Source organism: Alkalithermobacter thermoalcaliphilus JW-YL-7 = DSM 7308 (assembly GCA_001584565.1).
Taxonomy (GTDB): domain Bacteria; phylum Bacillota; class Clostridia; order Peptostreptococcales; family Peptostreptococcaceae; genus Alkalithermobacter; species Alkalithermobacter thermoalcaliphilus.
The window spans coordinates 1,794,457-1,851,627 of sequence record LSFY01000001.1 but is presented as its reverse complement, the minus strand read 5'-3'; the positions used below and the strand labels follow the sequence as shown (position 1 = coordinate 1,851,627).

General features: G+C 34.6%; 46 protein-coding genes, 45 tRNA genes, 6 rRNA genes, 1 other RNA gene and 1 other annotated feature (2 of these 99 cut by a window edge). Of the genes, 18 read left to right on the top strand and 80 right to left on the bottom strand.

The genetic code is table 11. The features are described 5' to 3' along the window. The 6 genes from JWYL7_RS09695 to JWYL7_RS09675 form a co-directional block, all read left to right on the top strand. Positions 1–615 carry the 3' portion of a type IV pilus twitching motility protein PilT gene (locus tag JWYL7_RS09695; protein ID WP_066067192.1) on the top strand. Its footprint begins 435 nt before the window's first position, so 615 of the gene's 1,050 nt are visible here — the last part of the coding sequence; its start codon lies off the left edge, out of view; its stop codon occupies positions 613–615. Positions 616–639: 24 nt separating this feature from the next. Beyond that, a complete protein-coding gene (locus JWYL7_RS09690) occupies positions 640–1,851 on the top strand; it encodes a type II secretion system F family protein (RefSeq protein WP_066072240.1) in 1,212 nt (403 codons plus the stop codon). Positions 1,852–1,868: 17 nt separating this feature from the next. Then, complete coding sequence (locus JWYL7_RS09685; protein ID WP_066072238.1) at positions 1,869–2,267, top strand: competence type IV pilus major pilin ComGC; 399 nt, start codon at positions 1,869–1,871, stop codon at positions 2,265–2,267. A gap of 66 nt (positions 2,268–2,333) precedes the next feature. Then, positions 2,334–3,092, top strand: a complete 759-nt coding sequence (locus JWYL7_RS09680) for a prepilin peptidase (protein WP_066072235.1) — start codon at positions 2,334–2,336, stop codon at positions 3,090–3,092. 263 nt (positions 3,093–3,355) lie between these two features. Beyond that, complete coding sequence (locus JWYL7_RS10825) at positions 3,356–3,742, top strand: transposase family protein (RefSeq protein ID WP_331722123.1); 387 nt, start codon at positions 3,356–3,358, stop codon at positions 3,740–3,742. Continuing rightward, on the top strand, positions 3,739–4,569 hold the full coding sequence (locus JWYL7_RS09675) for an ISL3 family transposase (protein ID WP_331722124.1): 831 nt from the start codon (positions 3,739–3,741) through the stop codon (positions 4,567–4,569). The genes JWYL7_RS10825 and JWYL7_RS09675 overlap by 4 nt, the downstream gene beginning before the upstream one ends. A 155-nt stretch (positions 4,570–4,724) precedes the next feature. On the opposite strand, the gene JWYL7_RS09670 is transcribed toward JWYL7_RS09675, so the two are convergent. The 46 genes from JWYL7_RS09670 to JWYL7_RS09445 form a co-directional block, all read right to left on the bottom strand. Further along, positions 4,725–4,801: transfer RNA gene (locus JWYL7_RS09670), tRNA-Arg, on the bottom strand. Positions 4,802–4,818: 17 nt separating this feature from the next. Beyond that, a tRNA-Cys gene (locus JWYL7_RS09665) sits at positions 4,819–4,892 on the bottom strand. Between the two features lie 51 nt (positions 4,893–4,943). Then, positions 4,944–5,020 (bottom strand) — tRNA-His (locus tag JWYL7_RS09660). A gap of 11 nt (positions 5,021–5,031) precedes the next feature. Next, positions 5,032–5,108 (bottom strand) — tRNA-Pro (locus JWYL7_RS09655). 9 nt (positions 5,109–5,117) lie between these two features. Continuing rightward, positions 5,118–5,194: transfer RNA gene (locus JWYL7_RS09650), tRNA-Ile, on the bottom strand. Positions 5,195–5,199: 5 nt separating this feature from the next. Further along, positions 5,200–5,276: transfer RNA gene (locus JWYL7_RS09645), tRNA-Met, on the bottom strand. 5 nt (positions 5,277–5,281) lie between these two features. Continuing rightward, positions 5,282–5,357: transfer RNA gene (locus JWYL7_RS09640), tRNA-Phe, on the bottom strand. Between the two features lie 8 nt (positions 5,358–5,365). Continuing rightward, positions 5,366–5,454, bottom strand: a tRNA-Ser gene (locus JWYL7_RS09635). Between the two features lie 5 nt (positions 5,455–5,459). Continuing rightward, positions 5,460–5,535: transfer RNA gene (locus JWYL7_RS09630), tRNA-Lys, on the bottom strand. A gap of 9 nt (positions 5,536–5,544) precedes the next feature. After that, positions 5,545–5,620, bottom strand: a tRNA-Gln gene (locus JWYL7_RS09625). A gap of 6 nt (positions 5,621–5,626) precedes the next feature. Continuing rightward, positions 5,627–5,703, bottom strand: a tRNA-Arg gene (locus tag JWYL7_RS09620). 4 nt (positions 5,704–5,707) lie between these two features. Then, positions 5,708–5,781: transfer RNA gene (locus JWYL7_RS09615), tRNA-Gly, on the bottom strand. 15 nt (positions 5,782–5,796) lie between these two features. After that, positions 5,797–5,871 (bottom strand) — tRNA-Gly (locus tag JWYL7_RS09610). Positions 5,872–5,876: 5 nt separating this feature from the next. Further along, a tRNA-Leu gene (locus JWYL7_RS09605) sits at positions 5,877–5,959 on the bottom strand. Between the two features lie 13 nt (positions 5,960–5,972). Beyond that, positions 5,973–6,057, bottom strand: a tRNA-Tyr gene (locus tag JWYL7_RS09600). A 5-nt stretch (positions 6,058–6,062) separates the two neighbouring features. After that, positions 6,063–6,138: transfer RNA gene (locus tag JWYL7_RS09595), tRNA-Thr, on the bottom strand. A gap of 11 nt (positions 6,139–6,149) precedes the next feature. Next, positions 6,150–6,226 (bottom strand) — tRNA-Asp (locus JWYL7_RS09590). A gap of 7 nt (positions 6,227–6,233) precedes the next feature. After that, positions 6,234–6,309, bottom strand: a tRNA-Val gene (locus JWYL7_RS09585). A gap of 8 nt (positions 6,310–6,317) precedes the next feature. Beyond that, positions 6,318–6,392: transfer RNA gene (locus JWYL7_RS09580), tRNA-Glu, on the bottom strand. A 4-nt stretch (positions 6,393–6,396) separates the two neighbouring features. Next, a tRNA-Asn gene (locus JWYL7_RS09575) sits at positions 6,397–6,471 on the bottom strand. 66 nt (positions 6,472–6,537) lie between these two features. Further along, a tRNA-Val gene (locus JWYL7_RS09570) sits at positions 6,538–6,613 on the bottom strand. 4 nt (positions 6,614–6,617) lie between these two features. Further along, a tRNA-Cys gene (locus tag JWYL7_RS09565) sits at positions 6,618–6,691 on the bottom strand. Between the two features lie 9 nt (positions 6,692–6,700). Further along, positions 6,701–6,776, bottom strand: a tRNA-Lys gene (locus JWYL7_RS09560). Between the two features lie 4 nt (positions 6,777–6,780). Further along, positions 6,781–6,857, bottom strand: a tRNA-His gene (locus JWYL7_RS09555). Positions 6,858–6,868: 11 nt separating this feature from the next. Further along, positions 6,869–6,945: transfer RNA gene (locus JWYL7_RS09550), tRNA-Pro, on the bottom strand. 9 nt (positions 6,946–6,954) lie between these two features. Beyond that, positions 6,955–7,031: transfer RNA gene (locus JWYL7_RS09545), tRNA-Ile, on the bottom strand. A gap of 5 nt (positions 7,032–7,036) precedes the next feature. Then, positions 7,037–7,113: transfer RNA gene (locus JWYL7_RS09540), tRNA-Met, on the bottom strand. 5 nt (positions 7,114–7,118) lie between these two features. Beyond that, a tRNA-Phe gene (locus JWYL7_RS09535) sits at positions 7,119–7,194 on the bottom strand. 8 nt (positions 7,195–7,202) lie between these two features. Then, a tRNA-Ser gene (locus tag JWYL7_RS09530) sits at positions 7,203–7,291 on the bottom strand. 5 nt (positions 7,292–7,296) lie between these two features. Further along, positions 7,297–7,372: transfer RNA gene (locus JWYL7_RS09525), tRNA-Lys, on the bottom strand. A gap of 9 nt (positions 7,373–7,381) precedes the next feature. Beyond that, positions 7,382–7,457 (bottom strand) — tRNA-Gln (locus JWYL7_RS09520). A gap of 6 nt (positions 7,458–7,463) precedes the next feature. Then, a tRNA-Arg gene (locus JWYL7_RS09515) sits at positions 7,464–7,540 on the bottom strand. 4 nt (positions 7,541–7,544) lie between these two features. After that, positions 7,545–7,618, bottom strand: a tRNA-Gly gene (locus JWYL7_RS09510). Positions 7,619–7,633: 15 nt separating this feature from the next. Beyond that, positions 7,634–7,708 (bottom strand) — tRNA-Gly (locus JWYL7_RS09505). Between the two features lie 5 nt (positions 7,709–7,713). Next, positions 7,714–7,796, bottom strand: a tRNA-Leu gene (locus JWYL7_RS09500). Positions 7,797–7,810: 14 nt separating this feature from the next. Then, positions 7,811–7,895, bottom strand: a tRNA-Tyr gene (locus tag JWYL7_RS09495). Positions 7,896–7,900: 5 nt separating this feature from the next. Beyond that, positions 7,901–7,976, bottom strand: a tRNA-Thr gene (locus JWYL7_RS09490). Positions 7,977–7,987: 11 nt separating this feature from the next. Beyond that, a tRNA-Asp gene (locus JWYL7_RS09485) sits at positions 7,988–8,064 on the bottom strand. 7 nt (positions 8,065–8,071) lie between these two features. Further along, positions 8,072–8,147: transfer RNA gene (locus tag JWYL7_RS09480), tRNA-Val, on the bottom strand. An 8-nt stretch (positions 8,148–8,155) separates the two neighbouring features. Beyond that, positions 8,156–8,230, bottom strand: a tRNA-Glu gene (locus tag JWYL7_RS09475). 2 nt (positions 8,231–8,232) lie between these two features. Continuing rightward, positions 8,233–8,308: transfer RNA gene (locus JWYL7_RS09470), tRNA-Met, on the bottom strand. Positions 8,309–8,314: 6 nt separating this feature from the next. Beyond that, positions 8,315–8,403 (bottom strand) — tRNA-Leu (locus tag JWYL7_RS09465). Positions 8,404–8,410: 7 nt separating this feature from the next. Further along, positions 8,411–8,485: transfer RNA gene (locus JWYL7_RS09460), tRNA-Asn, on the bottom strand. Positions 8,486–8,490: 5 nt separating this feature from the next. Then, positions 8,491–8,607 (bottom strand): 5S ribosomal RNA (gene rrf, locus JWYL7_RS09455). A gap of 91 nt (positions 8,608–8,698) precedes the next feature. Next, positions 8,699–11,616, bottom strand: a 23S ribosomal RNA gene (locus JWYL7_RS09450). Between the two features lie 136 nt (positions 11,617–11,752). After that, positions 11,753–13,367, bottom strand: a 16S ribosomal RNA gene (locus JWYL7_RS09445). The 16S, 23S and 5S rRNA genes sit together here with 43 tRNA genes alongside, the layout of an rRNA operon. 331 nt (positions 13,368–13,698) lie before the next feature. Between JWYL7_RS09445 and nhaC the strand changes: the two genes are divergently transcribed. Then, a complete protein-coding gene (gene nhaC / locus JWYL7_RS09440) occupies positions 13,699–15,105 on the top strand; it encodes a Na+/H+ antiporter NhaC (RefSeq protein WP_066072232.1) in 1,407 nt (468 codons plus the stop codon). A 14-nt stretch (positions 15,106–15,119) separates the two neighbouring features. On the opposite strand, the gene JWYL7_RS09435 is transcribed toward nhaC, so the two are convergent. The 3 genes from JWYL7_RS09435 to JWYL7_RS09425 form a co-directional block, all read right to left on the bottom strand. Further along, positions 15,120–16,403, bottom strand: coding sequence for an MFS transporter (locus JWYL7_RS09435; protein WP_066072229.1), 1,284 nt, complete (start codon positions 16,401–16,403; stop codon positions 15,120–15,122). Positions 16,404–16,509: 106 nt separating this feature from the next. After that, positions 16,510–16,740: a glutaredoxin family protein gene (locus tag JWYL7_RS09430; RefSeq protein ID WP_066072226.1), complete on the bottom strand. Its 231-nt coding sequence runs from the start codon at positions 16,738–16,740 to the stop codon at positions 16,510–16,512. Between the two features lie 68 nt (positions 16,741–16,808). Continuing rightward, complete coding sequence (locus tag JWYL7_RS09425) at positions 16,809–17,912, bottom strand: AI-2E family transporter (protein WP_066072223.1); 1,104 nt, start codon at positions 17,910–17,912, stop codon at positions 16,809–16,811. Between the two features lie 118 nt (positions 17,913–18,030). On the opposite strand from JWYL7_RS09425, the gene JWYL7_RS09420 reads away from it, so the two are divergent. Further along, positions 18,031–19,146 carry an MGDG synthase family glycosyltransferase gene (locus JWYL7_RS09420; RefSeq protein WP_066072220.1) on the top strand — a complete coding sequence of 372 codons (1,116 nt, stop codon included), beginning with the start codon at positions 18,031–18,033 and terminating at the stop codon, positions 19,144–19,146. Between the two features lie 21 nt (positions 19,147–19,167). Here JWYL7_RS09420 and JWYL7_RS09415 read toward each other — a convergent pair whose 3' ends face one another. The 16 genes from JWYL7_RS09415 to JWYL7_RS09340 all read right to left on the bottom strand — a co-directional run bounded on the left by JWYL7_RS09415 (position 19,168) and on the right by JWYL7_RS09340 (position 33,898). Beyond that, entirely contained in the window at positions 19,168–19,395 is a 228-nt protein-coding gene (locus tag JWYL7_RS09415) for a hypothetical protein (protein ID WP_066072218.1), read from the bottom strand. Between the two features lie 166 nt (positions 19,396–19,561). Continuing rightward, positions 19,562–20,161 (bottom strand): recombination mediator RecR, encoded by a 600-nt coding sequence (gene recR, locus JWYL7_RS09410; RefSeq protein WP_066072496.1) that lies wholly within the window; start codon positions 20,159–20,161, stop codon positions 19,562–19,564. Positions 20,162–20,172: 11 nt separating this feature from the next. Further along, positions 20,173–20,511 (bottom strand): YbaB/EbfC family nucleoid-associated protein, encoded by a 339-nt coding sequence (locus tag JWYL7_RS09405; RefSeq protein WP_066072215.1) that lies wholly within the window; start codon positions 20,509–20,511, stop codon positions 20,173–20,175. A 50-nt stretch (positions 20,512–20,561) separates the two neighbouring features. After that, the gene (gene dnaX / locus JWYL7_RS09400) at positions 20,562–22,133 is read right to left on the bottom strand and encodes a DNA polymerase III subunit gamma/tau (protein WP_066072213.1); all 1,572 of its coding nucleotides are present in this window, start codon (positions 22,131–22,133) and stop codon (positions 20,562–20,564) included. Positions 22,134–22,232: 99 nt separating this feature from the next. Continuing rightward, positions 22,233–22,497, bottom strand: an RNA gene (ffs, locus tag JWYL7_RS09395) — signal recognition particle sRNA large type. 23 nt (positions 22,498–22,520) lie between these two features. Next, positions 22,521–22,614: transfer RNA gene (locus JWYL7_RS09390), tRNA-Ser, on the bottom strand. A gap of 4 nt (positions 22,615–22,618) precedes the next feature. After that, a complete protein-coding gene (gene tadA / locus JWYL7_RS09385) occupies positions 22,619–23,071 on the bottom strand; it encodes a tRNA adenosine(34) deaminase TadA (protein ID WP_066072210.1) in 453 nt (150 codons plus the stop codon). Positions 23,072–23,205: 134 nt separating this feature from the next. After that, a complete protein-coding gene (serS, locus tag JWYL7_RS09380; RefSeq protein WP_066072207.1) occupies positions 23,206–24,483 on the bottom strand; it encodes a serine--tRNA ligase in 1,278 nt (425 codons plus the stop codon). Positions 24,484–24,527: 44 nt separating this feature from the next. Beyond that, positions 24,528–24,739, bottom strand: a binding site (T-box leader). Between the two features lie 62 nt (positions 24,740–24,801). Then, complete coding sequence (gene rbr / locus JWYL7_RS09375; RefSeq protein WP_066072205.1) at positions 24,802–25,401, bottom strand: rubrerythrin; 600 nt, start codon at positions 25,399–25,401, stop codon at positions 24,802–24,804. Positions 25,402–25,472: 71 nt separating this feature from the next. Beyond that, positions 25,473–26,291: a mechanosensitive ion channel family protein gene (locus JWYL7_RS09370; protein WP_066072202.1), complete on the bottom strand. Its 819-nt coding sequence runs from the start codon at positions 26,289–26,291 to the stop codon at positions 25,473–25,475. Positions 26,292–26,305: 14 nt separating this feature from the next. Further along, a complete protein-coding gene (locus JWYL7_RS09365; protein ID WP_072280222.1) occupies positions 26,306–29,008 on the bottom strand; it encodes a UPF0182 family membrane protein in 2,703 nt (900 codons plus the stop codon). An 81-nt stretch (positions 29,009–29,089) separates the two neighbouring features. Then, positions 29,090–30,055 carry a PTS sugar transporter subunit IIC gene (locus JWYL7_RS09360; RefSeq protein WP_416386126.1) on the bottom strand — a complete coding sequence of 322 codons (966 nt, stop codon included), beginning with the start codon at positions 30,053–30,055 and terminating at the stop codon, positions 29,090–29,092. A 48-nt stretch (positions 30,056–30,103) separates the two neighbouring features. Next, positions 30,104–30,937: a carboxylating nicotinate-nucleotide diphosphorylase gene (nadC, locus tag JWYL7_RS09355; RefSeq protein WP_066072192.1), complete on the bottom strand. Its 834-nt coding sequence runs from the start codon at positions 30,935–30,937 to the stop codon at positions 30,104–30,106. After that, positions 30,927–32,390, bottom strand: coding sequence for an L-aspartate oxidase (nadB, locus tag JWYL7_RS09350; RefSeq protein ID WP_066072189.1), 1,464 nt, complete (start codon positions 32,388–32,390; stop codon positions 30,927–30,929). Before nadB ends, nadC begins: the two co-directional genes overlap by 11 nt. A gap of 4 nt (positions 32,391–32,394) precedes the next feature. After that, positions 32,395–33,312: a quinolinate synthase NadA gene (nadA, locus tag JWYL7_RS09345; RefSeq protein WP_066072186.1), complete on the bottom strand. Its 918-nt coding sequence runs from the start codon at positions 33,310–33,312 to the stop codon at positions 32,395–32,397. A gap of 70 nt (positions 33,313–33,382) precedes the next feature. Then, the gene (locus JWYL7_RS09340; RefSeq protein ID WP_066072183.1) at positions 33,383–33,898 is read right to left on the bottom strand and encodes a transcription repressor NadR; all 516 of its coding nucleotides are present in this window, start codon (positions 33,896–33,898) and stop codon (positions 33,383–33,385) included. A 200-nt stretch (positions 33,899–34,098) separates the two neighbouring features. On the opposite strand from JWYL7_RS09340, the gene JWYL7_RS10820 reads away from it, so the two are divergent. Both JWYL7_RS10820 and JWYL7_RS09335 read left to right on the top strand, forming a co-directional pair. After that, positions 34,099–34,485 carry a transposase family protein gene (locus JWYL7_RS10820; RefSeq protein WP_331722123.1) on the top strand — a complete coding sequence of 129 codons (387 nt, stop codon included), beginning with the start codon at positions 34,099–34,101 and terminating at the stop codon, positions 34,483–34,485. Continuing rightward, the gene (locus tag JWYL7_RS09335) at positions 34,482–35,312 is read left to right on the top strand and encodes an ISL3 family transposase (protein ID WP_331722124.1); all 831 of its coding nucleotides are present in this window, start codon (positions 34,482–34,484) and stop codon (positions 35,310–35,312) included. Before JWYL7_RS10820 ends, JWYL7_RS09335 begins: the two co-directional genes overlap by 4 nt. Positions 35,313–35,463: 151 nt before the next feature. On the opposite strand, the gene rrf (JWYL7_RS09330) is transcribed toward JWYL7_RS09335, so the two are convergent. The 15 genes from rrf (JWYL7_RS09330) to dnaA all read right to left on the bottom strand — a co-directional run bounded on the left by rrf (JWYL7_RS09330) (position 35,464) and on the right by dnaA (position 50,980). Further along, positions 35,464–35,580: ribosomal RNA gene (gene rrf / locus JWYL7_RS09330) — 5S ribosomal RNA — on the bottom strand. A gap of 55 nt (positions 35,581–35,635) precedes the next feature. Then, a 23S ribosomal RNA gene (locus JWYL7_RS09325) occupies positions 35,636–38,553 on the bottom strand. Between the two features lie 55 nt (positions 38,554–38,608). Further along, a tRNA-Ala gene (locus JWYL7_RS09320) sits at positions 38,609–38,684 on the bottom strand. Between the two features lie 51 nt (positions 38,685–38,735). Then, positions 38,736–40,251: ribosomal RNA gene (locus tag JWYL7_RS09315) — 16S ribosomal RNA — on the bottom strand. 117 nt (positions 40,252–40,368) lie between these two features. After that, on the bottom strand, positions 40,369–41,151 hold the full coding sequence (locus JWYL7_RS09310; RefSeq protein WP_066072180.1) for a SigB/SigF/SigG family RNA polymerase sigma factor: 783 nt from the start codon (positions 41,149–41,151) through the stop codon (positions 40,369–40,371). Beyond that, entirely contained in the window at positions 41,151–41,588 is a 438-nt protein-coding gene (locus tag JWYL7_RS09305) for an ATP-binding protein (protein WP_066072177.1), read from the bottom strand. The genes JWYL7_RS09310 and JWYL7_RS09305 overlap by 1 nt, the downstream gene beginning before the upstream one ends. 5 nt (positions 41,589–41,593) lie before the next feature. Next, the gene (locus JWYL7_RS09300) at positions 41,594–41,908 is read right to left on the bottom strand and encodes an STAS domain-containing protein (RefSeq protein WP_066072174.1); all 315 of its coding nucleotides are present in this window, start codon (positions 41,906–41,908) and stop codon (positions 41,594–41,596) included. Beyond that, a complete protein-coding gene (locus tag JWYL7_RS09295) occupies positions 41,889–42,200 on the bottom strand; it encodes a hypothetical protein (protein WP_066072171.1) in 312 nt (103 codons plus the stop codon). Before JWYL7_RS09295 ends, JWYL7_RS09300 begins: the two co-directional genes overlap by 20 nt. 1 nt (position 42,201) lies before the next feature. Further along, positions 42,202–42,471 carry a YtxH domain-containing protein gene (locus JWYL7_RS09290; RefSeq protein ID WP_066072168.1) on the bottom strand — a complete coding sequence of 90 codons (270 nt, stop codon included), beginning with the start codon at positions 42,469–42,471 and terminating at the stop codon, positions 42,202–42,204. 78 nt (positions 42,472–42,549) lie between these two features. Next, positions 42,550–44,973 carry a DNA gyrase subunit A gene (gene gyrA, locus JWYL7_RS09285; RefSeq protein ID WP_066072493.1) on the bottom strand — a complete coding sequence of 808 codons (2,424 nt, stop codon included), beginning with the start codon at positions 44,971–44,973 and terminating at the stop codon, positions 42,550–42,552. 31 nt (positions 44,974–45,004) lie between these two features. Then, a complete protein-coding gene (gene gyrB / locus JWYL7_RS09280; RefSeq protein WP_066072165.1) occupies positions 45,005–46,903 on the bottom strand; it encodes a DNA topoisomerase (ATP-hydrolyzing) subunit B in 1,899 nt (632 codons plus the stop codon). 32 nt (positions 46,904–46,935) lie between these two features. Continuing rightward, positions 46,936–48,027 (bottom strand): DNA replication/repair protein RecF, encoded by a 1,092-nt coding sequence (gene recF / locus JWYL7_RS09275; protein WP_066072162.1) that lies wholly within the window; start codon positions 48,025–48,027, stop codon positions 46,936–46,938. Between the two features lie 15 nt (positions 48,028–48,042). After that, positions 48,043–48,249, bottom strand: a complete 207-nt coding sequence (gene yaaA / locus JWYL7_RS09270; RefSeq protein ID WP_066072159.1) for a S4 domain-containing protein YaaA — start codon at positions 48,247–48,249, stop codon at positions 48,043–48,045. A gap of 65 nt (positions 48,250–48,314) precedes the next feature. Continuing rightward, positions 48,315–49,427 (bottom strand): DNA polymerase III subunit beta, encoded by a 1,113-nt coding sequence (gene dnaN, locus JWYL7_RS09265; RefSeq protein ID WP_066072156.1) that lies wholly within the window; start codon positions 49,425–49,427, stop codon positions 48,315–48,317. A gap of 236 nt (positions 49,428–49,663) precedes the next feature. Further along, positions 49,664–50,980, bottom strand: coding sequence for a chromosomal replication initiator protein DnaA (gene dnaA, locus JWYL7_RS09260; RefSeq protein WP_066072153.1), 1,317 nt, complete (start codon positions 50,978–50,980; stop codon positions 49,664–49,666). A 579-nt stretch (positions 50,981–51,559) separates the two neighbouring features. Here dnaA and rpmH point away from each other — a divergent pair. The 8 genes from rpmH to rsmG all read left to right on the top strand — a co-directional run. Next, positions 51,560–51,694, top strand: coding sequence for a 50S ribosomal protein L34 (gene rpmH, locus JWYL7_RS09255; protein WP_066072151.1), 135 nt, complete (start codon positions 51,560–51,562; stop codon positions 51,692–51,694). A 75-nt stretch (positions 51,695–51,769) separates the two neighbouring features. Beyond that, positions 51,770–52,120 (top strand): ribonuclease P protein component, encoded by a 351-nt coding sequence (rnpA, locus tag JWYL7_RS09250; protein WP_066072148.1) that lies wholly within the window; start codon positions 51,770–51,772, stop codon positions 52,118–52,120. A 4-nt stretch (positions 52,121–52,124) separates the two neighbouring features. Beyond that, complete coding sequence (yidD, locus tag JWYL7_RS09245) at positions 52,125–52,334, top strand: membrane protein insertion efficiency factor YidD (RefSeq protein WP_066072145.1); 210 nt, start codon at positions 52,125–52,127, stop codon at positions 52,332–52,334. A gap of 37 nt (positions 52,335–52,371) precedes the next feature. Next, on the top strand, positions 52,372–53,055 hold the full coding sequence (locus JWYL7_RS09240; protein WP_066072142.1) for a YidC/Oxa1 family membrane protein insertase: 684 nt from the start codon (positions 52,372–52,374) through the stop codon (positions 53,053–53,055). Between the two features lie 4 nt (positions 53,056–53,059). Continuing rightward, on the top strand, positions 53,060–53,683 hold the full coding sequence (gene jag / locus JWYL7_RS09235) for an RNA-binding cell elongation regulator Jag/EloR (protein WP_066072139.1): 624 nt from the start codon (positions 53,060–53,062) through the stop codon (positions 53,681–53,683). Between the two features lie 106 nt (positions 53,684–53,789). Continuing rightward, the gene (gene mnmE / locus JWYL7_RS09230; protein WP_066072135.1) at positions 53,790–55,172 is read left to right on the top strand and encodes a tRNA uridine-5-carboxymethylaminomethyl(34) synthesis GTPase MnmE; all 1,383 of its coding nucleotides are present in this window, start codon (positions 53,790–53,792) and stop codon (positions 55,170–55,172) included. Positions 55,173–55,212: 40 nt separating this feature from the next. Next, positions 55,213–57,102, top strand: a complete 1,890-nt coding sequence (mnmG, locus tag JWYL7_RS09225) for a tRNA uridine-5-carboxymethylaminomethyl(34) synthesis enzyme MnmG (protein WP_066072133.1) — start codon at positions 55,213–55,215, stop codon at positions 57,100–57,102. Continuing rightward, positions 57,095–57,171 carry the 5' portion of a 16S rRNA (guanine(527)-N(7))-methyltransferase RsmG gene (gene rsmG, locus JWYL7_RS09220; protein ID WP_066072130.1) on the top strand. Its footprint extends 643 nt past the window's final position, so only the first 77 of its 720 coding nucleotides appear in the window; the start codon lies at positions 57,095–57,097; its stop codon lies beyond the right edge, outside the window. The genes mnmG and rsmG overlap by 8 nt, the downstream gene beginning before the upstream one ends.

Genomic DNA, 57,171 nt, shown 5'->3' with positions numbered 1-57,171 from the left:
TGTATAAACAAAGAAAGAAGTTGCCATATACTAACTTTAGAAGACCCTATAGAATATCTTCATAAACACAAAAAAAGTATAATAAACCAAAGAGAAATAGGAACAGATTCTAAATCATTTTCTCAAGCTTTAAGATCTGCTCTAAGACAAGATCCAGATGTAATATTAGTAGGTGAAATGAGAGATCTTGAAACTATGTCAATAGCACTTACTGCAGCCGAAACAGGTCATTTAGTACTATCTACCCTTCACACAATAGGAGCAGCTAAAACTATAGATAGAATTATAGACTCTTTTCCTTCACATCATAAACAACAAATAATAATTCAACTATCTACAATACTAGAAGGAGTTATATCCCAACAACTTCTACCGACATTAGATGGAAAAAAAAGAGTTGCAGCACTAGAAATAATGATTGCAACACCGGCAATAAGAAATCTTATAAGAGAAAATAAAACACACCAGATCCAAACCGCTATACAAACAGGAGCAAAATTTGGTATGAAAAGCATGGATGCAAGTTTAAGTGAGCTTTATATGAAAGGATATATAAGTAAAGAAACAATGATTAATCACGCTGTAGATAAAGATATGATAGAGCGATATATTTAACTTTAAATAAGAAAGGTGTTAGATATGCCTGTATATAAATATATGGTAGTAAATGAAGCAGGAGAAAAAATTAAAAGTGTTATTCACGCAAATAATGAAAATGAAGTGTTAAGTATATTAAGAAAATACAACTACTATCCTATAGAAATAAAAGAAATTAAAAAAAAATCCAAAATAAAAGATCTATTATATATAAATAAAGTAAAGACAAAAGATATAGCAATATTTTGTAGACAATTTTATACGCTTTTAAATTCAGGAATAACAATATTGACTTGTTTAGATATATTAAAGTCTCAAACAGAAAATAAAAATCTTAAATCATCACTCAATCAGTGTTATGAAGATGTTCAAAGAGGAATGTCATTTTCAGAATCTCTAAAGAAAAATAATGATGTATTTCCAAGTCTACTTATAAGCATGATAGAAGTTGGAGAAGTAAGTGGTAATCTAGACATAATAATGAACAGGATGGCTACATATTATGAAAAAGAAAACAAGATATATACAAAGGTAAAGGGGGCTATGACTTATCCTATTATACTAAGTATAGTTTCAGCTGTAGTAGTTACATTTTTACTTGCATTTATCTTACCTACATTTGTTGTAATGTTTGAAAATTCAGGAGTTTCTTTACCTATGCCTACTAGGCTTCTTCTAAATATAAGCCATATAATCATAGAGTTTGGATATTTAATTTTAATAATTTTAATATCAATACTGTACATTTTGAAAAAAGTAATGCAAAATAGAAAAATAAGTTACACATTAGATAAACTTAAATTAAAAATACCTATAGTAAAGGATATTGTAATAAAAGTAATAACATCTAGATTTAGTAGAAGCTTAGCTATCTTAGTATCTAGTGGAGTTCCTTTAATAAGATCATTAGAGATTGTATCAAGTGTTGTAGGAAACAAGTTTGTATCAGATAAAATACAAAAATCAAAAGATGATGTTCTTAAAGGAGTAAGTTTAGCTGTACCTATAGAAAAAGTAGGTATTTTTCCTCCTATGCTTGTACATATGATAAAAGTAGGAGAAGAATCAGGTATGTTAGATGATATGCTTGATAAAACTTCAGATTTTTACGACGATGAAGTTGACAGTGCATTCCAAAAGATGACAACTTTAATAGAGCCTTTAATGATTGTTGTTATGTCAATCATTGTTGGATTTATTGTTCTTGCAATAATCCTTCCTATGTTTGACATGATAAATACAGTTAGCTATTAGTATGAGGAGGTAAGACTATGATAAAAACTGTGAGCAAAATAGTAAAAAATAAAAAAGGATTTACATTAGTTGAACTTGTGATAGTATTAGCAATTTTAGGAGTTATAGCTTTAATTGCAATACCAAGATTTGGAACTATACAAGAAGAATCAAAACGAAAAGCTGATATAGCTTCAGCTGCTATAATAGGTAGAGCTGCTGAACTCGCACTAGCAAATGGCGAGCAAGAAAGCGATATTAATTTGGAGAACTTAGTAACTAAAGGTTATTTAGATTCAGTCTCTAATCCACAGTATAAAGAAGGAACTTTTGAAGTTGAAGTAGAAAATGGAAAAGTTGTAGTTAAAGTAGATACCTCTGAAGTATATCCAAATCAAACAGGAAGATATAGTCAACAATCAGAACAACAAAATTAATAATACTAACTTTAAGGACAATATACATATGTATATTGTCCTTAAAGTTATAAAAAGGAGATAGTTATGCTATATTTAATATTTATATTTGGAATTTTAATAGGATCCTTTCTTAATGTATGTATCTATAGAATTCCTAAAGGTAAATCTATAATTTATCCTTCATCAAGCTGCACTATTTGCAATAACAAACTAAAATTTTTTGACTTGATACCTATAATAAGCTATATATTTCTTAAAGGAAAATGTAGATATTGTGAAAATAAAATATCTATAAAATATCCATTGATTGAACTTACAAATGGTATAATATACTTAATATTATTCCTAAAATTTGGACTTAGCATATTAACTATAAAATATTTTATAATATCTAGTATTTTAATAGTTATAACATTCATAGACTATGAGTACACAATAATTCCTGATGAGCTTATAATATTTGGATTTATTAGCGTATTTATAATTTATCTATTAGATAATTTTTCTATAGGATTTATTAACTCTTTCATAGGCCTTTTAGTAGGAGGAGGATTATTTCTTACTATAGCACTAATTACAAAAGGAGCTATGGGCGGAGGAGATGTCAAGTTAATGGGTCTTTTAGGATTTGCTATTGGTCCTTTAAATATATTGCTTAATGCGTTTTTATCATTTATGATAGGTGCTATAATATGCATTGTATTACTAAGTTTAGGTATAAAAAATAAAAAAGATTATATTCCATTCGGACCATTTATAGCTGTAGCATGGTTTATAACTATTTATTTTGGAAATGGAATTATAAGCTGGTATGTAAAGTATATACAACAAAGTCTTCTTTGAAAAATTAATAAAGAAAACTTTGTTGAAACACATTACGTAAATTATGACTTATCCATAATTTATTAAAGTGCATAATTTCCTATGTGTTATAAAAAAGTGGGCTACATACCCACTCTAATTATTTATAGATAGCTAAAAAAGTAGACCATATTGGTCTACTTTTTAATTTAGGTTCTATAATAAATGTTGGGGGGCATGAAATATTGTGCTTCAACATTTATTTTTTGGCATAATAAAAGCACTTGTGAAATAAATCTGCTAAAATGTTAATTGACCTTAAAAAAAAACATAGAAAGGAGATTTATTCACAAGTGCACTCTAATTTTATCAATAAATTACTAAATTTACAAGGCGTAAAAATAAATAAAATTTCTCATGAGGATTCTTTTATAAAAATATATATAAAAACCAATCCACGTGAACATACTTGCCCTGCCTGCGGCTGCTTAACTTCTAGGGTTCATGATTATAGAAATCAATTAATTAAGGATTTGCCGTTGCAGTTTAAACATGTATTCCTTGTGCTACGAAAAAGGCGATATGTATGTTCATGTGGTAAAAGATTTTATGAGCATTACGACTTTCTTCCCCGTTATAACCGCATGACTAAGCGCTTATTTGCAATGAACTTACTAAAGTTACTAGTATGACTTCAATAGCTAAATCTGCTAATGTATCTGTTTCTACGGTTACTCGTATCTTTAACTATGTTAATTACAGTATACCTACTCTTCCAAAAGTTCTTTGCATTGATGAGTTTAAGGGTAATGCTGAAACCGGAAGGTATCAATGTATACTTGTTGATGGCGAGAAAAATAAGGTATTAGATATCCTTGCGGATAGGTCTCAAAATCATCTTATAAGTTACTTTAACAAATTTTCCCGTAAAGAAAGATGTAATGTTCAATTTTTTGTTTGTGATATGTGGCAACCATATACTGATCTAGCAAAAATTTATTTTCCTAATGCTAAAATTATTATTGATAAATATCATTTTATTAGACAAGTCACTTGGGCTATTGAAAATGTTAGAAAGCGTATACAAAAAAATATGCCACTTAATCTTAGAAAATATTACAAACGAAGTAGAAAACTTATACTTACCCGTTATCATAAACTTCAAGATGAAAACAAAAAAGCAGTTGACTTAATGCTATTGTATAACGATGACCTGCGCGTTGCGCATAAGTTAAAAGAATGGTTTTATGAGATATGTCAAAGTAATAATTATTCTTATCAAAGTGATGCTTTAATCAATTGGATTAAAAATGCAGAAAGCTCTAAAATAGAAGAGTTTGAAAAATGTGCAGCTACATATAGAAGATGGGTTAATGAAATAAGAAATGCCTTTAAATATGGTTATACAAATGGCCCCACTGAAGGATTTAATAACAAGATTAAGGTATTAAAACGTGTTTCCTTTGGAATTAAGAATTTCCATAGATTCCGAAATAGAATTATTCACTGTACTAATTAAATACCATAAAATTCCTACATTTTAGTTAGGTTTATTTAGTGTACCCAAAAACATGCAAAACTCTATGGCTATATTAAAATAGGTTCAAATATAGTAATGGAGTAGGATTGATGTCAACCCTACCCCAACTATTGACAAAGAGCCTTTATTATTAATGGTGCGCCCAGAGGGACTCGAACCCCCAACCTTCTGATTCGTAGTCAGACACTCTATCCAGTTGAGCTATAGGCGCATATTAACATAAAAAAATGGAGGCGGCACCCAGATTCGAACTGGGGATGAAGGAGTTGCAGTCCTCTGCCTTACCACTTGGCTATGCCGCCTCGTTATATATATATTATATTAAGTTATACAAACAAATATTCATAAAAAATTGGGGTGAATAATGGGAGTCGAACCCACGACCTCCAGAGCCACAATCTGGCGCTCTAACCAACTGAGCTATATTCACCACATATATTTTGGTCGAGGTGGAGGGACTCGAACCCCCGGCCCCATGGTCCCAAACCACGTGCGCTACCAAACTGCGCTACACCTCGACATTAAATTGGTGGGCCTTCAGGGACTCGAACCCCGGACCTGCCGGTTATGAGCCGGACGCTCTAACCAACTGAGCTAAAGGCCCCCATATGGTAGCGGCAACTAGATTCGAACTAGTGACCTTTCGGGTATGAACCGAACGCTCTAGCCAACTGAGCTATGCCGCCATGTATGGTGCCCAGAGGCGGAATCGAACCACCGACACGGGGATTTTCAGTCCCCTGCTCTACCGACTGAGCTATCTGGGCTTTTTAATTGGCGGAGGGGGTGGGATTCGAACCCACGGCCCCTTGCGGAGTCACTGGTTTTCAAGACCAGCTCCTTAAACCACTCGGACACCCCTCCTTAGTTGGTGACCCATCCGCGACTCGAACGCGGGACACCCTGATTAAAAGTCAGGTGCTCTACCTACTGAGCTAATGGGTCTTATTAAGTTGGCTGGGGATGCTGGACTCGAACCAGCGAATGCAGGAGTCAAAGTCCTGTGCCTTACCGACTTGGCGAATCCCCAAAATTATGGCGTGCCTGAAGGGATTCGAACCCCTGACACGTGGCTTAGAAGGCCACTGCTCTATCCAGCTGAGCTACAGGCACATATTGGAGCGGGTGAAGGGGATCGAACCCTCGCAGCCGGCTTGGAAGGCCGGAACTCTACCACTGAGCTACACCCGCGTATTCATAGTGTCATGGAGCGGAAGACGAGATTCGAACTCGCGACCCTCGCCTTGGCAAGGCGATGCTCTACCACTGAGCCACTTCCGCATATGTGGTGCGGGTGGAGGGACTTGAACCCCCACGGTTGCCCGCTAGATCCTAAGTCTAGTGCGTCTGCCAATTCCGCCACACCCGCATGTTTTTTTAGTTGGTGGAGGGGACTGGATTCGAACCAGTGAAGGCGTTGCCAACAGATTTACAGTCTGCCCCCTTTGGCCACTCGGGAACCCCTCCTAATTTGGAGCTGGTGATGGGACTCGAACCCGCAACCTGCTGATTACAAGTCAGCTGCTCTGCCAATTGAGCTACACCAGCATATTGAATTTTGGCGACCTGGAAGGGACTCGAACCCTCGACCTCCAGCGTGACAGGCTGGCATTCTAACCAACTGAACTACCAGGCCATTTTATTGGTGGGATCAACAGGGATCGAACCTGTGACCCCCTGCTTGTAAGGCAGGTGCTCTCCCAGCTGAGCTATGATCCCACTTTATTTGGTGACCCATAGGGGATTCGAACCCCTGTTACCGCCGTGAAAGGGCGGTGTCTTAACCGCTTGACCAATGGGCCATGTTGGCTCCAAGGGTGGGACTCGAACCCACAGCCTATCGGTTAACAGCCGAGTGCTCCACCATTGAGCTACCTTGGAACATTAAACTTTAACCTAACAACATAAACAATATACCACTTTTCTTATGGCTTGTCAATATATTTTTGGTGGGATCAACAGGGATCGAACCTGTGACCCCCTGCTTGTAAGGCAGGTGCTCTCCCAGCTGAGCTATGATCCCACTTTGGAGGCGGCACCCAGATTTGAACTGGGGATGAAGGAGTTGCAGTCCTCTGCCTTACCACTTGGCTATGCCGCCTAGATGAAATGGTGACTCATCCGCGACTCGAACGCGGGACACCCTGATTAAAAGTCAGGTGCTCTACCGACTGAGCTAATGAGTCTTATTGGGGTGAATAATGGGAGTCGAACCCACGACCTCCAGAGCCACAATCTGGCGCTCTAACCAACTGAGCTATATTCACCACATATATTTTGGTCGAGGTGGAGGGACTCGAACCCCCGGCCCCATGGTCCCAAACCACGTGCGCTACCAAACTGCGCTACACCTCGACATTAAATTGGTGGGCCTTCAGGGACTCGAACCCCGGACCTGCCGGTTATGAGCCGGACGCTCTAACCAACTGAGCTAAAGGCCCCCATATGGTAGCGGCAACTAGATTCGAACTAGTGACCTTTCGGGTATGAACCGAACGCTCTAGCCAACTGAGCTATGCCGCCATGTATGGTGCCCAGAGGCGGAATCGAACCACCGACACGGGGATTTTCAGTCCCCTGCTCTACCGACTGAGCTATCTGGGCTTTCTAATTGGCGGAGGGGGTGGGATTCGAACCCACGGCCCCTTGCGGAGTCACTGGTTTTCAAGACCAGCTCCTTAAACCACTCGGACACCCCTCCTTAGTTGGTGACCCATCCGCGACTCGAACGCGGGACACCCTGATTAAAAGTCAGGTGCTCTACCTACTGAGCTAATGGGTCTTATTAAGTTGGCTGGGGATGCTGGACTCGAACCAGCGAATGCAGGAGTCAAAGTCCTGTGCCTTACCGACTTGGCGAATCCCCAAAATTATGGCGTGCCTGAAGGGATTCGAACCCCTGACACGTGGCTTAGAAGGCCACTGCTCTATCCAGCTGAGCTACAGGCACATATTGGAGCGGGTGAAGGGGATCGAACCCTCGCAGCCGGCTTGGAAGGCCGGAACTCTACCACTGAGCTACACCCGCATATTCATAGTGTCATGGAGCGGAAGACGAGATTCGAACTCGCGACCCTCGCCTTGGCAAGGCGATGCTCTACCACTGAGCCACTTCCGCATATGTGGTGCGGGTGGAGGGACTTGAACCCCCACGGTTGCCCGCTAGATCCTAAGTCTAGTGCGTCTGCCAATTCCGCCACACCCGCATGTTTTTTTTAGTTGGTGGAGGGGACTGGATTCGAACCAGTGAAGGCGTTGCCAACAGATTTACAGTCTGCCCCCTTTGGCCACTCGGGAACCCCTCCTAATTTGGAGCTGGTGATGGGACTCGAACCCGCAACCTGCTGATTACAAGTCAGCTGCTCTGCCAATTGAGCTACACCAGCATATTGAATTTTGGCGACCTGGAAGGGACTCGAACCCTCGACCTCCAGCGTGACAGGCTGGCATTCTAACCAACTGAACTACCAGGCCATTTTATTGGTGGGATCAACAGGGATCGAACCTGTGACCCCCTGCTTGTAAGGCAGGTGCTCTCCCAGCTGAGCTATGATCCCACTTTATTTGGTGACCCATAGGGGATTCGAACCCCTGTTACCGCCGTGAAAGGGCGGTGTCTTAACCGCTTGACCAATGGGCCATTGGTTGCGGGGGTAGGACTTGAACCTACGACCTTCGGGTTATGAGCCCGACGAGCTGCCAACTGCTCCACCCCGCGATGTTGTGGTGCCGAGGACCGGAATCGAACCGGTACGGTCTGTAAGGACCGCAGGATTTTAAGTCCTGTGCGTCTGCCAGTTCCGCCACCTCGGCATTTTATTGGCTCCAAGGGTGGGACTCGAACCCACAACCTATCGGTTAACAGCCGAGTGCTCCACCATTGAGCTACCTTGGAACACAAACTGGCTACGTCCTACTCTCCCACGAGGCTTCCCTCCAAGTACCATCGGCGCAAAGGAGCTTAACTTCTGTGTTCGGAATGGGAACAGGTGTATCCTCCTTGCTATAGTAACCAGATTTGCATCATCCATCAGGATTTTTATTTTAGCATTTTTATTTTCAAGTGTCAATATCCAAATATTAACACTTTCAAAACTGCATAGCATTTTTGGTCAAGTCCTCGACCTATTAGTACTCATAAGCTAAACACATTACTGCGCTTACACCTTGAGCCTATCAACCAAGTAGTCTTCTTGGGGTCTTACCTTAAAAAGTGGGAAATCTTATCTTGAGGGTGGCTTCGCGCTTAGATGCTTTCAGCGCTTATCCAGTCCATACATAGCTACCCAGCTGTGCCACTGGCGTGACAACTGGTGCACCAGAGGTATGTCCATCCCGGTCCTCTCGTACTAAGGACAGCTCCTCTCAAATTTCCTACGCCTGCGACGGATAGGGACCGAACTGTCTCACGACGTTCTGAACCCAGCTCGCGTACCACTTTAATGGGCGAACAGCCCAACCCTTGGGACCTACTACAGCCCCAGGATGTGATGAGCCGACATCGAGGTGCCAAACCTCCCCGTCGATGTGGACTCTTGGGGGAGATCAGCCTGTTATCCCCAGGGTAGCTTTTATCCGTTGAGCGATGGCCCTTCCACTCGGTACCACCGGATCACTAAGCCCGACTTTCGTCCTTGCTCGACCTGTATGTCTTGCAATCAAGCTCCCTTTTGCCTTTACACTCTATGCACGATTTCCGACCGTGCTGAGGGAACCTTTGGGCGCCTCCGTTACTTTTTAGGAGGCGACCGCCCCAGTCAAACTGCCCACCTGACAGTGTCCCAAGACCGGATTCACGGCCTGTGGTTAGAATCCCAATACTACAAGGGTGGTATCCCAAGGATGGCTCCACCGAAACTGGCGTCCCGGCTTCTCAGCCTCCCACCTATCCTGTACATGTAGTATCAAGATCCAATGTCAAGCTACAGTAAAGCTCCATGGGGTCTTTCCGTCCTGTCGCAGGTATCCAGCATCTTCACTGGAATTACAATTTCACCGAGTCCCTTGTTGAGACAGTGCCCAAATCGTTACGCCTTTCGTGCGGGTCGGAACTTACCCGACAAGGAATTTCGCTACCTTAGGACCGTTATAGTTACGGCCGCCGTTTACTGGGGCTTAAGTTCAGTGCTTCGCAAAAGCTAACACATCCCCTTAACCTTCCAGCACCGGGCAGGCGTCAGCCCCTATACATCATCTTTCGATTTAGCAGAGACCTGTGTTTTTGGTAAACAGTCGCTTGGGCCTATTCTCTGCGGCCTCCTCGGGCATACACCCTAACGAGGCACCCCTTCTCCCGAAGTTACGGGGTCATTTTGCCGAGTTCCTTAACAAGGGTTCTCTCGCTGGCCTTAGGATTCTCTCCTCACCTACCTGTGTCGGTTTGCGGTACGGGCACCTCTTACCTCGGTAGAGACTTTTCTTGGCAGCATGAAATCAGCTACTTCGCTACTTAAATTCGCTCCCCATCACACCTTAGGATATGTTAAGACGGATTTGCCTATCTTAACTCCCTTGATGCTTGGACCTACGCGACCAGCGGTAGGATAGCCTATCCTTCTGCGTCATCCCATCCCTCAAACGGTAATTGGTGGTACAGGAATCTCAACCTGTTGTCCATCGCCTACGCCAATCGGCCTCGGCTTAGGTCCCGACTAACCCTGAGCGGACGAACCTTCCTCAGGAAACCTTAGGTTTTCGGCCCGTGGGATTCTCACCCACGTCTCGCTACTCATGCCAACATTCTCTCTTCTCTAAAGTCCACTAATCCTTACGGTTTAGCTTCAGCCCTTAGAGAATGCTCCCCTACCCATCCTTACGGATGCCGTAGCTTCGGTGATGAGTTTTAGCCCCGGTAATTTTCGGCGCAGGATCACTCGACCAGTGAGCTATTACGCACTCTTTAAATGAATGGCTGCTTCTAAGCCAACATCCTGGTTGTCTGTGCAATCCCACATCCTTTTCCACTTAACTCATACTTAGGGACCTTAGCTGACGGTCTGGGCTGTTTCCCTCTTGACTATGAATCTTATCACCCATAGTCTGACTCCCGAGCAAAAGAATAAGGCATTCGGAGTTTGATAGTCTTCGGTAACCCAAAGGGCCCCTAGGACAGTCAGTGCTCTACCTCCTTTTCTCTAAGCTCGAGGCTAGCCCTAAAGCTATTTCGGGGAGAACCAGCTATCTCCAAGCTCGATTGGAATTTCACCGCTACCCACAGCTCATCCCCGCACTTTTCAACGTGCGTGGGTTCGGACCTCCACGAAATTTTACTTTCGCTTCATCCTGTCCATGGGTAGGTCGCCTGGTTTCGGGTCTACGGCAAGTAACTAAAACGCCCATTTAAGACTCGCTTTCGCTGCGGCTCCAGACCTTAAGTCCTTAACCTTGCTACTTACCGTAACTCGTTGGCCCGTTCTACAAAAAGTACGCGGTCACACTAAAAATGTGCTTCCACAGCTTGTAGGCACAGGGTTTCAGGTTCTATTTCACTCCCCTCCCGGGGTTCTTTTCACCTTTCCCTCACGGTACTATGCGCTATCGGTCACCAAGTAGTATTTAGCCTTGGGGGGTGGTCCCCCCTGCTTCCCACAGGGTTTCACGTGTCCCGTGGTACTCTGGAGTATGCTCAAAAGGTTTCGTGTTTAATCTACAGGACTGTTACCTTCTGTGGTGGGCCTTTCCAGACCTCTTCGACTACACTACTAACTTTTTAAAGAGCATATCCGCAACCCCTACAAAGCGAAGCTTTATAGGTTTGGGCTGATCCCCTTTCGCTCGCCGCTACTTAGGGAATCGAATTTTCTTTCTCTTCCTCAGGGTACTTAGATGTTTCAGTTCCCCTGGTTCCCCTCCTTAGACTATGTATTCATCTAAGGATACCTAGACATTACTCTAGGTGGGTTTCCCCATTCGGAAATCTCCGGATCAAAGGTTGCTTGCACCTCCCCGAAGCTTATCGCAGCTTACCACGTCCTTCATCGGCTCTTGGTGCCAAGGCATCCGCCCTGCGCCCTTAATAACTTGACCAGCTATAATGCTATGCAATTTTCAAAGTGCTAAAGCACATCGCCAACGAAATCAAAGATTTCCGTTGCTCAAAGTGCTAGTGCAGTTTAACTAAGTGTTAAACTCTCAAAATCAAACAGCAGGTAAAACTCCTTAGAAAGGAGGTGATCCAGCCGCACCTTCCGATACGGCTACCTTGTTACGACTTCACCCCAGTCATCGATTTCACCTTCGGCAGCCCCCTCCTTGCGGTTAGGTAGCTGACTTCGGGTGCCCCCGACTCCCATGGTGTGACGGGCGGTGTGTACAAGACCCGGGAACGTATTCACCGCGGCATTCTGATCCGCGATTACTAGCAACTCCAGCTTCATGCAGGCGAGTTTCAGCCTGCAATCCGAACTGAGACCAGCTTTAAGGGATTAGCTCAGTCTCACGACCTTGCAGCCCTCTGTACTGGCCATTGTAGCACGTGTGTAGCCCTAGGCATAAGGGGCATGATGATTTGACGTCATCCCCACCTTCCTCCGAGTTATCCTCGGCAGTCCCTTTAGAGTGCCCAACTTAATGCTGGCAACTAAAAGTAAGGGTTGCGCTCGTTGCGGGACTTAACCCAACATCTCACGACACGAGCTGACGACAACCATGCACCACCTGTCACCTCAGTCCCCGAAGGGAAGGCTCCGATTAAGGAGCTGCCTAAGGGATGTCAAGCCTAGGTAAGGTTCTTCGCGTTGCTTCGAATTAAACCACATGCTCCGCTGCTTGTGCGGGTCCCCGTCAATTCCTTTGAGTTTCACTCTTGCGAGCGTACTCCCCAGGCGGAGTGCTTAATGCGTTAACTACGGCACCGAGAGGGGTAACTCCCGACACCTAGCACTCATCGTTTACGGCGTGGACTACCAGGGTATCTAATCCTGTTTGCTCCCCACGCTTTCGTGCCTCAGCGTCAGTTGCAGTCCAGAGAGCCGCCTTCGCAACTGGTGTTCCTCCCAATATCTACGCATTTCACCGCTACACTGGGAATTCCACTCTCCTCTCCTGCACTCAAGCCCAACAGTTTCAAAGGCTTACTACGGTTGAGCCGTAGCCTTTCACCTCTGACTTGAAGGGCCGCCTACGCACCCTTTACGCCCAGTAATTCCGGATAACGCTAGCCCCCTACGTATTACCGCGGCTGCTGGCACGTAGTTAGCCGGGGCTTCCTCCTTGAGTACCGTCAGAATTCTTCCTCAAGGACAGAACTTTACGACCCGAAGGCCTTCATCGTTCACGCGGCGTTGCTGCATCAGGCTTTCGCCCATTGTGCAATATTCCCCACTGCTGCCTCCCGTAGGAGTCTGGACCGTGTCTCAGTTCCAGTGTGGCCGATCACCCTCTCAGGTCGGCTACCCATCGTCGCCTTGGTAGGCCGTTACCCCACCAACTAGCTAATGGGACGCGGGCCCATCCTGTACCGCAAAAACTTTGATCAAAAGAAGATGCCTTCCTTTGATATTATCTTGTATTAGCACACCTTTCGGTGTGTTATCCAAGTGTACAGGGCAGGTTACCCACGCGTTACTCACCCGTCCGCCGCTGAGATAGTGTTTAACACTCAATACTTATTGTGTGTTATTAACAATTTGCGTAAAGCTCGCTATCGCGCGCTTGACGCGGCTATTAGATTAGCACTTTAAATAAATACTCAGTGTTAAACACTATCTCCGCTCGACTTGCATGTGTTAGGCACGCCGCCAGCGTTCATCCTGAGCCAGGATCAAACTCTCAAATATAACTTTTATATTTAGTAACTGGCTTAATTACCTGCTGTTTAATTTTCAAAGTTCATCTACCTGTCTTAACGACAAGTAATAATATATCATCTTTTCTTATACTAGTCAATACTTTTTTGCTCAAAATTTTTCTATATAATTCAACTTCTTAATATAACTGCCTTACACTATTTTCATTCCACTATTTATTAAAAAAGTTTATTTATAAAGACATAATAATAATTTTTATATCATATTATTATACCATACTAGATACTATTGTTGAAACAATTTTATATAGCACATAATTAATAAATATATGTGCTAAAAATTATTTAAAGGAGTGGTATGTATGTCGAGTAAACCCAAGCGTAAAGCTACATTGACAGAAGCTATTATACCTATATTAGCCCTTATAATATTTTTATCTGTTGCTGTATTTAAGTATGATGCATCTCCACATATCCCTATTATCGGGGGAATTATAATCGCTGGCCTTATGGCTACCTTAAGACTTGGATATTCATGGAACGAACTTGAAGAAGGTATATTTAAAACTATTAATATGGCTATGCAATCTATATTAATATTGATGGTTGTAGGTACAATAATAGGAACATGGATACTAAGTGGAGTTGTTCCTACTATGATATTTTATGGACTTCAAATATTATCTCCTGGTATATTCCTTGTTGCTACTACATTAATATGTTCTATTGTTTCCCTTTCTACAGGCTCATCATGGACTACTGCTGGTACTGTTGGTATTGCTCTTTTAGGTGTAGGGCAGGGTCTTGGAATTCCTTTACCTATAGTTGCTGGTGCTATAATCTCAGGAGCTTATTTTGGTGATAAAATGTCTCCTTTATCAGATACAACCAACCTTGCTCCAGCTATGTCAGGTGCTTCATTATTTGAACACATAAGACATATGATTTATTCTACAGGTCCTTCTTTATTAATATCACTAATTTTATACGGTATAGTAGGAGCTAAATATGCAGGTAAATCTTTAGATAGTAATTCTATAAATGAAATATTAACTGCACTTTCTTCTAATTTCTATATAAGTCCTATAATGCTTATACCACCTATATTAGTAATAATTATAGTTATATTAAAAGTTCCAGCACTACCTGGACTTATAGTTGGTACTGTAGCTGGTGGATTGTTTGCATTTTTATTCCAAGGTTCATCTTTAGGGGAAATTATAGATGCCGCTCACTATGGATTTGTTGCTGATACAGGAATTCAAACTGTTGATGATCTTTTAAGTCAAGGTGGACTTGACAATATGATGTGGACAGTTTCTTTAATCTTATGTGCTTTAACTCTAGGTGGAATATTAGAAAAAACAGGAATGTTAGAAGTAATTGCCGAAAGTATACTAAAATTAGCAAGAGGAACTGGATCACTAGTTTTAGTAACTGTATTCTCTTGTATATTTGTAAACTTAGTTACTGGAGAGCAATACTTAGCTATAGTTATACCTGGAAGAATGTACAAAGATGCTTATGCTAAAAAAGGTCTTCACCCTAAGAATCTATCTAGAGCACTTGAAGACTCCGGAACTTTAACATCTCCTCTTATTCCTTGGAATACATGTGGAGCTTACATGTACGCAACACTAGGTATAAGTCCTTTTGCTTACTTGCCATTTGCTTTCTTAAACTTAATAAATCCTTTAATATCTATATTCTATGGATTTACAGGTATAACAATGGAAAAACTTCCAGAGAAAATAGAAGAAACAGTTTAGAGCCCTTAAGGGCTCTATATATTTTTGCAATTTGTCTCTTTTATAAATAAAGATGCTATCAAAGATATAATAACAGATATAAAAGCATATATAAAAGCTCTTTGGTATAATAATTGAATATCCATAACTGAAGAATATTTATCTAATATATTTCCAATAACAGGTGGCAAAATTGCTGCTCCTAAAAATCCACCTGTATTTACAACAGATGTAGATATACCAGCTATTTTTGGATCATTAATTTCTTTAACACAAGACCAAGTTAATGTGAAAGCTGATGTGCTAAGACCTATTAAGAGCATCAACGGATATAAGGCTATTTCATGAATTTTACCGTTATTAATAAAAACTAACAATCCCCAGCTTATAACATTTATAGTTACTGCCACAATCATTGGTAGCTTTCTTTTTCCTACCTTATCAGATATTTTGCCTATAAATATACTTCCTACTGCTAATCCTAATACTGCTAATGTAATATAATTTGCTGCCTTTACTGACTCCATATTATAAACATTTATCAAATATGATTGCCCCCATGCTCCTGTAAGTGATACAAATGGTCCAAACATCCCTGCAAATACAATAAATCCTGGCCAAGTATATTTGTTTTTTAGTACTTTTTTGAGCGACTGTGGTATATTTATCTTTTCGTTATCTATTTTTCTTCCTTCTATTTGAGCAATTGACGGTAAGTTCATATCCTGTGGAGTATTTCTTATAACTAGATGACAAACTATAGCTAAACCTATTGAAACTATACCTATTAGTATAAATGAATTTCTCCAACCTATTGCTGCAGAAAGTAAAACTAAAGGAGATTGAGCTATAATTCCTCCAAGATTTCCAACAAAAGATGTTATCCCTGTCATTGTTGCAAATTCTTTAGTATAAAACCATTCTGTTTGAATCTTTAACATAGGAATAAATATAACAGATACTCCTATTCCAACTAATAATCTTCCAATGAAAGCTATTTGTATATTTGGAGCAAACCCAAATAATATAGATCCTACCCCAGCTAATAATGTTCCTATAGTAACAGTTTTTCTTGCTCCTATTGAGTCTGCTAATATTCCTGATGGAACTTGCATTATCATATAAGCATAAAAATACATAGAAGCTAAATTTCCTATTGTAGTAGATGATATATTAAATGCTTGTTGCAAATCATCTTTTACAACTCCTACTGCTAATCTGTGAAAAAATACTATTATGTATGCAATTGCAAGTACTCCCCATACAAACCACCTATACGTTAGCAGCTTTTTCATGTCTTGATCATATTTTTTTTTCATCGTTTATCTCCTTCCATTTTTGATATCCGGAAATATTATTCTACAAAAAAAGTCATTTCCCTCTTTAGAAAAATTTCCAAAATAAAAACTACACCTAAGTGTAGTTTTAAAGAGGGAGCAACTCTTCTATTCGAGTTTTATCAAATCCTAATATCTCTTCTCCATCTATTACTATAATTGGTACTGACATATAACCCATTTTCATAAGTTTTTTTCTAGCCGTACTATCTTCTGAAACGTTGTGTTCAACATATTCTATTTTTCTCTCGTCGAAATAATCTTTTGCTGCATGGCAGTATCCGCAAGTGTTGCTTGTATAAATTTCTATTTTAGCCATTTTGAATCCTCCTAACAAAATTGTATCTTTTACATATATTTTTCCCAAATTCTATTTTTTAAACAGATTTATTTTATATGTATTTTTTTGTTAGAGAGTTTCTTGGCTACATATCTTTCTAGTATCATTTTAATAACCGCTATTATAGGTACTCCCAGAAACATTCCTAATACGCCGAATGTTCCTCCACCTATAACTATAGCCAATATTACCCAAAAAGGACTAAGTCCAACTTTATCTCCTAATATTTTAGGGCCTAATACCCATCCATCAAACTGCTGAAGTATAAGTATAAATATAGCAACCCATAAAGCTTTTATAGGACTATAAAACAGAGTAATTACTACTGCTGGAATCATACCTATTATAGGCCCAAAATAAGGAATCATATTAGTTATTCCAATGATTAAACTTATCAAAATAGGATAGTCTATCTTTAGTATTAAAAGACCTAAAAAACATAATATTGCTATAATGAGAGAATCTATAAATTTTCCTATTATAAACTGTGAAAATATATCATCTACTTCTGTTCCAAATTTTATAATAGAGTTTGCTACGTCTTGAGAAAATACTGCATATAAAACTTTTTTTATGCTAATTATAAATTGCTCTTTGTCTTTAAGAAGATATATAGATATTATCAAACCAAGTATTAGATTAAAAAATACAGAAGTAAATCCTATTATACTTACAACTAATGTATTTAGTGTTTTATCTAAAAATGCAGTAACTTGAATTAATATCTGATTTATATTTTGTTCTACATAACCTGTAACGCCATATCTTTCTAATATTTTTGAGTTGATTACGTTTGTTTTTACCCACTCCTGTGTTATATTTATATAACTTGGCATATCATTTAATATCTGTGCTATACTTTTGACTATTCTTGGAGAAACTATTGTGGCTGTTATTATTATTAATCCTAAAACTACAAGATATACTATTCCTATACTAAGTCCTCTTTTAATTTTAAAGTTTCTTTCTAGGTAAGACATCATAGGATTTAAAAGATAAGCTATAGAAAAAGCCCATATAAAAGGACCTAATATTGATATAAAAGTTTTTATATTAACTGTTATAGTATCTAAACTATTCACCATTCTAAACAAAATAAATGATATGAGTAAAATTATGAAAAAATGTATAGAGTTTTTTATCTTAAACATATACTTCCTCCTTAAATAATCTGTTAATTATAGTATAACATAGTTTTAGATAGATATATACTTACTTTTATAGTACAATTTATTTATCCTTAAAGTTCCTATATTAAAGGAGGTCCATATGAAAAAAGTTTTAATTCTTTCTGCTTCAACAGGAGGAGGGCATAATAGAGCAGCTAAAGCTCTTCAAGATGCACTTAGCTCTAGAAATATCCAAAGTGAAATTATAGATAGTTTAAAATTTGTAAGTCCTACAGTAGATAAGATAATATCTAAAGGATACGAAAAATCAGCTATATATACACCTAAAGCTTATGGAAAAGTGTATAAAATATCTGATTGGACAATATCTAAAAGGGAGCTAAATAAAAATATATTTCTTAGATACATGATGATAAAACTAAACAGATTAATATCCGATAAAAAACCAGACGCCATAATAGGAACTCATCCTTTTCCTTTAATGGCTGTATCTAAACTTAAGAAAAAACACAAATTTAATATTCCCATTATGTCTATATTAACAGATTACACTATTCACTCTACATGGATTCAAGATGAAATTGACTTTTATATAGTTGGTGATGAATTTGTAAAACAACTTTTGATCGAAGAAGGTATACATAAAGATAAAATTTATCCATTTGGTATACCTATTGAAAAGTCTTTTCTAGAGATTAAAGATATTGATTCGGTTAAAAAAGAATTTAATATTGATGATAAATTTACTGTATTACTTATGGGAGGCAGTTTTGGAGCTGGAAATGTAAAAGATGCATTTTTAGACCTTTTAAATATAAACTACGATATACAAATAATTGTTGTAACAGGTAGAAATGATTCTCTAAAAGAAAAAATCAAAAAAATTATAGATTTAGGAATAGATAAAAAAGTAGTACTTCTTTCTTTTACTGATAAAATAAGTCATCTTATGTCTTTATCTGATGTTTTAATTTCTAAACCTGGAGGCCTTACTACTACTGAGGCTATATTAAAAGAAATTCCTATGGTAATTCCATATTATATCCCAGGCCAAGAAGAGGAAAATATAGATTTTCTTTTAAATAATGGATTGGCTCTTAAAACTACTCCAAAATACAACTTAAAAGTTTTGATCCAAATTCTCATTGAAAATCCTGATAGGCTACAAAATATAAAAAATAATATGCGTCTTATAAAGAAATTACACTCTGCAGAAAATATAGCAGACCTTATTGCAAATGAACTAAACAAATAAAAGCCGGATGTTATTCCGGCTTTAGTATTCTGGATCATAAAAATCTTCTTCATAGTCATATTCAAAGTTTTTATAGTTATTATTAAAGTTTTTTTGCTTTTTTAATTTAGATTTATTCTTTTTGCTTCTTACAAACTCTATCTCATCATCATAGTCATAATCAAATTGTTTTTTACTCTTTGAAAGAATTTTTTTGTTTCTCTTTTCCTTCATAGCTCTATGTTCTTCACAGTCGATAATAGTTTTCATTGTTACACCCCTACCCTAATTTTTACAATAATTTAACTCAATCTTTGGTGAAGATACGAATAATATCTATAAAACCACTCTCCTTAAGTGTGAAAAATCATTTCTAAAAAATTATACAACACAAGATAAATTACTTCAAGAAAAAAAACTGAAGCTTTCGCCTCAGTTATAGTTCTCTTCTTCCTTCTAAAGCTTTTGATATAGTTACCTCATCTGCATATTCTAAATCTCCACCGACTGGAAGACCATGTGCTATTCTTGTAACTTTTATACCTAGCGGTTTTATAAGTCTTGCTAGATACATAGCTGTAGCTTCACCTTCTATAGTCGGATTTGTTGCAAGTATTACTTCTTTAACTTGAGGATTATTCAATCTTACTAATAATTCCTTAACCTTTATCATATCAGGACCTACTCCATCCATAGGAGATATAACTCCATGTAAAACATGGTATTTGCCTCTAAACTCTTTTGTTCTTTCCATTGCAGATACATCTCTTGGGTCCTCAACAACACATATAACCTCTTCACTTCTGCCTTGATTTGAGCATATATCGCATTTTTCTTTATCTGTTATATTACAACAACTTGCACAGTATTTAATCTGTTTTTTTGCCTCAATTATAGCTTTTGACAGACTATCTACATCTTCTAAATTCATGTTTATGACATGAAAAGCTAGTCTTTGAGCTGTTTTTCTTCCTATACCAGGTAGCTTTGAAAATTCTTCTATAAGCCTTGATATAGGTCCTGAATAATACTCCATAAATTCACTCATTAGAATAACCCCGGAATATTCATTCCACCTGTTAATTTGCTCATTTGAGAATTCATCATCTCATCTGCTGATCTTAAAGCTTCATTTACAGCAGATAAAACTAGATCTTGTAACATTTCTATATCATCTGGATCTACTACTTCAGGTTTTATTTCTACGCTTACTATTTCTTTTTTTCCATTTGCTCTAACAGTTACAGCTCCTCCTCCAACTGAAGCTTCTACTTCTTTTTGTGCAAGTTCATTTTGCATTTTTTCCATTTCTCTTTGCATCTTTTGAACTTGTTTTAACATGTTATTCATATTACCAGGCACTCCTGGAAAACCTCTTTTTGCCATATATATATACCTCCTTAGAAAAATTTATTAACATTATACCATATTATATATTACTCTTTTACCTGGATTAAATCTTTATCAAAAATTTTCTCTAGTATTTTTATACCTTCATCTTCTGTATTTTCATTATTTATTATTCTTTCTGATTCTAGAAAAAATGAAACTTTGAGATTTTGATTTAGTATGTTATTTATAACTTTCTGTACATATTGTCTTTTTTCTTCCTTGCTTAAGGTTTCTTTAAGGAAATTATGAGCATCTTTAAAAATTATAACAAAAGTGTTATCTTCTACAATAAATTTATCTGCTTCCTTAAGCATTGCAGCCACAGGTACTTGTCTATCTTTTTTCATATAATCTAATATTTCTGGAAGTATTTTTTCTTTTATATTCGTATCACTTTTAACTATCTTATTATTTTCTATTTTCTTTACCTTATTAGTATTAGATTCTTCTTTTGATGTGTCTATTTTAACTCCTGATAAAATTATTTTTTCTAAATTTTCTAATCTACTAACTATTGACTCTTTCGCTTCATCAAGTGATGCCTGACACGCTTTAATCAATGCTACCTCTAACAATACTCTTTGGTTTGATGAATATTTTATATTATTTTCACAATTTGAAAGTATATTAATTATTCTTATTATCTCATTTAAACTTATATCCTCACTTTGATTTTTTAGATCATTTATATACTCTTCAGTAAAAATTAGTATATCACCTACATCTTTAGAAACTTTACATATCATAAGATTTCTAAAATGATCTATTAAATCATTTAAAAATTGCTTTATATCTTTTCCCCAAACAATTAGATCATTTATTGTATTAAGAATCAGTTTTGTATCTTTATTTATTATATGATCTGTTATCTTTAGTAAAAAACTAGAATCTACTATACCTAAAAGCTCTACTATATCATCATAAGTTATATCATTTTTACTATATGATATAACTTGATCTAGCATACTTAGCGCATCTCTTAAAGCTCCCTCTGAGCTTTTTGCTATTAAATTTAGCCCTTTATCATCTACACTTATACCTAAATCACTGCAGATCATCTTCATTCTATAAACTATATCCGTAACTGTTACTCTTTTAAAATCAAATCTTTGACATCTTGATAATATTGTAGCAGGTATTTTGTGTGGTTCTGTTGTAGCTAATATAAATATTATATGTTTTGGAGGTTCCTCTAGTGTTTTTAGTAAAGCATTAAACGCCCCTTGGGATAACATATGCACTTCATCTATTATATAAACTTTATATTTACCTACAGATGGAGGATATTTAACATTTTCCCTTAGTTCCCTTATATCGTCTACACCGTTATTAGATGCTGCGTCTATCTCTATTACATCCATTATTTCTTCTGATAAAATACTTTTACACACATTACACTCATTACAAGGTTTTTCATCTTCACCTAAACAATTTACCGCTCTTGCAAACACTTTAGCTGTAGAAGTTTTACCAGTACCCCTACTCCCACAAAACAAATAAGCATGTCCTATATTGTTACTTTTTATTTGATTTTTAAGAGTTTTAATTATATGATCTTGTCCTAATATATCTTCAAATTTGATAGGCCTATATACTCTATATAAAGCTTTATGCATAATATCACCTCAAAATATATAATACCTAAATATTATATAATATAAAGTCAAAAATCCCCACCAGAAAATTCTGATGAGGATAGTTTGTTATATTAAATGCTGTGCACCATCATTCGAACTATAGCCATAAGCGCTACCTAGGCAGTTAGCTCAATTTAGGCACCCCTGCGGCACATAAAAGTTATCACTTACCGTTGCTTCCTTCCGGACCTGGCGGGGTTTGTGAGCTTTTATTGCGCAGGACCCAAATATCATCGCCACTTACCTAGGGCTGCCCTACAGCTTATAGCCCTCCAGATGGACTTAAACCCTGCTATAGCGGATTGCAGGTTACAAGGCACCGCTACCTCCCCGTCTAGCACAGCAAACTTTATAAACTTTTCCCAATGGCGGAGAGAGCGGGATTCGAACCCGCGAGACAAGTTATCCCTGTCTACACGCTTTCCAGGCGAGCGCCTTCAACCAACTCGGCCATCTCTCCACTTTTATTTGCGTCTTAAAGTTTTAAAAAAGTTTTTCATTATATCTGAACATTCATTTTCTAATATTCCAAACGTTACATCTACATTATGATTGAATAAATTATGTTTCATTAAATCTATTCTTGAACCACAAGCTCCACCTTTCTCATCTTTAGATCCAACTACAAGCCTATCTATTCTACTTTGTAAAATAGCTCCTGCACACATAGGGCATGGCTCTATAGTAACATATAATGTGCATCCTGTTAATCTCCAGTCATTTATAACGTCCGTAGCTTTTCTTATTGCTATTATCTCTGCATGAGATGTTGGATCTTTCAATGTTTCTCTTAGATTATGAGCTTTGGCTATAACTTTATCATCTTTTACGATTACGGCTCCTACTGGAACCTCACCTTTAATATAAGCTTTATATGCTTCTTTTAAAGCTTCCTGCATAAAAAGAAGGTCGTTCATTTTTCCTCCTCTAAATGTGTTACATTTAATATAATATATTAAAATAATATGTTTGTCAATCTATCCTAAACTTATATTATATCCATATATGTAATAATATTCAAACCCCCTGCATAGCAGGGGATTTAAAATATTTATTTTTGTATTTTTTCAACTCCACCCATATAAGGTCTTAAAACTTCTGGTATAATTACAGATCCGTCTTCTTGTTGGAAGTTTTCTAATATAGCCGCAACTGTTCTACCAACAGCAACTCCTGATCCATTTAGTGTATGAACATATTCGGCTTTTGCCTTTTTATCTCTCTTAAATCTTATCCCTGCTCTTCTTGCTTGGAAATCTTCAAAGTTTGAACAAGAAGATATTTCAACATATCTATTATAGCTTGGCATCCAAACTTCTATATCATACTTAAATGCAGCTGTAAATCCTAAATCTCCTGAACAAATCTTAACAACTCTGTAAGGAAGATTAAGTTTTTGCAGTACTTTTTCTGCATTATTAGTTAATTTCTCTAAAGTATCATATGAATCCTCAGGTTTAACAAAATGAACTAACTCAACTTTGTTAAACTGGTGTTGTCTTATAAGCCCTCTTGTATCTCTTCCTGCAGATCCTGCTTCAGCTCTAAAACATGGAGTATATGCACAGTATTGTATAGGAAGCTTATCTCCATCTATTATCTCATTCATATGAATATTTGTAACAGGAACTTCAGCTGTTGGAACTAAGAAATAATCAACACCTGAAAGCTTAAACATATCTTCCTCAAACTTAGGAAGCTGTCCTGTTCCTATAAAACTGTTTCTATTAGCTATAAATGGTGGTAATACTTCTGTATACCCACTCTCATAAATATGAGTATCTAAAAAGAAATTTATAACTGCTCTTTCAAGTCTTGCTCCTAATCCTTTGTACAAAGTAAATCTTGATCCTGTAATTTTGGAAGCAGTTTCAAAATCTAATATTCCAAGATCAACCCCTATATCCCAGTGAGCTTTAGGTTCGAAATTAAAGTTTGTAACGCATCCCCATCTTCTTACCTCTACATTATCTTCGTCTGAATTTCCTTGAGGAACGTCTGGATTTGGAACATTAGGTATTCTAAGTAAATGATATTCTATTTCACTTTCAACTTTTTTAACTTCTTCATCAAGTTTTTTGATAGTTTCAGAAAGATTTTTCATTCTCTCCATTATTTCAGTTGTATCTTTTCCTTCTTTTTTTAAAATAGGTATTTGTTTTGATGTTACATTTTGCTCATTTTTCATTTTTTCTACTTCTTGAAGTATTTCTCTTCTTTTGTCATCTAAGCTTATTACCTTATCTAAATCAAAATCTTTCTCTCCACGTTTTTGCATTAGTGTCTTTATGTTTTCTAAATCATTTCTTATTCTTTTTATATCTAGCATACAAAACCTCCTTTTGTAATACAAAAAATAAAAGCCTTCGTCCCAAAAGGGACGAAAGCTTATGCTTCCGCGTTGCCACCCTGATTGACCAAAAGGCCCTCTCTCAGTCTGTAACGTAGACTAAACGATCAAGGATACTATAATTTCACCTTGACAGCTCAAGAACGGATTCGAAATACATTGTTATGGATTTGCACCTACCATCCACTCTCTGAAAACAATAGATATTTCTACTACTTTCTTTCACCGCTTTTATTTATTATTGTATCCATTTATTGCATATTATACTACTTTTATATATATATTTCAATCATATTATTAATAATTTTCGCAATGCATTTCAAAGTAGTCTTGTTCTACTTTACATGTTGGACATAGTTTAGGTGCTGATTCTCCTTCATGAATATATCCACATACTCTACATTTCCATTCAACTTTTGTATCTTTCTTAAATACTTTTCCTTCATCTACATTCTTAGCTAATTTTAAGAATCTTTCTTCGTGTTTTGCTTCAACTTTAGCTATCATTCTAAATGAAACTGCTACATCTTTAAACCCTTCTTTTTCTGCTATATCAGCAAACTCAGGATATAATTTATCCCACTCCTCATTTTCTCCCATAGCTGCAGCCTTTAAGTTTTCTAGTGTAGATGATATTGCAACAGGATATGTAGCTTTTATATCTACTGGATAAGGAAATTCTTCTCCTTCTAATCCATTTTTTATGTGGTTAAAGAATATTTCTGCATGTACTTTTTCATTGTCAGCAGTTTCTATAAATAACTCTGCTATCTGATCATATCCTTCTTCTAAAGCTCTCTCTGCATAGAAAGTATATCTGTTTCTAGCTTGTGATTCTCCAGCAAATGCTTTCATTAAATTTTCTAGTGTTTGTGTTCCTTTTAAACTTTTCACCATACATTCCTCCCTTTAGTATAATTTGTGTACTTTATACTTACCCCTTAACTTATAATTTTAAACTACATTTTTTATATTTTTTCATCATTTCTTAAATGTATAACCCTTTGAGGGTAAGGTATTACTATATCATTTTTATCAAATTCATATTTTACTTTCTCCATTACATCAAAATATACTGGCCAGTAGTTTTCAGTTATAACCCATGGTCTTGCAACTATTTTTATACAACTATCAGCAAATTCTAAAACTCCTATTATAGGCATTGGATCTTTAAGAATTCTTTCATCTTTATCAAATATTTCCCTTATAACATTCTTAACTTTAACTATATCACTATCATAAGATACCCCAAACTCAAAATCTATTCTTCTTTTATCTTGAAGAGTATAATTTATTATTTTGTCTGATGTTAGCTTTGAGTTAGGTATTATTATAGTTTTGTTATCAAATGTTCTTAATATAGTGTTAAATATTTGTATTTCTTCAACTGCTCCTAAAATATCCGAAGTTTGTATTACATCTTTTACTCTAAATGGCTTAAATACTAGTATCAAAACACCAGATGCAAAATTTGAAAGTGAGCCCTGAAGAGCTAAACCTACCGCAAATCCAGCAGCACCAAGTACAGTTACAAACGATGTAGTTGGCATTCCTAACTTATTTAAAACAGTTACACCTACAAATACTATCCCTAATATATAAACAAGTTGAGAAATAAATCCAACTAATGATAAATCTATGCCTGCCTTTTCTAAAAACTTTCTTGTTATTTTTCTAAGTTTTCTAGATAGATATATACCAACTACTAATACAGCTATAGATGTTAATATATCCATTCCATAAACAACGATATACTTATTTATTTCCTGTATTATATCTATTTGCAAAATTTAACCTCCTTTTATCTATTTTCTGATTCTAATTTTCTTAACACTTCCCCTAACTCTTGTATATACTTACCATAATCTGAGAAATTACCTTCTTTCATTGCCTGTTGTGCTTTATTATAAATTTCATTAGCTTTAGTAATTAAATTATCTTGGTCGTAAACAAATTCTTTATCCTTTTGTTTTTCTCCATTTTTAAAAAGGCTATCTAATGCTTCTTGTAAAGAATTTTCTATAACTATTTTATCTTTATATAACATTATTATTTTTTTAACTTCAGGTATACTTTCTTTTGAATCTGATTTTATATATAAAGGTTCAACATATAAAAGTGAATCTTGTATAGGTACGGTTATCATATGACCTCTTATTACTTTAGATCCTCCACTATCCCATTGTGTTAGATTTCTAGATATTTCTGGGTCTTGGTTTATTCTTGATTCTATTTGGTAAGGTCCTAATACATTTTTATCTTTAGGGAACTTATACAGAATAATTTGGCCATATTTTTCTAAATCATTCCTTGCAACTAAAAGAGCTGTCATATTTTGTTTTCCTCTTGGGGTATATGGAACAGTTAGTAAAAATTCAGCTCTATCCTCATTAGGTAGCTTGAATACGATATAATTAGACTCTACCTCAATAGGATCATTTTTTCCTTGATATATCTCTGTTGCTATTTCCCATTGATCTTCTTTGTTATAAAATACACCAACATCTTTCATATGATATGTAGCATAAACTTTTGCCTGTATATCGAATATATGTTGAGGATATCTTAGGTGCCTTTTTATTCCTTGTGGCATTTTATCTATTGATTTAAACAAGTCTTTGAATATTTTCGAGTAAGTTTTTATTATAGGGTCGTTATCATCAACTATATAGAAATCTACATCTCCATTATAAGCATCTATAACTACTTTTACTGAGTTTCTTATATAGTTAATATTACTATCTTCATAAACTTGTGAATATGGATATCTTTCAGTAGTAGTATATCCATCAACTATCCAATACAGTTTTCCATCTACTAATACTATATATGGATCTTCATCATATTCTATAAAAGGAGCTATAGCTTTTATTCTATCATTTATATTTCTGTTTATAATTATTCTACTATCTGAATTTATTGCTGTAGAAACTAATAACTTTAGACTTTTAGTATCTATTGAGTAGAGTATTCTGTTTAAAAGATTTAATTTTATTCCTGCTGTTCCTTCATATCTTGTAAAAGCATTTGTTTCTCCCTTTGGATAGCTAAACTCATCTTCTTTAGTATTTATAACTATATAATCATTTGTAAGTTCTCCGAAATATATTTCAGGCCTTTTAACTGCTAGCTGCTTAAACTCACTCACTGGTGGAATATTTCTTATTATAGTTTTAGGTTGCCCACTACTTGTTATATCATTTACAGGAGACATTACAATTCCATACCCGTGAGTGTATTTTAAATGTTTATTTATCCAAGTTTGAGCTTGTGAAGGAAGTTTTGATTTATCTATTTCTCTTGCTGACAAAAATACTTGTGTCAATTTTCCATCTATTATATATCTATCTATATCTATATCATTAAATCTATAATAGCTTCTTATTCCCTGAAGTTGATTATATGTTTGAAGAGTAGGTCTATAATCATTTATAGGAATATTACTTATAGTTTCTTTGTTATTTTGTATATCTTCAAAGCTTAAGTTATCTAAGGCTAAAAATTCTTCCTGCTTTATATTACCTAATCCATAAGCCTTTTTTGTATAATCCATGTTATATTTTATATACTTAGATTCCTTAGCTATTTCATTTGGAGATACAATAAGATTTTGAACTATATTTTCTGCTATAAGTGATGCTACTCCTACAAACACTATTAATATAGGTCCTATAGCTATTAGCTTTATATTTCTTTTTTTCCTTCCTAATATTATGAGCACTGCTGTAAATAAACTTATAATAGATTTTATTTTATATGCAAAAAGTGTAACATTTACATCTGTAAAACTAGCTCCCGTTACTATTCCTCTTTTAGAATATAGTATATCAAAAGATGATAAATAATTTTGTATCGCCAAAACTACAAAAAATAAACAGATTATATATACTATACTATCAAATGCACTGTTATATATTTTCTTTATATCAAAATGTATCCATTCACTCCTACTAAATCTTAATATTTCTTTATTAGAAGTTAGAATTATGTAATATATTAATGTAAAAACCATTAAAAGTATCAAAGAAAATGAAATTATATTAACAATATCTTTTATTACAGGAAGTTTAAATACATAAAACGATATATCTTTATTGAATATAGGATCTGTTAAACCAAACAAAGTAAAATTTTTGAATTTCAATATATCCATCCACATGCTTGAAGATACTGATACACTAAACAATAAAGATATTAACGATGAGATAGTTAAAATTTTAAGCCTTGATTTTTTCTCTTCTTCCTTTGAATATAATATATTTATACTTTTGTAATATTTTTTCTTTATACTAGTAAAATAAAAGTACATGATAAAGTTAAACAATCCAAATATAAAAATTCCTATAAAAAATCTATAAAACACTCTTTTAATATAAATATCTTTATACCCAACATCTATAAACCACATATAGTTAGATAAAAATTGAACTATTGTAGAAAAAAAGATTGAAAATATAAATATTCCTATCAAAACTAAAGTTATTCTTTTATCTACTGTTTTCAATATAACCCCTCCCTTAAATTATATTTTACACTAAAAACAAAACGTGCACTAATACTTTATTGTATTAGTGCACATTTTATGTTAACTTCTAAGTTTCATATCTCCATATTTTATTAATCCCTTTTTCCTCATATATTCAGATATCACTAAAGTTATTATAGCTGGAAGTATAAAATGTATAAGGATAATTAAAGGTAAGACTTCTTTTCCCATAACAGATATTGTAGCTATTTGACCTACAAGTCCACTTGTACCCATTCCAGCTCCTATACTATTACTTTTCATTTTAAATACTACAGTTGCTACCGGGCCTAATATAGCACTTGTTACAATAGGAGGTATCCATATTAAAGGATTTTTTATTATATTTGGAACTTGAAGCATAGATGTGCCTAGACCTTGAGCTATTAAACCTCCTAATTTGTTTTCTCTATATGAACTTACTGCAAATCCTATCATTTGACTACAACATCCTACTAATGCTGCTCCTGCTGCTATACCTTCAAGACCTAGCGCTATAGATAGTGCTGCAGAACTTATAGGTAATGTTAAAATCATACCCATAACTACTGAAAGAATTATTCCCATAGGTATAGGTTGTAACTCTGTCGCTTTGTTAATAAATGAACCTAAATTATTCATAAAAGCTGCAACTATTGGAGCTATAAAAATTCCTGTAAAACCACCAACTACTATTGTAGTTGCTGGAACCAAAACTATATCCACTTTCGTTTTTCCATTTATTCTTCTTCCAATCTCAGCTCCTATTAAAGCAGCTACAAATGCTCCTGCTGGCTCTCCTATTTTTATAAGAGTTTGTCCATCAACTGATACTATAGTTCCCGCGCCTATTGCTCCTGTTACTAAAGATGCGAATACTACAAGTGGAGGAGCTGAAAGAGAATATGCAACTCCTGCTCCTATCGCAGGACCCATGAGCATTTGAGCTGTTCTCCCAAACGTAGATAAAGCCTCCATACCAGATATATCTCCTATTTGCTTAAGTATAAGCCCTATTATAAGAGATGAAAATAATCCTAGTGCCATCCCATTTAAAGTTTTGGTAAGATATTCTCTCAAATTTATTCCTCCTATTTACTCTATTTTCATAGATATATCCAAAGATTTTACTGAATGTGTTAACTCTCCAATAGATATTACATCAATACCTGTTTTAGCTACATTTAATACCGTATCTTCAGTTATATTTCCTGATACTTCTAGTACACACCTTCTTTTATTTAATTTTACACATTCTTTTATGTCTTCAATATTCATATTGTCTAGCATTATTATATCTACATCTGTGCTTATAGCTTCCTTAAATTCATCTATATTTTTAACTTCTATTTCTACCTTTATAGTATGTCCAATTTTACTTTTTATCTTATCAACAGCCATTGTTATGGATCCTACAGCTTTTATATGATTATCTTTTATCATGACTGATTCTGACAAATTATATCTATGATTATACCCTCCTCCAACCTTAACAGCATATTTTTCAAGAGCTCTAAGATTTGGTGTTGTTTTTCTTGTATCTACAATCCTTACTTTATAATCTTTAACTAAATTAACTATTTTATTAGTCTTTGTAGCTATTCCAGAAAGTCTTTGTAAAATATTAAGAGCTAACCTTTCTCCTTTTAATAAACTCCTAGTGCTTCCGTAAAGCTTTGCTATTATATCTCCCTTCTTTATATGATCTGAATCGTTGTGTAACACGTGAAACTCTACCTTTTCATCAATGATCTCAAAAACTCTTTTGGCGATTTGAATACCACACAGTACTCCTTCTTCTTTTGCCAAAATATAGGCATATGATTTACATTCTTCATCTATCAAATTATCTGTTGTAATATCTACGTAGTGTATATCTTCTATTAGGGCCTTTTTTATAATTTCATCTACTATAAAATTATTTAACATTTCTTATGCTCTCCTGTAATATTAGTTTTGATACAATACACATGTTTCTTATTTCATAAAAATGTATATCTTTTACATAATTCAATTCTTTTAAATCATTTAAAATATTATCTATTACACCTATTCCATGTATAGCACTATTGACATCTAGTTGTATAAAATATGCTCTTTGCATTATATCTTGTATTTGCTTCTTGTAATTAAAGTTTATTTTATTTATACCTATACAGTATTTATCTTCTTTGAATATATCTTCTTTAAATATATTATTAAGACATTTTCTTTTTCTTAAGCTTATATGTCTTGCTGCAAGTCTTGAAAACACTAAACACTCTAGTAATGAATTGCTTGCTAATCTATTATTTCCGTGAACCCCTGTATAGCTACACTCTCCTACAGCATACAATCTGTTTATAGTGGTTTGTCCATTTTTATTTACATATATTCCTCCCATTAAGTAATGCTGAACAGGTGTTACAGGAATTTTTTCATTAGTTATATCTATTCCTATATCAAGACATTTTTTATATATATTCGGAAATCTCTCTTTTATAAAGTCCTTGTCTTTGTGTGATATATCAAGATATACACATTTATAATTTTTCCTTTTCATTTCTTTTAGTATGCTTAATGATACAATATCTCTAGGTGCAAGTTCCTTTCTATCATCATATAATTCCATAAATCTATATCCATTTTGGTCTACCAGATGAGCCCCTTCTCCTCTTACAGCTTCAGAAATTAAAAACCTTTCCTCATTTTCTTCACATAAAGCAGTTGGGTGAAACTGTATTAGATTTAAATTAGATATTTTAGCTCCTAGTAAATAAGCTATTGCAATTCCATCTCCAGTTGCTATTGATGAATTTGTTGTATATTTATATATCTTTCCTAAACCACCTGTTGCTAATACTAAATATCTACATCTAAATTTTAAAACTTTATTATCTTCATATATAGCACTTACAATAAAGCTATCATTTATTTTGCATGCATCATAAACAAATGCATTTTCAATTATATCTATATTTTCAGCTTCAGTTGCTACTTGTATTAGTTTAGATAAAACTTCCTTTCCTGTTGCATCTTTGTGATGAATAATTCTTTTTCTAGAGTGACCACCCTCTAAAGTTTTTAATAAATTTCCTTGTTTATCTTTATCAAATTCTACTCCTATACTTATTAGTTTTTCTATATCTTTTTTAGCTTCTTTAATCATCAGTTTTAAATTATCTATGTTATTTTTATAATTACCAGCAATTAATGTATCTTTTATATGATCTTGTTCTTCATCTTCTTCTAATGCTGCTGCTATTCCACCTTGAGCTAAGTTAGAATTATTATTTTCTAGTGATGACTTTGATAAAACAAGTACACTTAAGTTGCTATCAAGATTTATACTTGTATATAGGCCTGATACACCTGATCCTACAATAATTACATCATATTGCATTTTTCTACCTTGCAAGTTCTATCATTCTTTCTAAACTATTCTTTGCTTTAACTCTTATATCTTCCTGTACTTTAACCTCATATCCACTGTTTCCTACTACTGCATTATAAACATCTTCTAGAGTAGTTTTTTTCATATTTATACATATAAGATTATTTGATAAAAGTCTAAACTTTTTACCTGGATTTAGCCTTCTAAGTACATGGAGTGTACCGGTTTCAGTTCCTATTGTAATTTCTTTTGCATCTAACTTTGAAGCATATTCTATTATTTCAGAGGTTGATCCTACAAAATCTGAAACCTCTATTACTTCTTGTCTACACTCTGGATGAACTAAAACAGGAGCATTTGGATATTTATTTTTCATATTTATTACTTCTTGTTTTGTTACTTTATCATGAATAGGACAATATCCATTCCACGAAATTATATTTTTACTTTTGACCATTTTTGAAATATAATTTCCTAAATTTATATCAGGCACAAATAATATATTATTTTCTTCTAATGATTCTATAACTTTTACAGCATTTGATGATGTAACACATATATCTGCTACAGCTTTTACATCAGCACTAGTATTTATATATGCAACAACAGCAAAATCATTGTTTTCTTTCTTAAAGTTTTCTATATCTTTGGCTTTTATCATGTTTGCCATAGGACATGTTGCTTCTTTTACTGGAAGTATAACTTTTTTATCAGGCGAAAGAATTTTTATAGTTTCTGCCATAAAATCTACTCCGCACATGATTATAGTTTGGGCATCTATTTCTCTTGCTAATTTAGTCAAATAAAAAGAGTCTCCTATATAGTCTGCTACTTGTTGGACTTCATAGTTTTGATAATTATGTGCAAATATTTTTATATTATTTTCTTTTTTTATTTTTTCTATTTCTTTTATTACTATATCATTATTCATCTTTCATCTTCTCCTTATAAATGTATTTTCACCTGTCTTGTCACCTGTATATAAAAAATATATCACTTTATTATTCTTTTATCAAGTATCCCTTTTCTTTTAATTTATTAACTATTGATATATAACTTTCATTATCTTTCACCTCTATATTGTGAAAATGTATTCCATTTGTAAGTTTTGATATAGGTTGAGATTTTGTATTTTTTACTTTTTCTATAAACTCATCTAAATCTCTTCTTGACGATATATTTAGTATACCTTTTATTTCTCCATATATAGGGTGCTCTACAATTACATCTATTACTTTTCCACCATTGTCTACAATTATCTCTAGTTCATCTTTCATTTCATCTATTGTAAAATGATTAGATGCTATTGTTTTAATGATTGAATTATTAGTCTTAGGAATTATATAACCTTGAGGAGTTGCTATTATATTTACTCCTTGAGCTCTTAATATAGCTATATCTTGTACTATAACTTGTCTACTTACATTTAGTAATTTAGATAAGTAACTTCCCTTTAGTGGGTTATTACTTTCATATATTAATTTCTCTATGTTTTTTCTTCTATTTACAGTATCCATACAATCACCTCCACTATTAGATTATATACTAAACTAAGTAATTATAGTAAAAAGTCATAAAAAAATCTCCTGTCATTCACAGGAGATTTTCTTGAAATAAAAAAATAGGTTCTATAATAAATGTTGGGGGGCATGAAATATTGTGCTTCAACATTTATTTTTTGGCATAATAAAAGCACTTGTGAAATAAATCTGCTAAAATGTTAATTGACCTTAAAAAAAAACATAGAAAGGAGATTTATTCACAAGTGCACTCTAATTTTATCAATAAATTACTAAATTTACAAGGCGTAAAAATAAATAAAATTTCTCATGAGGATTCTTTTATAAAAATATATATAAAAACCAATCCACGTGAACATACTTGCCCTGCCTGCGGCTGCTTAACTTCTAGGGTTCATGATTATAGAAATCAATTAATTAAGGATTTGCCGTTGCAGTTTAAACATGTATTCCTTGTGCTACGAAAAAGGCGATATGTATGTTCATGTGGTAAAAGATTTTATGAGCATTACGACTTTCTTCCCCGTTATAACCGCATGACTAAGCGCTTATTTGCAATGAACTTACTAAAGTTACTAGTATGACTTCAATAGCTAAATCTGCTAATGTATCTGTTTCTACGGTTACTCGTATCTTTAACTATGTTAATTACAGTATACCTACTCTTCCAAAAGTTCTTTGCATTGATGAGTTTAAGGGTAATGCTGAAACCGGAAGGTATCAATGTATACTTGTTGATGGCGAGAAAAATAAGGTATTAGATATCCTTGCGGATAGGTCTCAAAATCATCTTATAAGTTACTTTAACAAATTTTCCCGTAAAGAAAGATGTAATGTTCAATTTTTTGTTTGTGATATGTGGCAACCATATACTGATCTAGCAAAAATTTATTTTCCTAATGCTAAAATTATTATTGATAAATATCATTTTATTAGACAAGTCACTTGGGCTATTGAAAATGTTAGAAAGCGTATACAAAAAAATATGCCACTTAATCTTAGAAAATATTACAAACGAAGTAGAAAACTTATACTTACCCGTTATCATAAACTTCAAGATGAAAACAAAAAAGCAGTTGACTTAATGCTATTGTATAACGATGACCTGCGCGTTGCGCATAAGTTAAAAGAATGGTTTTATGAGATATGTCAAAGTAATAATTATTCTTATCAAAGTGATGCTTTAATCAATTGGATTAAAAATGCAGAAAGCTCTAAAATAGAAGAGTTTGAAAAATGTGCAGCTACATATAGAAGATGGGTTAATGAAATAAGAAATGCCTTTAAATATGGTTATACAAATGGCCCCACTGAAGGATTTAATAACAAGATTAAGGTATTAAAACGTGTTTCCTTTGGAATTAAGAATTTCCATAGATTCCGAAATAGAATTATTCACTGTACTAATTAAACACCATAAAATTCCTACATTTTAGTTAGGTTTATTTAGTGTACCCAAAAACATGCAAAACTCTATGGCTATATTAAAATAGGTTCAAATATAGTAATGGAGTAGGATTGATGTCAACCCTACCCCAACTATTGACAAAGAGCCAAAAAATATGTGGCTACGTCCTACTCTCCCAGGAGGCTTCCCTCCAAGTACCATCGGCGCAAAGGAGCTTAACTTCTGTGTTCGGAATGGGAACAGGTGTATCCTCCTTGCTATAGTAACCACATAATCTTTTATAATGTGAATTAAATTAACAGCACTTTCAAAACTGCATAGCATTTTTGGTCAAGTCCTCGACCTATTAGTACTCATAAGCTAAACACATTGCTGCGCTTACACCTTGAGCCTATCAACCAAGTAGTCTTCTTGGGGTCTTACCTTAAAAAGTGGGAAATCTTATCTTGAGGGTGGCTTCGCGCTTAGATGCTTTCAGCGCTTATCCAGTCCATACATAGCTACCCAGCTGTGCCACTGGCGTGACAACTGGTGCACCAGAGGTATGTCCATCCCGGTCCTCTCGTACTAAGGACAGCTCCTCTCAAATTTCCTACGCCTGCGACGGATAGGGACCGAACTGTCTCACGACGTTCTGAACCCAGCTCGCGTACCACTTTAATGGGCGAACAGCCCAACCCTTGGGACCTACTACAGCCCCAGGATGTGATGAGCCGACATCGAGGTGCCAAACCTCCCCGTCGATGTGGACTCTTGGGGGAGATCAGCCTGTTATCCCCAGGGTAGCTTTTATCCGTTGAGCGATGGCCCTTCCACTCGGTACCACCGGATCACTAAGCCCGACTTTCGTCCTTGCTCGACCTGTATGTCTTGCAATCAAGCTCCCTTTTGCCTTTACACTCTATGCACGATTTCCGACCGTGCTGAGGGAACCTTTGGGCGCCTCCGTTACTTTTTAGGAGGCGACCGCCCCAGTCAAACTGCCCACCTGACAGTGTCCCAAGACCGGATTCACGGTCTATGGTTAGAATCCCAATACTACAAGGGTGGTATCCCAAGGATGGCTCCACCGAAACTGGCGTCCCGGCTTCTTGGCCTCCCACCTATCCTGTACATGTAGTATCAAGATCCAATGTCAAGCTACAGTAAAGCTCCATGGGGTCTTTCCGTCCTGTCGCAGGTATCCAGCATCTTCACTGGAATTACAATTTCACCGAGTCCCTTGTTGAGACAGTGCCCAAATCGTTACGCCTTTCGTGCGGGTCGGAACTTACCCGACAAGGAATTTCGCTACCTTAGGACCGTTATAGTTACGGCCGCCGTTTACTGGGGCTTAAGTTCAGTGCTTCGCAAAAGCTAACACATCCCCTTAACCTTCCAGCACCGGGCAGGCGTCAGCCCCTATACATCATCTTTCGATTTAGCAGAGACCTGTGTTTTTGGTAAACAGTCGCTTGGGCCTATTCTCTGCGGCCTCCTCGGGCATACACCCTAACGAGGCACCCCTTCTCCCGAAGTTACGGGGTCATTTTGCCGAGTTCCTTAACAAGGGTTCTCTCGCTGGCCTTAGGATTCTCTCCTCACCTACCTGTGTCGGTTTGCGGTACGGGCACCTCTTACCTCGGTAGAGACTTTTCTTGGCAGCATGAAATCAGCTACTTCGCTACTTAAATTCGCTCCCCATCACACCTTAGGATATGTTAAGACGGATTTGCCTATCTTAACTCCCTTGATGCTTGGACCTACGCGACCAGCGGTAGGATAGCCTATCCTTCTGCGTCATCCCATCCCTCAAACGGTAATTGGTGGTACAGGAATCTCAACCTGTTGTCCATCGCCTACGCCAATCGGCCTCGGCTTAGGTCCCGACTAACCCTGAGCGGACGAACCTTCCTCAGGAAACCTTAGGTTTTCGGCCCGTGGGATTCTCACCCACGTCTCGCTACTCATGCCAACATTCTCTCTTCTCTAAAGTCCACTAATCCTTACGGTTTAGCTTCAGCCCTTAGAGAATGCTCCCCTACCCATCCTTACGGATGCCGTAGCTTCGGTGATGAGTTTTAGCCCCGGTAATTTTCGGCGCAGGATCACTCGACCAGTGAGCTATTACGCACTCTTTAAATGAATGGCTGCTTCTAAGCCAACATCCTGGTTGTCTGTGCAATCCCACATCCTTTTCCACTTAACTCATACTTAGGGACCTTAGCTGACGGTCTGGGCTGTTTCCCTCTTGACTATGAATCTTATCACCCATAGTCTGACTCCCGAGCAAAAGAATAAGGCATTCGGAGTTTGATAGTCTTCGGTAACCCAAAGGGCCCCTAGGACAGTCAGTGCTCTACCTCCTTTTCTCTAAGCTCGAGGCTAGCCCTAAAGCTATTTCGGGGAGAACCAGCTATCTCCAAGCTCGATTGGAATTTCACCGCTACCCACAGCTCATCCCCGCACTTTTCAACGTGCGTGGGTTCGGACCTCCACGAAATTTTACTTTCGCTTCATCCTGTCCATGGGTAGGTCGCCTGGTTTCGGGTCTACGGCAAGTAACTAAAACGCCCATTTAAGACTCGCTTTCGCTGCGGCTCCAGACCTTAAGCCCTTAACCTTGCTACTTACCGTAACTCGTTGGCCCGTTCTACAAAAAGTACGCGGTCACACTAAAAATGTGCTTCCACAGCTTGTAGGCACAGGGTTTCAGGTTCTATTTCACTCCCCTCCCGGGGTTCTTTTCACCTTTCCCTCACGGTACTATGCGCTATCGGTCACCAAGTAGTATTTAGCCTTGGGGGGTGGTCCCCCCTGCTTCCCACAGGGTTTCACGTGTCCCGTGGTACTCTGGAGTATGCTCAAAAGGTTTCGTGTTTAATCTACAGGACTGTTACCTTCTGTGGTGGGCCTTTCCAGACCTCTTCGACTACACTACTAACTTTCTAAAGAGCATATCCGCAACCCCTACAAAGCGAAGCTTTATAGGTTTGGGCTAATCCCCTTTCGCTCGCCGCTACTTAGGGAATCGAATTTTCTTTCTCTTCCTCAGGGTACTTAGATGTTTCAGTTCCCCTGGTTCCCCTCCTTAGACTATGTATTCATCTAAGGATACCTAGACATTACTCTAGGTGGGTTTCCCCATTCGGAAATCTCCGGATCAAAGGTTGCTTGCACCTCCCCGAAGCTTATCGCAGCTTACCACGTCCTTCATCGGCTCTTGGTGCCAAGGCATCCGCCCTGCGCCCTTAATAACTTGACCAGCTATAATGCTATGCAATTTTCAAAGTGCTAAAGCACTTTAACTAAGTGCTAATTGGTGGAGATGAGGAGGATCGAACTCCTGACCCCCTGCGTGCAAGGCAGGTGCTCTCCCAGCTGAGCTACATCCCCACGTTTTCAGCAATGAACGCTGAAAACTAAACAGCAGGTAAAACTCCTTAGAAAGGAGGTGATCCAGCCGCACCTTCCGATACGGCTACCTTGTTACGACTTCACCCCAGTCATCGATTTCACCTTCGGCAGCCCCCTCCTTGCGGTTAGGTAGCTGACTTCGGGTGCCCCCGACTCCCATGGTGTGACGGGCGGTGTGTACAAGACCCGGGAACGTATTCACCGCGGCATTCTGATCCGCGATTACTAGCAACTCCAGCTTCATGCAGGCGAGTTTCAGCCTGCAATCCGAACTGAGACCAGCTTTAAGGGATTAGCTCAGCCTCACGACCTTGCAGCCCTCTGTACTGGCCATTGTAGCACGTGTGTAGCCCTAGGCATAAGGGGCATGATGATTTGACGTCATCCCCACCTTCCTCCGAGTTATCCTCGGCAGTCCCTTTAGAGTGCCCAACTTAATGCTGGCAACTAAAAGTAAGGGTTGCGCTCGTTGCGGGACTTAACCCAACATCTCACGACACGAGCTGACGACAACCATGCACCACCTGTCACCTCAGTCCCCGAAGGGAAGGCTCCGATTAAGGAGCTGTCTAAGGGATGTCAAGCCTAGGTAAGGTTCTTCGCGTTGCTTCGAATTAAACCACATGCTCCGCTGCTTGTGCGGGTCCCCGTCAATTCCTTTGAGTTTCACTCTTGCGAGCGTACTCCCCAGGCGGAGTGCTTAATGCGTTAACTACGGCACCGAGAGGGGTAACTCCCGACACCTAGCACTCATCGTTTACGGCGTGGACTACCAGGGTATCTAATCCTGTTTGCTCCCCACGCTTTCGTGCCTCAGCGTCAGTTGCAGTCCAGAGAGCCGCCTTCGCAACCGGTGTTCCTCCCAATATCTACGCATTTCACCGCTACACTGGGAATTCCACTCTCCTCTCCTGCACTCAAGCCCAACAGTTTCAAAGGCTTACTACGGTTGAGCCGTAGCCTTTCACCTCTGACTTGAAGGGCCGCCTACGCACCCTTTACGCCCAGTAATTCCGGATAACGCTAGCCCCCTACGTATTACCGCGGCTGCTGGCACGTAGTTAGCCGGGGCTTCCTCCTTGAGTACCGTCAGAATTCTTCCTCAAGGACAGAACTTTACGACCCGAAGGCCTTCATCGTTCACGCGGCGTTGCTGCATCAGGCTTTCGCCCATTGTGCAATATTCCCCACTGCTGCCTCCCGTAGGAGTCTGGACCGTGTCTCAGTTCCAGTGTGGCCGATCACCCTCTCAGGTCGGCTACCCATCGTCGCCTTGGTAGGCCGTTACCCCACCAACTAGCTAATGGGACGCGGGCCCATCCTGTACCGCAAAAGCTTTGATCAAAAGAAGATGCCTTCCTTTGATATCATCTTGTATTAGCACACCTTTCGGTGTGTTATCCAAGTGTACAGGGCAGGTTACCCACGCGTTACTCACCCGTCCGCCGCTGAGAAACATTAGCAAGCTAATATTTCTCCGCTCGACTTGCATGTGTTAGGCACGCCGCCAGCGTTCATCCTGAGCCAGGATCAAACTCTCAAATATAACTTTTATATTTAGTAACTGGCTTAATTACCTGCTGTTTAATTTTCAAGGTTCATTTACTTGTCCTAACGACAAGTAATAATATATCACCTTTTGAATAATGAGTCAATACTTTTTTTATAAAAAATATTCTTTTTTCATTTTAGCTAGTATTTTTTTCTCCATTCTAGATATAGTCATCTGAGATACACCCATCTCTTTGGCTATTTCAGACTGTGTTCTTCCTTCAACAAATCTTTGCAATATTATTTTTTTCTCAAAATCGTCTAATTTATTAAGCAATTTTTGTAATAAATCCCTATTTTCAACTAATTCAAATCCGGAATCGTCATAACCTATTGTGTCTGATATTTTTACTTCTTTATCATCTTTTTCTGACTCATAACTTGAATCTAGCGATTTCATAGCATATACATAAGATGAGTCTAAAACTTCTAAAACTTCTTCTTCTGTACATCCTATATGCTCAGCTATATCAGAAACTTTTGGAGTTGATTTATTTTTTTGTTCAAGGTAAGCTTTTGCATCATTTACTTTCTTTGATAGTTCCTGAATTCTTCTTGGAATTCTTACAATCCAACCTTTATCTCTGAAGTATTTTTTTATTTCTCCTATTATAGTGGGAGTTGCAAAGCTTGAAAATTCATATCCTTTATCTAAATCAAATCTTTCTACAGCATAAATCAGCCCCAATGTTGCCACCTGATATATATCTTCATAATCAATCCCTTTGTTAGCATATTTTTTAGATATTATTTCAGCTATATAGATGTATCTTTTAATTAATTCATTCCTTATGTCTTTATTTTTTGTATCTTTATAAATCAAAAAAAGCTCTTTATCACTTAAAGTTTCAAGTGATACTTCTTCATTTGTAGCTGATTTTGCTACACACTTCATCAAAAATCAACCCCCAGATATTTTATCATTTTAACACTAGTTCCATCCCCTATTTTTGAATCTATATATACTTCATCCATAAGAGTTTGTATTATAAATATTCCTAATCCACTTTCCTTCATTTCTTCTATATTTGTGTCTTTAACTGATAAAATATTATATCCCTTACCTTTATCAGTTACATTTATTTCAAGCTTATCTTTGTATATCTTAAATTTAATCTCAAAGTCAATGCTATGACTATGTTTTATAACATTTGTACACGCTTCAGCTACAGCAACTTTTATATCTTCTATTTGCTCTATATCAAATCCCATTCTACACGCTATAGCTGAAACTGTAAGTCTTGCAACTCCAACATAACTACTTTTGCTAGGCGAAGTTAAAGTTATTACATCTAAACAATCACCCTGTAAATCTTCAGTAGAAAGCAACATTACAATTATCCCTCCAACTTAAATATTTTATCTAATCCAGTTATTAAAAATAATTTTCTAACATTATTTTTTGGATTTGATATATATATATCCCTTTGTTTTTCTTTTAATCTCTTTAGTGCTCCAATTAATATACCAAGTCCTGTTGAGTCTATGTATTCTAACTTTGAAGCATCTATTTTTATATCAAATCCTTCTTTTGCTATATCCATTAGTACTTCTTTCAATTCAGAGGCATTGTCTATATCAACTTCACCTTGTAAGCTAACAATCCATAATTTTTCACTTTCTTTATAAACTTTATCTATTAAAAGAGACATTTTTATCACCCCTAGTTTTTTTGTTTTTTGCAAATATTCCACTCAAGAATTTTGCTGTAGATAAAAAATTTACAGTTCCAGGAATTATATTTACAATTGTATTTACTAAATTTGTTAAACTTTCAACTCCATCTAGTATATTTTCTATATTTCTCTCGCTATTTTCTAAAATTTTATCTATTCTCTTTATTACTATATCTAAATTTTTAAGAGTGATGCAAAGTTTTATAGAAATAGTTAAAAATCCTATTCCTATTAAAAGAATTCCTATTTCCCAAATATTTAATATCATATTATTCAACTTCCTCGTCTATAAATTCTTTGCTTATTACTATTTCTTTATCTAATGGTCTTATTTCATTTTCTTCTGTAACAGCTTTCACTATATTTTTTATTTTTCTCATTAAGGATAACTTAAACTCTTCAGGATCATTAACTATTTCTTTAGTTTTTAAAACCAACATATCTCTTGTTTGCTTTCCTGTTTTTGGAGTTGATAATAAAGCTATTAGAGCACCTATTACTCCACCAAATAAAAAATATTTACATTTTTTATCTCTCACAATCTACACCCCTTTCTGCCTTTTATATATTTTACCACTTTAAAAAATATAATAAAAGAAAAAGAATAGAGAATTTCCCTATTCTTTTTCTGCTATTTTCGCTATAGATGCAATATATGATTCTTCCTGAGTTTTCATTAGTTTTACACCGCTTGTAGATCTTCCTAGAGTGGATATATCATTAACTTTCAATCTGATTAATGTTCCATCTGCACTTAAAAGCATAATTTCATCATCTTCATTTACTAACTTAGCTCCAATTAATACTCCTGTCTTATCTGTTATGTTATAAGTTTTTAATCCTTTTCCACCTCTATTTTGTAGCTTGTATTCTGATATAAAAGTCTTCTTTCCATAACCTTTTTCACTTACTACTAAAAGCTTTTCTCCTTCACTTACTAATTCCATTGCTACAACGCAGTCATCATCGTTTAGGCTTAATGCTTTAACTCCCATAGCGTTTCTTCCCATATCTCTTATATCTTTCTCGCTAAACCTTATAGCAAGTCCATATTTTGTAACTAATACAATTTCTTCATTTCCATTAGTAAGTTTTACACCTATAAGCTCATCTTCTTCTCTAAGATTAATAGCTATAAGTCCATTTCTTTTACTTTTTCTAAATTCATCTAGGTCTGTCTTTTTAATAACTCCATTTTTAGTACATAAAACTAAATATTTTTCTTCTATACTATCTTTAATTGAAATTAAAGCTGTAACTTTCTCATTAGGTTCAATAGGAAGTAAATTAATTATTGCTGTTCCTTTAGCTTGTCTTTTTCCTTCTGGTATTTCATATGCGTTTACTTTGTACACTTTACCTTTATTAGTAAAGAAAAGTAAACTACTATGAGTTGATGTTATTACTAAATGTTCAACAAAATCTTCTTCTCTTGTTGTAAGTGCACAAACCCCTTTTCCTCCCCTATGTTGAGGCTTGTAAGTATCAGCAGCAAGTCTTTTTATATATCCAAAATGAGTTAATGTTACAGCTATTTCTTCATCTTCAATAAGGTCTTTTATGTCAATCTCACCTTCAGATGATCTTATCTGTGTTCTTCTATTATCAGAATATTTTTCTTTTATAGCTGTTATTTCATCTTTTATAACAGATAATAACATACTTTCATCTTCAAGTATTTGTTTTAGATAAGCTATTTTCTCTAAAAGATTTTTGTATTCTTCTTCTATTTTTTCTCTTTCAAGACCTGTAAGTCTGTGAAGTCTCATATCAAGTATTGCTTGTGCTTGAACTTCACTAAATGAAAACCTATCTATAAGAGATGCCTTAGCTACTTGAGAGTTTTCTGATCTTTTTATTATGTTTATAACTTCATCTATATTATCTAACGCTATCTTAAAACCTTCTAAAATATGAGCTCTTTCCTCAGCTTTTTTTAGGTCAAATTTTGTTCTTCTAGTTATTACATCTTTTTGATGCTCTAGATAATGATAAAGCATGCTCTTTAAGTTTATAACCTTAGGCTCTCCGTTAACTAAAGCAAGCATTATTATACTAAAGCTATCCTCTAGTTGTGAGTGTTTGTAAAGTTTGTTTAAAACTACATTTGCATTAGAATCTTTTTTTATTTCTATAACTATTCTAAGTCCGTTTCTATCACTTTCATCTCTTATATCAGATATTCCTTCTACTTTTTTATCTTTTACTAATTCTGCTATTTTCTCTATTAATTTAGCTTTATTAACCTGATAAGGTATTTCTGTTATAACTATTTGAGTTTTTCCTTTACCTATATCCTCTATATATGCATTAGATCTAACCTTTACTTTTCCTCTTCCTGTTTTATATGCACTTAATATGCCTTCTTTTCCCATTATTATAGCTCCTGTAGGAAAATCAGGTCCTTTTATATGCTTCATTAAATCTTCAATTTCACATTCAGGATTATCTATAAGATGTATAACTGCATCTATAACTTCTCCTAAATTATGTGGCGGTATAGATGTTGCCATACCTACTGCTATACCACTTGATCCATTAACTAATAAATTTGGATACCTTGATGGAAGAACTGACGGCTCTTTTAATGTTTCATCAAAGTTTGGAACAAAATCAACAGTTTCTTTGTCTATATCTTTCAAAAGCTCAAGTGCAAGTTTAGACATTCTAGCTTCTGTATAACGCATTGCAGCTGCGCCATCTCCATCTATTGATCCAAAGTTTCCATGACCATCAACTAGTAAATATCTAGTTGAAAAATCCTGTGCCATCCTAACCATCGCATCATAAACAGCTGTATCTCCATGTGGATGATACTTACCTAAAACGTCTCCAACAAGACGAGCTGACTTTCTATAAGGTTTATCTGGAGTCATATTAAGTTCATTCATTGCATAAAGTATTCTTCTATGAACAGGTTTAAGTCCATCTCTTACATCTGGAAGTGCTCTCCCTACTATTACACTCATAGCATAATCTATATAAGACTTTCTCATTTCGTCTTCTATTTCTATAGGGACTATTTTTTCATTTTCTTCAATCACGAAAATACCCCTTTCCATAATTTTTTAGTTATATATCTAGATTTTTAACATATTTTGCATTTTCTTGAATAAAGTTTCTTCTAGGTTCTACTTTATCTCCCATAAGCATAGTAAATATTTCATCTGCTTTAGACGCATCTTCTATAGAAACCTGAAGTAGTGTTCTAGTTTCAGGATTCATTGTAGTCTCCCATAGCTGCTCTGGATTCATCTCTCCAAGACCTTTATATCTTTGAAGATTTACTCCATCTCTTCCTATATCAGATAATAACTTGTTAAGCTCTTTATCTGAATAAACATAATACTCATTTTTACCTTTTTTAACTTTATATAATGGTGGCTGAGCTATATAAACATGTCCATTTTCAATAAGTGGTCTCATATATCTGAAGAAAAATGTAAGAAGTAATGTCCTTATATGAGCACCATCAACATCTGCATCTGTCATTATAACTATTTTGTGGTATCTTAATTTATCATGATCAAATTCATCTGATATACCACAACCAAATGCAGTTATCATATTTCTTATTTCTTCAGAAGCAAGTATTTTATCAAGTCTAGACTTTTCAACATTAAGGATTTTACCTCTTAAAGGAAGTATTGCTTGATATCTTCTATCTCTTCCTTGTTTAGCAGAACCACCTGCTGAATCTCCCTCCACCAAGTAAATTTCACTTTTAGCTGGATCTTTTTCTGAACAATCTGCTAGTTTTCCTGGTAAAGATGTACTTTCTAGTGCACCTTTCCTTCTTGTAAGTTCTCTAGCCTTTTTAGCTGCTTCTCTAGCTCTTTGAGCTCTAAGTCCTTTGTCTATTATTACTCTAGAAGTTTGAGGGTTTTCTTCTAGGAAAGCTCCAAATTCTTCGAATGTTATTCCTTCAACTATACCTCTAACCTCTGTATTTCCTAACTTTGTTTTAGTTTGTCCTTCAAATTGTGGTTCTGGAAGTTTTACTGATACTATTGCTGTTAAACCTTCTCTTATATCTTCTCCTGTTAAATTACTGTCTTTTTCTTTTAAATAATTATTTTTCCTTGCATACTCATTTACAACTCTAGTTAAGGCAGACTTAAATCCACTCAAGTGGCTTCCACCTTCATGAGTGTTTATATTATTAGCAAAAGAATAAACATTTTCAGTATATCCATCTGTATACTGCATAGATATCTCAACTTGATAATCCTCTACTTTTTTTTCAAAATATATCACTTCGTCATGAATTGAGTCTCTATTTTTGTTTAAATGTTTTACAAACTCTATTATTCCTCCACTATACAGAAACTCTTTTTTCTTGCCTTCTTCTCTTTCATCTTCTAAAACTATTCTTATTCCTTTATTTAAGAATGCAAGCTCTCTTAATCTATGTTCTAAAGTTTCGTATTTAAATACTATATCTTCAAATATTTCAGCATCTGGTTTAAAAGTTATAGTAGTTCCTCTTTCATCAGTATCTCCTACAACTTCAAGGTTTGACTTAGGATTTCCCCTTTCATATCTTTGAGTATATATTTTTCCATCTCTTTTTACAGTTACTTCAAGCCACTCAGAAAGGGCATTAACTACCGATACACCAACTCCATGTAGTCCTCCTGATACTTTATATCCTCCTGAGCCAAATTTTCCTCCTGCATGAAGAACTGTTAAAACTGTTTCTACAGTAGATTTTCCTGTTTGTGGATGTATCTCAGTAGGGATACCCCTTCCATTATCTTGAACTGATATTGAACCATCTTTATGTATACATACTCTTATATCAGTACAATATCCCGCTAACGCTTCATCTATACTATTATCTACAACCTCATAAACTAGATGATGAAGTCCTCTAGGTCCTGTTGAACCTATATACATTCCAGGTCTTTTTCTTACAGGCTCTAATCCTTCAAGAACCTGTATTTGACTTGCTCCATATTCTTGATTCATTTTGTCCCTTCCTTTCCTAAGGAATATATGTTCTAAATAACCTTACCCTTATCTATATTGAAAATCTTTAAGTCCTTTTGTTTAAATATTTCTTTATGACTTTGTTCTGCTGTTGTAATAAATATTTGAAAATTATTTAAGTTATCTATAAGTAGTTTTTGTCTTTTTTCATCTAGTTCACTAAAAATATCATCTAACAATATTACTGGATATTCGTTTGTTTCTTCTTTTATTAGATATATTTCTGATAGTTTAAGTGATATAGCTGCTGTCCTTTGTTGCCCTTGAGATGCATAAAACTTTGAGTCAAAATTATTTATAAATATTTTTATGTCATCTCTATGAGGTCCAATTTTAGTTATTTTATTCATCAGATCATCTTTAAAGCTAGCTTTTATCCTGGAGTATAAATTTTCTTTTATGTGGTTATAATCTCCACTTATATCTATCTGTGTTACATATTTTATATCTAAAACCTCTACATTATCTGTTAATTTTCTATAAATCTCACTAGCTATTTTTCCTATTTTTTGAGTAAATTCTCGTCTATAAAAGTAAATCCATGCCCCTTCACTTGAAAGAGTATCATCAAATACATCAATTAAACTAGCATCTATCTTTCCTTCTTTTAGATGCTTATTTCTTTGAGTCAAAATTTTATTATACTTATATAAGTGATGATAATACCTAGGCAGTATTTGACTTATCTCTCTATCTATAAATTTCCTTCTTTCCGAAGGGCCCTCTTTTACAAGTTTAAGATCCTCAGGAGAAAATATAACTACATTGAATTTTCCCAACAAATGCTCTATTTTGTTTATAGATGATTTGTTTATCTTTATCCCCTTTTTAGATCCTTTCTTTACAACAATTTCTATGTTGTTATTGTTATAGTTTTTAAAATAAGACCCTGATACATATAAACTTTCCTTGTCAAACATTATTATTTCGCTATCTTTATTTGTTCTAAATGATTTTCCTATTGAAAGCATATATATAGCTTCTAATATATTAGTTTTGCCTTGTCCATTTTTTCCGACTAACAGATTTATATTTTTATTAAATTCTAGATAAATATTAGAGTAATTTCTAAAATTAATCAATTTAAGATCTTGAATATACACAGATTATACTCCTATCTAAACAACTTTTATTGTTTTACCATTAACTTTTACAATATCTCCTGATCTTATCTTTTTACCTCTTTGAGTTTCTAAATTTCCATTTACAAATACTTTCTCGTCCTTTATAAGCAACTTAGCTTCTCCTCCCGTCGAAACTACATCTGCAAGTTTTAACAGCTGATCTAACTTTATAAATTCTGAAGTTATCTTTATTTCAATCATACTTTTCCTCCTATATTTTATCATAACTTATATTATATCACAAAAACCCAACACTACTGTTGGGTTTATCTGCTTGATGATATTCTAACTGGAAGTAGTAAATATATATACTTTTCTCCATCTTCTGGCTTTATAATGCAAGGGCTTACATTTGTAGTAAATTCAAGATAAATTTCTTCACTATCTATAACCTTAAGTCCTTCCATTAAATATCTAGAGTTAAATGCTATATCTAAATCTTCACCCTCAAGGCTTATAGATATTTCTTCTTGAACATTTCCTATTTCAGAATTAGAGGTAACTAGCATTATATCATCTCTTATAGAAAATTTCACTAAATTATTTTTTCCTTCTTTTGCAAGAAGGGAAGCTCTTTCAATACAGCTTAAAAGCTTTTTAGTAGAAACTTTTACTCTAAGATTATATTCTTTGGGAAGAATTTGTTTATAGTTTATAAATTCTCCTTCAAGCAACCTTGTTATTATTTTTGTATTATCAATTAAAAACAATGCATGTTTTTCTGTAAATGAAATTTTTATTTCTCTTCCTTCATCTCCTGCAAGTATTCTATTTATTTCATTCAAGGCCTTTCCAGGAATTATCACTTTTATGTTTCCGACATTGTTATTTATTTGACCAGTTTTAGTAGCAAGTCTATAACCATCAATAGCTATTAAGCTTATATTGTCACCTTCTATTTCTAAAAGTTCTCCCATTAATATTGGTTTTGTTTCGTCTTGAGATATTGCAAATACTGTTTGTTTTATCATATTCTTAAATAAATCTTCTGGTATTTGATAAAACATTTCTTCATCAACATCTGGTAGCCTTGGATAGTCTTCAGGAGAAAGTCCCTTTATTTTAAACTCTGAAAACTCACATTTTATATATATGTTAAATTCATTATCTGTATATATTTCAACAGGAGCATTTGGAAGTTTTCTTATTATATCACCGAATAATCTAGAGTCTATAACAACAGATCCTTCATCAAATACATCAGCATCAATGCATGATTGTATTCCAAGTTCTAAATCATTTCCTATAAGGTATAGTTTATCTTGTACACATTCAAGTAGTAATCCCTTTAGTATAGGAAGAGTAGTTTTAGAAGAAACAGCTTTTTGAACAGTACTTATAGCATTAGATAAAGTTTGTTGGCTGCATATAAGTTTCATTGTGGATAACCTCCTGTGCTTTAAAAAATAAAAAAAAATATAAAAAAGATAGTAGTAATAGTAATAGGGCCTGTTAATTTGTGGATAAGTGGATAAGGCGCTTAAATTTCAAATGAATTGAGTGTTGATAATATGTGCAAAACAAAACAAAAGTTATCAACATATTAGTATATGAAAAAAAGAAAAAAATATGTCCACAAATTATTAAGATGTTATTAACTTATTTTTGTTAATAACTATCCCTTTAAATCTCTTATAATTCTATCTATTTTTTCTTTAAGCTCTGAATTTGTTTTTATATCATTAGATATTTTTTCGTGTGCGTGAATTACAGTTGTATGATCTCTTCCGCCAAATTCTTCTCCTATTTTAGGCAAAGAAAGGTCAGTAAGTTCTCGACATAGATACATAGCTATTTGCCTTGGATATGCTATTGCTCTAGTTCTCTTTTTAGAATCAAAGTCTTCCATTTTCACATTTAGATATTCAGCTACTTTTTCTTTTATAAATTTGACTGTTATTTCTCTTGGTTTAGATGAAGATACTATATCTTTTAAAGCTTCCATTGCAAGATCATAAGTAATAGATCTATTTGTTAAAGAAGAGTATGCAACAACTCTAGTTAATGCCCCTTCTAGTTCTCTAATATTAGATTTTATATTTTTAGCTATATAAGCAGTAACTTCATTAGGAATATCTAAATTTTCATCTTGAGCTTTTTTCCTTAATATAGCCATTCTAGTTTCAAAATCTGGGGGTTGAATATCTGTTATAAGTCCCATCTCAAACCTAGATCTTAATCTATCTTCTAATGTAGGAATTTCTTTAGGTGTTCTGTCGCTAGATATGATAATTTGCTTATTTGCTTCATGTAAGGCATTAAAAGTATGGAAAAACTCTTCTTGAGTTCGTTCTTTTCCTGCTATAAATTGAATATCATCAACTAATAGAACATCTACCTTTCTATATTTATTTCTAAATTCTTCATTTCTATCGTCTTTTATTGAGTTAATTAGTTCATTTGTAAAAGTTTCAGAAGAAACGTATACAACTTTTGCATTTTTATTAAGACTAAGTATATGATGACCTATAGCATGCATTAAGTGAGTTTTTCCAAGTCCAACTCCACCATATATAAATAAAGGGTTGTAAGCTTTAGCAGGAGCTTCTGCTACAGCAACACATGCAGCATGAGCAAATCTATTACTATTGCCTATAACAAATGTATCAAATACATATTTAGGGTTTAAATTTGGATGATTGACGCTTTCAGATTTTGAATTATCATTTAAGTCATTTTTTAGATCGTCTGAATAAAGAACAAGCTTTATTTTGTATTTAGTTGACGAAATTTGATTTACACTGTTTTCTATAAGGTTTATATATCTAGCTTCTATAATTCCCTTTGCAAAATCATTTGGAACAGATAAAACCAATGTGTTATCAGTTTTTTTTATGGGCTCTATGGGTTTAAAAAAGGCATTGAAACTAGCAGGAGTTAGTTCAGTTTTAATTAATTTAAGAGCATGCTCCCATAATGTGAATAAATCCATAGAATATCCTCCAATCTAGAGATGATAATTGTATATAATTAAGAAAAATTGCAAAAAATACACAGATTTATCAACAAAAACACAAATTTTTAGAAAAAAAATAAAATAATCACATCAAATTGTGGAAAAAGCAAAAAATATGTTAGTTTGTGGGGATAATAGCAAAAAAAATAATAAAAAAATAAAAAAACTTGAATTTTGTTGATAACTTTATAATAAGTATAAACAATGATAAATAAGGCAATTTATAAGAATATCCAAAGATAATCAAAAGTTATTCACAAACTTATCAACAGTCTGTGGATAATGTAGAGTAAAAAATAAAAATTATCAACAGGCAAAAAATATAATATCAAATATAGACATAAACTTCAATATATTATCAAAAATTATCCACAATACAAACTAAATCTGAATAAATATATCCACAAAACAATTCTAATAGATATATTTAAAATTTAATTGACAATAAATTTGAATACATTTATAATTTACTAGTAGTGTGCTCACTTTTAGTGAAGTAATATTAAGATTTATTAAACATAGAAACATAACAAATGGAAAGGTGGTGTCTTTGCTATGAAGAGAACTTATCAACCTAAAAAAAGACAAAGAAAAAAAGAGCATGGATTCAGAAAAAGAATGAAAAATAAAAATGGAAGAAATGTACTAAAAGCTAGAAGAGCAAAGGGCAGAAAAAGATTAACTGCTTAATTATATAAAGGTCGCTTTGTTAAAGTGACCTTTTTGTATAATATTCTCTTATTTTCATCTTCGGAGGAAATGTTGATGAACTTAGGTAATTGTGAAATTTTAAAAAAAAGTTCTGATTTTGCTAAAGTATATAATAATGGAAAATCATTTGCTAACAAAGCATTAGTTATATATATATTAGAAAACAATTTAGGAAAAAATAGAGTTGGTTTTTCAGTATCCAAAAAGATAGGAAATAGTGTTGTACGAAATAGAGTTAAAAGACTTATAAGAGAAAGCTTTAGATTAAACAATGATAAAATAAGGCAAGGATATGACATAGTATTTATATCTAGAGAGGGGGCAAAAGATTTAGATTATAAATCTATAGAAAAATTTATGATTAATCTGTTCAAAAAGTCTAAGATAATAGATAGTAGGAGATAATACTATGGGCTATGTCTATATACATATAGTAAGGTTTTATCAAAGATGTATATCTCCTTTAAAAGGAAGGACATGCAGATTTTATCCTACTTGTTCTGAATATTCTATACAGGCAGTTAAAAAATATGGATTTTTAAAAGGTTTATTCCTAACTTTAAGAAGGATTTTAAAATGTCACCCGTTTCATCCAGGGGGATATGATCCTTTAAGGTAAAGTATAGGTTTAAAAAATAATCTAGGAGGGTTTTGTTTTGAGTATAATACCACAAACATTAGGAGTATTACTAAAACTAATATTTGATATAGTAGGAAATTACGGTTTAGCTATAATAATATTTACTGTTGTTGTAAAATTAGCACTTTTACCGCTTACTTTAAGTCAGAGTAAATCAATGAAAGCAGTTCAAGAAATACAGCCTAAAATAAACGATATAAAAGAAAAATATAGAAACGATCAACAGATGATGAATCAAAAAATTATGGAAGTTTATCAAGAAAATAAAATAAATCCTATGGCAGGATGTTTACCTTTATTTATTCAGTTTCCTATATTAATAGGTCTTTTTACGGTTCTTAGAAGTCCAGAAATTTATGTATTTGGCTCAGAACAAGCTTATAGATCTATTGACACTACATTTTTATGGCTTTCGAACTTATCTGATCCAGATGTTATCCTGTTAGGTGGAATAGCTCTTCCGTGGATATTACCTATACTAGCAGGTGTTACAACTTATATATCATCAGCTATGATGACTCCAAACCAGGGAAAAAAAGATCCTACTCAAGCTATGATGACTTATTTATTTCCAGTGCTTATACTTTGGTGGGGTAAAAGTTTTCCTGCAGGTTTAACTTTATATTGGGTTGTAAGTAATGTTTTCCAAATAGCTCAACAATATTTCATAATGAAGCCTGTAAGTGCTAAGGAGGAGTAAGGGAATGAGAGATTTGCAGGTTATGGGAAAAACCGTACAAGAGGCTGTAGATAAAGCTTTACTTGAGCTAAACGCTAAAATAGAAGATGTTGATGTTTATGTTTTAGAAGAACCTAGCAAGGGATTTTTAGGAATAATAGGAGCAAAGCCTGCTAAAGTTAGAGTAGTTTTAAAAGATACGCCAAGTGATATAGTTAAAAAGTTTTTAGAAGATATACTTAAGACTATGGATATAAATTGTCAGATAAGCATAAAACAGGATCAAGATATATTAAAAGTAGACCTAAAAGGAAATCAAGCAGCAGTATTAATAGGAAGAAGAGGAGAGACATTAGACTCACTTCAGTTATTGTCAAATTTAGCATTAAACAAACACAAATATGATAATATGAAAGTTATTTTAGATATAGAAAATTACAGACAAAAAAGAGAACAATCTTTAACAAGATATGCTCAGAAAATGGCAAAACAAGCAGTTAAATTAAAAAAAGATATAAAGCTTGAACCAATGAATCCATATGAAAGAAGAGTAGTTCACTCAGCCCTTCAAAATGATAGGTTTGTAACTACAACAAGTGAAGGAGAAGAACCAAATAGAAGAGTAGTTATTTCACTTAAAAGATCTTAATATCCCCTACATATTGTAGGGGTTTATTTTTGTATTTACTGTGTATATAATAGTGATACAAATCAGAGACTAATAAATGTATAAACGCTGTAAAGAGGTGAAAGTTATGTATATAGAAGATACTATTGCAGCTATTGCTACCCCTGCAGGAGAAGGCGGAATAGGAATAGTAAGAATGAGTGGAGATAAGTCTTTAGATATATTAAAAAATATATTCAAGTCTATATCGGGCAAAGAATTAGATGATTATAAACCTAGAACTCTTATATATGGACATATACAAGAAGGTGAAAAAGTAATAGACGAAGTATTAGTAGCTTACATGAAAGGACCTTACAGTTATACCCGTGAAGATATAGTAGAAATAAATTGCCATGGAGGATTTTTATCTGTAAAAAAGATCTTAGAGCTTGTTTTAAAAAAAGGAGCAAGATTAGCAGAGCCAGGAGAATTTACTAAAAGGGCATTTTTAAACGGAAGAATAGATCTTTCACAAGCAGAAGCGGTAATAGATGTTATAAGAGCTAAAACAGATTTAAGCTATAATATAGCTCAAGGGCAGCTAGGAGGAAATTTATCAAACGAAATAAAGAGTTTAAGAAATAGACTAACACAAATGCTTGCTCATATAGAAGTTACTTTAGATTTTTCAGAAGAAGAAGAAATAGACAGTATAACATATGAAACTCTTTATGATAGTGCTATAAAATTAAGACAAGATATGAAAAAACTATATGATACTTCTGAAACAGGAAAAATAATGAGAGATGGATTAAAAACTGCAATAATAGGAAAGCCAAATGTAGGGAAATCATCTCTTTTAAACGCAATACTAAAAGAGTCAAGAGCTATAGTTACAGATATACCAGGAACAACTAGAGATGTAATAGAAGAGTTTGTAAATATAAAAGGAATTCCTTTAAAAATAATAGATACAGCAGGAATAAGAGAAACTGAGGATATTGTAGAAAAAATAGGGGTAGAAAGGTCAAAAGAATTTTTACAGATGGCAGATTTGATAATATTTATGCTTGATGCATCAAGAGAGCTTTCAAAAGAAGATATTCAAATAATGGAAGATATAAAAGAAAAGAAAGCTATAGTTATAATAAACAAAACAGATTTACCTCAAAAGATAGATGAAGATATAATTAGAAAATATGTACAAGATAAAAGAATAATAAAAATATCAATAAAGGAAAGGTTAGGACTTTCAGATCTTGAAGATCAAATAGTTGATATGGTATATAAAGGCGATTTAGTTCAAAATAATGACCTTATGATAACAAATGTTAGACATAAAAATGCACTAGAAAAGGCAATTTCGTCTTTAGAGGATGCCATAGTAGCAATAAAGGATAAAATGTTTTTAGATTTTATTAGCGTAGATATAAAAAATGCTTGGGATTATTTAGGAGAAGTTACAGGAGATACAGTTTCAGAGGAATTAATAGATGTTATATTTAGAGATTTTTGTATAGGAAAATAATATGTTTTTCGTGAAACATTTGTTTAACAGGAGGATTGCTATGAGATTTGATGCAGGTACTTATGATGTAATTGTAATAGGAGCAGGACATGCAGGTTGTGAAGCTGCGCTTGCTAGCAGTAGAATGGGATGTAAAACTCTTGTAGTAACTATGTCTTTAGATGCAATAGCCCTAATGCCATGTAATCCTTCAATAGGTGGAACGGGTAAGTCTCAGTTAGTAAGAGAAGTAGATGCATTAGGTGGAGAAATGGCTGTAAATGCAGATAAGACATTTATACAAAGTAGAATGTTAAATACAGCAAAAGGAGCAGCTGTTCACTCTTTGAGAGTTCAAACTGATAAGTATAAATATCATAAAGAAATGAAAAAAACTTTAGAAAATCAGCCAAACCTAGATATAATAATGGATGAGATAGTACACATACTATCAAAAGATAATAAAATAAAGGGAGTAGTTACAAAATTAGGAGCTGTATACTACTCAAATGTAGTAGTAATTGCAACAGGAGTGTATTTAAGGTCTAAAATATATATGGGAGAGGTAAGTTTTAATGAAGGGCCTAATGGACTTGGATATGCTAAACATTTAACTGAAAGTTTAGAAAAGTTAGGTCTTAGAATGAGAAGATTTAAAACAGGAACACCTGCAAGGGTTCATAGAGATACAATAGATATTACTAAAATGGAAATACAAGAAGGAGATGAGAAGATCACTCCATTCTCATTTATTAATGAACAGTTAGAGCAACGAAATGAACCATGCTATTTGACTAGAACTACACAAAAGACACACGAAATAATAATGCAAAACTTAAATAGATCAGCAATGTATAGAGGAGATATGGAAAGTGTAGGCCCAAGATATTGTCCATCAATAGAGGATAAAGTAGTTAGATTTAATGAAAAGCCTTCTCATCAAATATTTATAGAACCAGAAGGATTAGACACAAAGGAAATGTATATACAAGGTGTTTCAACATCTCTTCCTTATGAAGTTCAACTTCAAATGTATAGGTCAATACCTGGTCTTGAAAATTGTAAGATAATGAGACCTGCTTATGCTATTGAATACGACTGTATAGATCCAACGCAACTTAAACCATCGCTAGAGATAAAAGGTGTTGAAGGTTTATTTAGTGCAGGACAGTTTAATGGAACATCAGGATATGCTGAAGCTGCAGCACAAGGAATAATAGCAGGTATAAATGCAGCTTTAAAAGTTAAAGGAAAGGAGCCATTTATACTAGATAGATCAGAAGCTTATATAGGAGTTTTAATAGACGATCTTGTTACAAAAGGAACTGAAGAGCCATATAGAGTTATGACTTCAAGATCAGAATATAGGCTTTATCTAAGACAAGATAATGCAGATTTAAGGCTTACAGAGAAAGGATATGAAATAGGGTTAGTAAGTGAAGAAAGATATCAAAAGTTTAAAAAGAAAAAAGAAATGATAGAAAATGAAATGCAAAGATTAAAAACTGAGAAAGTATCTCCAAAAGAGCTAAATCCTTTATTACAAGAGTTAGGAGCTAGCTTAGTAAGTGTAGGAATGTCTCTTTATGATGCTTTGAAAAGACCTGAGATAACATATGAAATGCTAGAGAAAATAGGAAAAGGTGCAGATAATATACCAGATAGTGTAAAACAACAATGTGAGATAAGTATAAAATATGAAGGATATATAGACAAACAGCTAAAACAAATAGAGCAATTCAAAAAACTTGAAAATAAAAAGCTTAGCGAGGATATAGATTATTCAAAAATAGATGGATTAAGACTTGAAGCAAGACAAAAACTAAATCAAATAAAACCAATTTCAATAGGACAGGCATCCCGTATTTCAGGGGTATCACCAGCTGATATATCTGTTTTGCTTATATATCTTGAACAATTAAAAAGAAACAGGAGTGAAAAAGTTGAATAATAAGGATTTATTTATAAATGGGTTAAAACAACTAAATATAGATGCAGATGAAACTTTATTTGATAAATT

Excerpts from the sequence above, each read along its gene's own strand:
- JWYL7_RS09690 (WP_066072240.1), top strand. The coding sequence starts at position 640 with ATGCCTGTATATAAATATATGGTAGTAAATGAAGCAGGAGAAAAAATT.
- JWYL7_RS09685 (WP_066072238.1), top strand. The coding sequence starts at position 1,869 with ATGATAAAAACTGTGAGCAAAATAGTAAAAAATAAAAAAGGATTTACA.
- JWYL7_RS09680 (WP_066072235.1), top strand. The coding sequence starts at position 2,334 with ATGCTATATTTAATATTTATATTTGGAATTTTAATAGGATCCTTTCTT.
- JWYL7_RS10825 (WP_331722123.1), top strand. The coding sequence starts at position 3,356 with ATGTTAATTGACCTTAAAAAAAAACATAGAAAGGAGATTTATTCACAA.
- JWYL7_RS09675 (WP_331722124.1), top strand. The coding sequence starts at position 3,739 with ATGACTTCAATAGCTAAATCTGCTAATGTATCTGTTTCTACGGTTACT.
- nhaC (WP_066072232.1), top strand. The coding sequence starts at position 13,699 with ATGTCGAGTAAACCCAAGCGTAAAGCTACATTGACAGAAGCTATTATA.
- JWYL7_RS09435 (WP_066072229.1), bottom strand. The coding sequence starts at position 16,403 with ATGAAAAAAAAATATGATCAAGACATGAAAAAGCTGCTAACGTATAGG.
- JWYL7_RS09430 (WP_066072226.1), bottom strand. The coding sequence starts at position 16,740 with ATGGCTAAAATAGAAATTTATACAAGCAACACTTGCGGATACTGCCAT.
- JWYL7_RS09425 (WP_066072223.1), bottom strand. The coding sequence starts at position 17,912 with ATGTTTAAGATAAAAAACTCTATACATTTTTTCATAATTTTACTCATA.
- JWYL7_RS09420 (WP_066072220.1), top strand. The coding sequence starts at position 18,031 with ATGAAAAAAGTTTTAATTCTTTCTGCTTCAACAGGAGGAGGGCATAAT.
- JWYL7_RS09415 (WP_066072218.1), bottom strand. The coding sequence starts at position 19,395 with ATGAAAACTATTATCGACTGTGAAGAACATAGAGCTATGAAGGAAAAG.
- recR (WP_066072496.1), bottom strand. The coding sequence starts at position 20,161 with ATGGAGTATTATTCAGGACCTATATCAAGGCTTATAGAAGAATTTTCA.
- JWYL7_RS09405 (WP_066072215.1), bottom strand. The coding sequence starts at position 20,511 with ATGGCAAAAAGAGGTTTTCCAGGAGTGCCTGGTAATATGAATAACATG.
- dnaX (WP_066072213.1), bottom strand. The coding sequence starts at position 22,133 with ATGCATAAAGCTTTATATAGAGTATATAGGCCTATCAAATTTGAAGAT.
- tadA (WP_066072210.1), bottom strand. The coding sequence starts at position 23,071 with ATGAACGACCTTCTTTTTATGCAGGAAGCTTTAAAAGAAGCATATAAA.
- serS (WP_066072207.1), bottom strand. The coding sequence starts at position 24,483 with ATGCTAGATATAAAAAGAATAAGAAATGATTTAGAAAACATAAAGACA.
- rbr (WP_066072205.1), bottom strand. The coding sequence starts at position 25,401 with ATGGTGAAAAGTTTAAAAGGAACACAAACACTAGAAAATTTAATGAAA.
- JWYL7_RS09360 (WP_416386126.1), bottom strand. The coding sequence starts at position 30,055 with ATGGCACTAGGATTATTTTCATCTCTTATAATAGGGCTTATACTTAAG.
- nadC (WP_066072192.1), bottom strand. The coding sequence starts at position 30,937 with ATGTTAAATAATTTTATAGTAGATGAAATTATAAAAAAGGCCCTAATA.
- nadB (WP_066072189.1), bottom strand. The coding sequence starts at position 32,390 with ATGCAATATGATGTAATTATTGTAGGATCAGGTGTATCAGGCCTATAT.
- nadA (WP_066072186.1), bottom strand. The coding sequence starts at position 33,312 with ATGAATAATGATATAGTAATAAAAGAAATAGAAAAAATAAAAAAAGAA.
- JWYL7_RS09340 (WP_066072183.1), bottom strand. The coding sequence starts at position 33,898 with ATGGATACTGTAAATAGAAGAAAAAACATAGAGAAATTAATATATGAA.
- JWYL7_RS10820 (WP_331722123.1), top strand. The coding sequence starts at position 34,099 with ATGTTAATTGACCTTAAAAAAAAACATAGAAAGGAGATTTATTCACAA.
- JWYL7_RS09335 (WP_331722124.1), top strand. The coding sequence starts at position 34,482 with ATGACTTCAATAGCTAAATCTGCTAATGTATCTGTTTCTACGGTTACT.
- JWYL7_RS09310 (WP_066072180.1), bottom strand. The coding sequence starts at position 41,151 with ATGAAGTGTGTAGCAAAATCAGCTACAAATGAAGAAGTATCACTTGAA.
- JWYL7_RS09305 (WP_066072177.1), bottom strand. The coding sequence starts at position 41,588 with ATGTTGCTTTCTACTGAAGATTTACAGGGTGATTGTTTAGATGTAATA.
- JWYL7_RS09300 (WP_066072174.1), bottom strand. The coding sequence starts at position 41,908 with ATGTCTCTTTTAATAGATAAAGTTTATAAAGAAAGTGAAAAATTATGG.
- JWYL7_RS09295 (WP_066072171.1), bottom strand. The coding sequence starts at position 42,200 with ATGATATTAAATATTTGGGAAATAGGAATTCTTTTAATAGGAATAGGA.
- gyrB (WP_066072165.1), bottom strand. The coding sequence starts at position 46,903 with ATGAATCAAGAATATGGAGCAAGTCAAATACAGGTTCTTGAAGGATTA.
- yaaA (WP_066072159.1), bottom strand. The coding sequence starts at position 48,249 with ATGATTGAAATAAAGATAACTTCAGAATTTATAAAGTTAGATCAGCTG.
- dnaN (WP_066072156.1), bottom strand. The coding sequence starts at position 49,427 with ATGAAACTTATATGCAGCCAACAAACTTTATCTAATGCTATAAGTACT.
- dnaA (WP_066072153.1), bottom strand. The coding sequence starts at position 50,980 with ATGGATTTATTCACATTATGGGAGCATGCTCTTAAATTAATTAAAACT.
- rpmH (WP_066072151.1), top strand. The coding sequence starts at position 51,560 with ATGAAGAGAACTTATCAACCTAAAAAAAGACAAAGAAAAAAAGAGCAT.
- rnpA (WP_066072148.1), top strand. The coding sequence starts at position 51,770 with ATGAACTTAGGTAATTGTGAAATTTTAAAAAAAAGTTCTGATTTTGCT.
- yidD (WP_066072145.1), top strand. The coding sequence starts at position 52,125 with ATGGGCTATGTCTATATACATATAGTAAGGTTTTATCAAAGATGTATA.
- jag (WP_066072139.1), top strand. The coding sequence starts at position 53,060 with ATGAGAGATTTGCAGGTTATGGGAAAAACCGTACAAGAGGCTGTAGAT.
- mnmE (WP_066072135.1), top strand. The coding sequence starts at position 53,790 with ATGTATATAGAAGATACTATTGCAGCTATTGCTACCCCTGCAGGAGAA.
- mnmG (WP_066072133.1), top strand. The coding sequence starts at position 55,213 with ATGAGATTTGATGCAGGTACTTATGATGTAATTGTAATAGGAGCAGGA.